Here is a 57,671-nt window from a genome sequence, read left to right as displayed (position 1 = left end):
GTGATGGACACGACCATGTATTCGCTCACGCGCAAGCTGCGCCGGCTGGGATTCTTCATCACGCAGCACGGCCACCAGTATCGGGTCCGGTAGCGATGGGCGAGCATGTCGAACACGGGTTCGGACCGGTGTGGAACGCCGAATCGCGGGTGCTGGTGCTCGGCTCGATGCCGAGTCCGAAATCGCGTGAGGCCGGGTTCTATTACATGCATCGGCAGAACCGGTTCTGGCCGGTGATGGCCGCGTTGTTCGCCGATCCTGCGGACCCGGCCGACGTGCCCGGCGACTCCCCCGAATCCCGCCGCATGTTCGCGTTGCGTCATCATGTCGCCTTGTGGGATGTGATCGCCTCGTGCGACATCACCGGCGCATCCGACTCCTCCATCCGCAACGCCGTGCCGAACGACATCGCGCCGATCCTCACCGGCTCGCATGTCACGCATGTATTCACCACCGGCGCGAAGGCCGGTCAGCTGTACCGTCGTCTGATCGAACCGCGGCTCGTCGCGGCCGGACTGTCCATCACGATGACGCAGTTGCCGTCGACCAGTCCGGCGAACGCGGCGATGCGACTGCCCGATCTCGTCGCCGTTTACCGCGCAGCGTTTCGTGAAGCCGGTATGCCGGTCCGTGATTGAGCTGGCGACTCGGCGGCCGGTCCCTCCTCCAATGCGGCGAAACGATGGCCGCACATGCGACCGACATACGAAGACGCCGCCTCCCGTACGGAAAGCGGCGTCTGCATCGGGCTATGCGATCAATCAGTCCTTCTCGATGGTCTTGCCGGCGTTGGCACCGGAGGCGAGGTCCTGGATCTCGGTGATCTCGAGCACCGGGATGACGGCCGGCTTCTTGGTGCCCTTCTCCTCGGCGACCTTGACCTGCGCCTCGTAGATCGCGTCGTCGGAGTGCAGGGTGACGGTGCCGCGGAAGCGGTAGCCCTTCTTCTCGGCGAGGTTCGCGAACGCGATGACCAGCGGGGAGCCGTTCTTGAGGTTCTCGTAGGCCTGGCCGGCGGTGCGCTCGTGGTAGGCGATGTGGTTGTCGTCGAGCACGAACAGGCTCATCTTCGGGCCGAGGTCGAGCTGGCCGTCCTTGGAGACGGTGGAGATCCAGCCCAGGTTGTTTTCGATGAACGTCTTCATCTCTGCGGTGAGCGTTGCCATATTCGTATCCTTTCACGAATGTCTGCGATATCAATCTCTTCTAGCCTACGCCAATCGCCGCATGTTCGCCGCACGTTCGGCTGTGAGTAATCTCACCGACGCGTCTATCGGCAGGTCTACTGCCATGCCTTGAGCACATTCGCGGGCACCTTCGACGCGTCGAAGCGGTAGTGTCCGGTGATCGTCATGTGCCGTTTGAACGTCAGGTAATCGTTCTCTCGCTGCCGCTGTCCCATGTTGTGCATGATGTACGCGTAGCCGTCCTTGTCGCGTTTGTCGGACACGATGCCGATGTGCCGCGTGTGCTCGAACACGACGATGTCGCCGCCCTGCCAAGCCTGACGGTCCGCGGCATCCGTGGTGAGCGTCTGCCCGTATTTGGCGAAGAACACGTCGAGCACGCCGGTGCGACGGAAGTCGATGTTCGGGTCGGGGTTCGGCGCGACCGCCGCGTAGCTGGCCGGATCGGCGGCGATGTCCGCGTCGACCATGGCCTTGAGGTCGTAGCCGGCCGCCTTGAACGCGCGCCAGACCAGATCCGTGCATGCGCCGCGGTTGTCCGGCGGATAGCCGCCCTCGTAGTAGCCGCTGTCGTATCGCGGCGCCGCCTCGGCGTCCGCCCGCGCGCCGGCGACGATGTCCGCGTAGTCATCCTTGCCGTTGGCATTGAAATCGGCCTGGCTGACGGCCTTCGGGTACTGCCGTTCGGCTTCGTCTGCCGGCATCACGTCCCCGCCGTCGCCACCCGACTGCATATCCGCCACGCCGGACCTCACCGCATCGGGAATCACGTTCCACGGCAACGTACCCAGCCGGCGCACCGACAACACTCCCCCGGCGAGCATGACCGCGACCAATACCGCCACGATCACAGCGGCCCGACGTCGATGCACCCTCCGTGCACCGGCCATCTGCCGGTTCTCCGGAACGGTTTTGCACCCGGTTTCGTATCCCGTGCCGAATCCCATATCGTCTGTCTGCGGTTCCTGCTGCATGTAGCGGTTCCTCCTTTCCACGAACCGTTCTACCGCACCGGTCTGCGTCACAGCAATGTCGCATACCGAAAAACGGTATGGTACAGGATGCGCGAGCCGACCGACGGCATCCCGCTAGGATGGTATGCAGTATCGCGAGGACCGGTCCCGTCCATGACGGGAGCGCCGGCGGAGTCAAGGAGAGCATATGGATATCATCGAGGCCATGCATGCGCGTCATGCGGTGCGCGACTACACCGATCAGCCGATCGACGAGCACACGCTCGACGCGTTGCGCGCCGCGATCGAGCAGGCCAATCGTGACGGCGGACTCGATATCCAGCTCGTGTCCGACGACACGGACGCGTTCGGCGGATGCCCGACGCATTACGGTCGGTTCAAGAATGTGCGGTATTGCATTGCGCTGATCGGCCGCGACGCCGCTGATCCGGCGGTGTTGGATGAGCGGATCGGCTATTACGGCGAACGTCTGGCGTTGGAGGCGGTGCGGCTTGGACTGGATACCGGTTGGGTGGTGCTGCACGAGCCGGGCGACCATGACGGCGGTTGGCGTCTCGACGATGGCGAGCGCATGCCGGCCGCGATCGCGATCGGGCATGGCGCGAGGGCCGGGCGTCCGCATCGCAGCAAGCCGGTCGAGGAGCTGGGAACCGTGCAGTTACGGTCCGGTGACGGCGGTACGTCGGCTGGCGCGCTGACGGACGCGCCGGACTGGTTCATGCGCGGCTTGGAAGCGGTGCAGCTTGCGCCGAGCGCGTTGGGCAAGCAGCCGTTTAGGTTCACGCTGCTGGCCGATGGCCGTTCGGTGCATGCCGAGGCGCTGGACGATGTGCAGTCCGCGATCGGATTGGGCATCGCCAAACTGCATTTCGAACTGGGAGCCGGTGCCGGCACATTCGTGTGGGCGTAGACGCCGGCGGTCGTAGCACGTTTGCTGTGTGCTGCTCCCCGCGAGCAGTACACAGCAATACGAAAAAAGGCTTGCGAATCGCTTCGCAAGCCTTGAGGGTGGAGCTAAGGGGATTCGAACCCCTGACCCTCTCCATGCCATGGAGATGCGCTACCAGCTGCGCCATAGCCCCGCTGTTCGTGACCGAACTCGAGATAGATTACGCCATTCTCGGTGATCGTGCAACCGACGGCGTGTCTTGTCGTCGGTCGCACGATCACACCCCGATTATGCCCCGATTACGCGGGGCCGGAATACCATCACTGGCCGCTGCTCGACGAGGAGGACGAGCCGGTGCTGCCGGAGCTAGAATCCGAAGAGGAGCCCGAGCTGCCGTCGGTAGATCCGGACGACGAGGACGAGCTGTCGGATGACGTGCCCGATGACGATCCTCCGGTGGTCGTGGAGCTTGACGAATCGCTGGATGATCCGCTGCTCGTTCCGGAATCCGAAGAACCGGTGGAACCCGAGGAACCGGTTCCGGAGCCGGTTGATCCGCTGGTGCTGCCACTGTTCGAATCACTTGAGCCGGTCGAACCGGTCGAACCGGATGTGGTGGAATCGGAGGACGAACCGGATGCGGTTCCGCTGCCGCTGGTGCCGGAAGTCGAACCGTCCGACGTGCTGCCGCCGTCCGTGCCGCCGTTCACCGAGGAATCGTCGGTTCCGCTGTTCGTCGTGGTGTCGTTCGTGGTGTCATCGCCGTTCTGTGTGCCGGTGTTGGCGTCATCCGGCCCCTTGTCCGGCCGTTGATCGGTCGAGTCGTCGGGAGTCTGCTGCTGGGTCGGCGTTTGCGTCGTGTTCACCCAGTCGCGGACCACGGAATCGGTGCCCTTGCCTTGGGTGACCAGCATGATGACGCCGGCCGTCGCCGCAACCGCGACCAAGGCGCTGACGACCGCGACCACGATCGCGATGCGCTTCTGCTTGTTGGTCGTCGCCAACGCCGTCTGTGACACATGGCCGCCGGCATGACCGGATATCGTCCGACTTCCGCCAGTCGCCCCGTTCGATGCGATGGAACGAGCCGAAGCGGAACCAGCCGTTCGACTTCCCGCCATCGTCAGGTCGCCGAACACCCGCGTTGCGTCATCATCCGCCACGGACTCACCGGTCGGATCGGCGGAACTGATGACCCGCCCGACATGCGCGCCGTCTGCCGCGTTCGACAGATCCAACGCTCCCGGCGCAAGCACCGTGGTCGCATCCCCGATCACCCGGGTCGCATCATCCGCCGTCGCGCTCTTCGCCGCATCATCCGGCGTATCCGACGATCCCGAACCGACGCCGGTCACATCCTGCAGTTTCTCGCCGGACGCCTTGAGCACGTTCTTGTAGATCTGCGAGGCGACCGCGGACACGATCGAACCTATCGCCACGCCGATCACCGAACCGGCCATGCCGATCTTCGCCGACAGCAGGAACGACGTGACCGCAGCCAGCGCGCCCGCAATCAGCGAGGTAATGGAAATACCCTCGAAAAAATTCTTCACGCGACGCAACAATAGCGAGTTTTCTTGGCAACGCGCTGAGCCTTCGGTGAAAACAACATAACCATCACAGCATCCCGGCAAAATCTTCACGAAACGGGTACACGCCAACGCTGCCGGCCGAAATCGCCGGCACCTTGCCTCGCCCATCGGCCGGCGATCGCACATCCGCAGTCCGGGCAGCATCCGTCCGCCGTCAGCCGATACTGGTCGATGTCGTACCAGTCGCGCACGATAAGCGCCGCGCCGCATACGGGGCAGAACGTCGTGTCACCTTCGCGGTTGACGACATTGCCGGTGTAGACGAAACGCAGCCCCTCCCTGATCGCGATTTCGCGCGCATGCACGAGCGTGGCCAGCGGCGTGGCCGGCACGTCGCGCATCTTGTAGTCCGGATGGAACGCGGAGAAGTGCAACGGGACGTCAGGGCCGCAATGATCACGTATCCATGCGCATTCGGCATGCAGCTGCGTATCGTCGTCGTTGTAGCCGGGGATGAGCAGCGTCGTCAGCTCGACCCACGTGTCCGTGTCGTTGCATACGTATTCGATCGTGTCGAGCACGTCGCGCAGATGGGTGCCGGTGACGGCACGGTAGAAGTCCTCGGTGAAGCCCTTGAGGTCGATGTTCGCCGCGCCCATGACCCGATAGAAGTCGGCGCGTGCCGCGGCGGCCATGTACCCTGCGGTGACGGCGATCGTGTCGAGGCCTTGTTCGTGACAGGCCTGCGCGGTGTCGATCGCGTATTCGGCGAAGATGATCGGATCGTTGTAGGTGAACGCGACCGACCGTGCGCCGTAATCCTTCGCGACGGCGGCGATCTTCTCTGGTGAGGCCTCGACGGCGAGCGTGTCCCATTGGCGGGAGGCGGAGATCGACCAGTTCTGGCAGTAACGGCAGGCGCTGTTGCAGCCGGCCGTGCCGAAGCTCAGCACCGCGCTCCCCGGATAGAAATGGTTGAGCGGCTTCTTTTCGACCGGGTCCATCGCGAAGCCGGAGCTGCGGCCGTACGTGTCGAGCATGATCGTGCCGTGGTGGTTGGCGCGTACGAAGCAGAAGCCGCGCTGGCCGTCGCGCAGCGTGCAGTGGCGCGGGCACAGGTCGCATTGCACGCGGCCGTCCGCAAGCCTGTGCTGCCAGCGGCCGACCGCTGGCGAGCGCTGTGCCGGTGCGTCATGCGTTGACGCAGTCGCCGCGTTGTCCCGTGCCGTTTCCTCCAACGATGCCGGCGCCGCCACATTCGAAGTCATCGGGGCTCCTCCCCGAACGCGGTGACGGTGTACCGCTGACAGGTCACACTGCCGTCCCGCCAATCGTGGGATGCCGGCAGTCCGGCCTTGCGCAGCAGGTGGCCGACGAACTCGTGGCTGTCCGGCAGTTCGGCCCATACCTGCGGCAGGAAGGTGGCGCGGTGGCCGAGACCGTCATCGATGATGAGCCCGTCACGGCCAGGCTTGAGCATCGCTTCCAGGGCGGCGCGGGACGACACGTGCATCGGTTCCGGCTCGGACAACATCGATACTTCGACGCTGATGTCCGGGTATTCCGAGGCGGCGAGCGGCTTGAACCGCGGGTCGCGTACGGCGGCGTCGATGGCGTGTTCGGCGATATCGCGGCCGAGCGGGCGATAGGCCTCGATCGTGCCGATGCAGCCGCGTAGCCGCCCATGTTCGGTCAGGGTGACGAAGCTTGCGCCGGTGTGGTTCAGCTCAGGATGTGCGGCGACGATGTCGGCCGGCGTGGGATCGCCGGGCTTGGCGAGACCGAGATACTGTTCGAGCGAGGCCCGGGCCAGACGCGGCAGCACCGTGTCGGCATGGTCCGGCAGGTTGGTGGCACGGTCGACTACGCGCCGACTGTTCGCTTCGGCCCGCATCGTTTCGCGGGTCTTCGTGTCGTGTTCCCATGCGGCGAACGACGCGTAGCCGACCACCGGCGTATCGGGGTCGCGCATCGGTGGCCGATCCGCGTGCCGGCCGTCGGCGGCGGCGAGCGCCACCTCACCGTCATCGCCCGAGGTCGAGCAGCCGAGGAAGCGCAGCGGCACGGTCTTCGCCCGTGCGGCGGCCAGCAACCCGTTGATCGGATACGCGCCGCATGCACGGTTCGGGCGAATCGTCGGTTCACTCAGTGGCACGATGCTGGCGATGGTCTCGTCGTCCAAGGTTCGAGCGACCGACTCGGGATGGTAATGCGACAGGTCGGAGCTGATCACGATCACCGTCTCCGGACCGCCCCACAAGGCCTGAATCACGTTGCCGACCTCGGTCGGGGTCGCATCGCCCGCATTGAGCGGCACGATGGTCAGGTCATCGCCGAATACGCGCTGCAGGAACGGGATCTGCACCTCCACCGCGTGCTCGCGCGCGTGCGTCGCGTCGTTGACGCTTAAGGCGGGTACCGTCTCGAGCGCCCGACGTTCGGCATCCCGGTCGACCGGCACGGTGCCGAGCGGCGTCCGGAACGCGGATGCGGACGGGCATGCCACGCCGCGCACGGCGACGCGGTGCGTGGGGCCAATGATTATGGCGCGCCTGATGATGCCGCGGCCGCGTTCGAGCAGCGCGTAGGCGAGCGCGGCGGTCGTGCCGGAATACACGTATCCGGCGTGGGGCACGATCACCGCTTTGGGCGCGCCCTGCGGCAGCCGTTGCTCGAATCCGGAATCATGCAATAGTGCGCGGGCGTAATCCAACTGCCGGTCGATTATCGCGCGCAGTTCGTCGGGGTCGGACGGGTAGAACGCGCCGGCCACTGCGGCCGGACGGATGTATGTCGGCTCGGGCAGGGTGCGGACGGCATCATCGCCGCCGTCGCCGCCGAATCCATTGTGGAACAACCTCATCATGGCAACCACCTCTTCGTGTTCCATGATAGTCGCCTGGTGTTTGACGATCGAGAGGCTGTTTGGAGCTTGCGCACGGGTCAGTCTGACGATCGAGAGGCAAACGGATCGCCATCAGAGACGGATTCGTGACGCCATATCGCGGTTTCCCGTCAAACGATAAGTCGATTTGAACGACGTGCAGCCTCTCGATCGTCGAACTGACTCATGCAAGATATGATTTTCGCCTCTCGATCGTCGAACCACCGCCTAAGCGCCTACGGCAATTGCAGCTCGGGTTCCGCCGGATGCCGTTTGCGCCACCACGCCTGCACGTAGTAGGCCGCGTAGCAGACCACGATGAACACCAGCTCGGCCACGAGCGCGAACCGCTGCTCCTTGTCGAAGAACACGAGCAGGAACGAGGCGGTGCACAGGATGAACGCGCCCCACGACACGTACGGGTAGCCGGGCGTGCGGTACTTGAGCTCGTCGACGGTGTGACCGGAGGCGAGCCAGCGGCGACGGAACACGATCTGGCAGTAGGCGATGGCGATCCACACAACCACGGCCGACAAACCCGACAGCGCCACGAGTACCAGATACACGGTGGATGCGGCGATCACGGAGGACAGGAGAGCCAGCAAACCGCCGGCCATCGCCGCGCACAGGGCGAGCATCGGCACGCCGCGGCGGTTGGTTTTGGCGAACCAGCGCGGGATCATGCCCTCGTTTCCCATCGACCACACCATGCGCGTGGAGGCGTACAGGCCGGAGTTGGATGCGGACAGCACGGCCGTGAGCACCACGAAGTTCATGATGTCGGCCGCGTACGGGATGCCGATGGAGTTGAACACGAGCACGAACGGGCTTTCGCCCACGCCGGCCTCGCGCCACGGGATGAGCGCGCACATGACCACGATCGAGCCGATGAAGAACAGGACGAGACGCCACAGCGTGGTGTGGATGGCCTTGGGCACGGCGGTTTCCGGGTCGCGCGTCTCGCCGGCGGTCACGCCGATCAGTTCGGTGCCGGAGAACGCGAAGTTGACGGTGAGGATCGTGGCGAACACGGGCATGAACCCGTTCGGGAAGATACCGTCCTTGACGAGGTTGCCGAACAGGGGCGCATGGTCGTACCCGGCGATCGGCACCGCGCCGAAGATGGCGAGCAGGCCAATGACGATGAACGCGCAGATCGCGAACACCTTGATGGATGCGAAGATGAATTCCGCTTCGGCGAAGAACCGTACCGACAGCGCGTTCGCGGTGAAGATGAGCGCGATGCATGCGGCCGACCATATCCAGGTGGGCGTGTGCGGGAACCAGCGTTGCATGAGCAGGCCGGCGGCGGTGAATTCGGAGCCGAGCGCGACCGTCCATGTCAGCCAGTATTGGATGGCGATGACGAAGCCGGTGCCCGGGCCGATGAACCGTTCGGCGTAGACGTGGAACGAGCCGGTGACGGGCATGGCGACGGATAGTTCGCCGAGTGTGAGCATGACGAGGTACACGATGAGCGCGCCGATGGCGTATGCGAGGATCGTGCCGATCGGCCCGGCCTGCTGGATGGTGTAGCCGGAGCTGAGGAACAGGCCGGTGCCGATGACGCCGCCGAGGGAGATCATCTGCAGATGCCGTGATTCCATGCCGCGCTTCAAGTTCGTATGCAGCGCGTGCTTGCGGTTGGCGGATACGTCGGTGTCTGCGGGCGTCGGCTGCTGTGCCGAAGCATCCGAGATCGGTTCGGCGGAAGTGTCAGTGTCGGACTGGCTCATGCTGTTCTCTCTGCTGTCGGGACGATGACGGCCGTCAAAACGGCCCAGAACAGTATACGAGTCGGTCTGACCAGCGGACCGCCCCTAGTGCTTTTTGTCGGGCTTAATGTGATACGTTTTTTATTCTCGGCTCCCTCGGCTGAGGGAGCTGTCAGCCGTAGGCTGACTGAGGGAGCGTCAAACCCATCACATTAAGCCCAGCTAGTGTTCGACGTGGTAGAGGTTCACGTCGTGCTCGCTGATGTCGGCGGTCGGCCGTTCCCCCAGCCGCAGATCGACGTGCAGCCGCCGTCCCGCGTCCTCGCCGGTGCCGACCACGTCGTACGAGTATGCGCGGTTGCTCACGTGCGTCGGTTCGGTCACGGCCCGAGCCATCCACGGGTTGCGACGGCGGATCGAGATCAGACCTTGGATCAGACGGAACATCCACGCTCCGTCACCGCCCAGTCCGTAGCGCGTGGCGGGGAACATCGGGCGCACCGCGTCGTCGCCGCCCATCGTGTCGGCCTTCACGCCGCGCCACGCCTGTTCGTCGCCGTAGTAGACGCTCGGCACGCCGCCGACCGTGAACAGCACGGTCATGGCGAGCGCCGCCTCCGCTTCGCCGATCTGGCTGACGATGCGGGTCACGTCGTGGTTGCCGACGAACGTGAGCGGCGTGAACGCGCGCATGAATTCGTTGTGCCGTTTGAGGCTCCAGTCGAGTTCCCAGAAGTTGCCGGATTTGATCGAGCTCCAGATCGCCTTCCACAGCTCGTATTGGGTGATCGAGTCCATGCCGGAGTCGCGCACGATCGCCGGATAGTCGCCGTGGATGACCTCGCCCATGATCCACGTGTGCGGGAATTCGCGGCGTACCTCGGGCAGCACGCGCGTCCAGAACGCGGGCGGCACGGCGTAGGCCGCGTCGAGCCGCCATGCGTCGACACCGCGGCGCATCCAGTGGAGCATCACGTCGGTGACGAGATGGGCCACGGCCGGCTCGTCATGGTTGAAGGCGGGAAGGTCGCCGTTGCCTTCGAATTTCGCGTAATCGGTCACGTTGCCGCTTGTTGCGTCGCGTTCGATGCGGAACATGCGTTCGGAGTCCGGGTCGTTGCCGGCGAGCGCGCGTTGGAACAGGGCCGATTCGCGGCCGATGTGGTTGAAGACGCCGTCGAGCATGAGGCGGATGCCGCGTTCGTGGCATGCGGCGACGAGCCGGTCGAACACTGCGTCGTCGCCGAGTCGCGGGTCGATGCGGTAGTAGTCGGTGGTGTCGTAGCCGTGGCTGGTGGATGCGAAGATCGGGTTGAGTATCAGGCCGTTCGCGCCGAGGTCGATGAGGTAGTCGAGCCACGAGGTGATCATGTCGAGGCGTGGCGTGAGCGCGCGCTCCGCGTCGGATTGCGGGCGGATCGGCGCTCCGGTGAAGCCGAGCGGGTAGATCTGCCACCAGATCGTGTTGAGGTTCGGATCGTTGGTCATCGCGTCACTCCTTGCCGTCGGGTGAATGCCATCGGTTCCAGCATACGTCCGTGGCATGGAGTTTACGCTTCCGCCTGTCACGTCAGGTATCGGCTGTCAGGTACCGGATATGACGAGGTCACCGTCGATCGGAATCAAACGGGTGTCCATTCCGTCGGCGCGATCAGTCCGCGATCGCCGGATGTTCCCACTGGTCGGTATCGGCGGCCGCCGGTCCGTGGTTGTAGTCCATGAGCCGCCAGCGCAGCGTGCCGTCGGGCATGTCGACCGGCACAAACCGCGCCCAGTGGGCGTTGCGCATCGACACGACGTCGGTGAACTCGGGGTGCACCCGATCGAGACCCAGCAGCATGATCGTGGTCTGCATGATGCACGAGCCGTGCGAGAAGACGAACAGGTCGGTGTCGTCGCCGGCGCGGTGCGCCCAGTCGTCCAATGCCGCGACGCCGCGGGCGCCGACGTGTTCCTTGGGTTCGCAACCGTATTCGAGCTCGCCGCCGCGGAATTCGGCCCACGACCGGTAGGCGTCCGGGTACTGCTGGGCGATCTCGGCGACCTCCATGCCTTCCCACTGGCCGAAGTTGCGTTCGCGTACGCGCTCGTCGAGATGGACGTCAAGACCGAGCGGATCGGCGAACGCGTGGGCGGTGGCCGCGGCACGGCTCAGGTCGGAGGCGACGACCAGCTGCTTGCGGCCGTCCGGCTGACCGTCGACATACAGCGACTTCAGCGCGGCGCCGGTCTGTTCGACCTGCCAGCGACCGACCTCGTCGAGCGGGATGTCGATCTGGCCTTGGAAACAGTGGCGGACGTTGTATGACGTGCGGCCGTGGCGTACCAGCGTGATCGAACGGACATGCTCGGTTGCGCTCATCCGGTTACCTCCCCTTGATGATGGACGAACAATTGACCCGTGCGCCGGCATGACGCATCACGTCGGCACATGACGGTCAGTCTTCCGATTCCGTTGTCTCCGTCTTGCTTTCCTCGGGATGCGCGAGTCCGAGGTCGACGGTCGGGCAGTCGCGCCACAGACGGTCGAGACGGTAGAACTCACGGGCCTCCTCGTGCATGACGTGGATGATGTAGTCGCCGTAGTCAAGCAGCACCCACTGCGCCTCGGTCAGGCCTTCGCGCGAGCGCGGTTGGCGCTTGTCGCACTTGAGGTACAGGTCCTTTTCGACCTCCTGGGCGACGGCGAGCACCTGACGTTCGTTCGATGCGGTGGCGATGAGCATGAGGTCGGTGATGCCGAGCAGGTCGCTCACGTCGTAGGCGACGATGTCGGTGGCCTTGAGGCGGTCGGCTGCCTCAGCTGCGATGCGGATCGCGTCGATGGAGTTCTGGGCTGCGGTCACGTTGCTGTTCTCCTTACGTGTTGTCTGTCTGGATGACGGATGGTGGGATTGTCGCCGTGCGGCCGGTCAGGCCAAGCCGCACGGCATCGGCCGGATGGCCGTCAGCGTTCCCACTTGGGCTTCCAGCCCTCGACGTTGTGCTGCGTGTTCTCGGAATAGACCATCGTGTCGCTGGGCACGTCGTGGCGGATCACCGAGCCGGCGCCGGAGGTCACGTTGTCGCCGACCTCGACGGGCGCGACGAACAGGTTGCCGGCGCCGATGTGCGAGCCGGCTCCGATATGGGTCTTGTTCTTGTGCACGCCGTCATAGTTGGCGGTGATGGTGCCGCCGCCGATGTTGGTGTGGTCGCCGAGCGTCGCGTCGCCCATGTAGCTCAGGTGCGGCACCTTGGTGCCGTTGCCGATGTGCGCCTTCTTCATTTCGACGAACGCGCCGGCCTTGGATTCCTCGCCGAGCTCGTTGCCGGGGCGCAGGTACGTCCACGGGCCGATGTTGGCGGCGCGGCCGATGTGCGTCTCCTGCACGCGGGAGCGTTCGACCACGGCCTCGGCGTCGACGGTCGCGTCAATGAGCGTCGTGTAGGGCCCGATCACGGCGGCCTCGCCGACCGTCGTGTGACCCTGCAGGAAGCTGCCGGGCAGCACGGTCACGTCGCGCGAGAGCACGACGTCGTCCTCGATCCACGTGGTGCTGGGGTCGAGGATGGTCACGCCGGAGCGCATCCACGCCTCGCACACGCGGCGGTTGTGCTCGCGCGACAGGGCGGCGAGCTGCACGCGGTCGTTCACGCCTTCGACGCTTAAGGGATCGGGCGCGGCGAACGCGCCGACGTTGCCTTCCTCCTTGGCGGTCTCGAGCGCGTCGGTCAGGTAGAACTCGCCCTGCGAGTTGTTGTTCTTGAGGCCGGCGATGGCCTTGGCGAGCACGGCGGCGTCGAACACGTACACGGACGTGTTCACTTCCTGCACCGCCAGTTCGCTGCGGTTGGCGTCGCGCTGTTCGACGATGCGCAGCACGTGGCCGTCGCGGTCGCGGATGATGCGGCCGTAGCCGGTCGGGTCGTCGAGGATGGTGGTGAGCACGGTCGCCCCGTTGCCGCTGGCCTCGTGAAAGGCGACCAGACCGCGCAGCGTCTCGGCGTCGAGCAGCGGCATGTCGGACGCGGCGATGAGCACGTAGCCGTCGAGCTTGTGCTCGGCGGTCAGCTGTGCCATCGCGCACTGCACGGCGCGGCCGGTGCCGGGGATGTCGTCCTGGTTGACGATCTCGACGTCCGGATGGTACGAACGGGCGGCTGCGGCGACGCGTTCGGCCTGGTAGTGGACGACCACGGCGAGCGTGGCCGGGTCGAGCGCGGCGACGGAGTCCATGACGCGGTTGAGGAACGTCTTGCCGGCGAAGGTGTGCAGCACCTTGGGGTTGGCGGAACGCATGCGGGTGCCTTCACCTGCGGCGAGGATGATTGCGGCGGAAAGGGCCATCGGGAATCTCCCATTCTGTTTGATTCGTCCGCCGTCACCTGTCTCACATATTGGACATGCAATTGTGTGGATTCGGTGACGATAATCGGCCGAATGAAAACGCCCGACCGCGAGCCGCGGCTTTCCGCGAATCACGCCGTCGGGCGACTGTTGCGTTCCCCCACCTGGACTCGAACCAAGACAAAGGGTTCCAAAGACCCGTGTGCTGCCATTACACCATGGGGGACCGGCGGAAACGTATTTCCGCCAAGTGTTTATTATGCCATATGTTCACGCCTCAGCGTGTCGCGGCTCACGCGAACAGGAATCCCTGTCCGTGGTGCTCCGGATACGTGTCGAACAGCTCGGCCACGGAACCGTCCTCGAACACGGCGCGGATGGCGCTGGCCAGCAGCGGCGCAATCGACAGCACGGTCAGACCGTCCCAGCGCTTCTCCTCCGGAATCGGCACGGTGTCGGTGAGCACGACTTCGCGCGCGCCGCATCCCTTGAGCCGTTCGATGGCCGGGCCGGAAAGCACGCCGTGCGTGGCGACCACGGTCACCGACTTCGCGCCAGCGTCGGCGAGCACGTGGCAGGCCCCGGCGATCGTGCCGGCGGTGTCGATCAGATCGTCGACGAGCACGCAGTCCTTACCGGCCACGTCGCCGACCACGCGGTTGGCGACGGCCTGGTTCGGACGGGTGATGTCGCGCGTCTTGTGCACGAACGCGAGCGGACCGCCGCCGAGACGCTGCGCCCACTGCTCGGCCACGCGGATGCGGCCGGCGTCCGGGGAGACGACGGTGACGTTGTCGAGCTGGTTGGAGAACCGGTCGCGGATGTAGTCCACGAGCACCGGCATGGCGATCAGATGGTCGACCGGGCCGTCGAAGAAGCCCTGCGACTGCGCGGCGTGCAGGTCGACGCTCATGATGCGGTCGGCACCGGCGGTCTTGAGCAGGTCGAACACCAGACGGCAGGAGATGGGCTCGCGGCCGCGATGCTTCTTGTCCTGACGGGAGTAGCCCAGCAGCGGGCACACGGCGGTAATCGACCGCGCGGAGGCGCGCTTCAAGGCGTCGATCATGATGAGCTGCTCCATGATCGACTTGTTGACCGGCAGCGCATGAGATTGAAGCACGAACACGTCCGCGCCACGCACGGATTCGGTGTATCGCACATACATCTCGCCGTTCGCGAAATCGTATGCGGTGGTTTCCAGCACGTCGATCCCCAGCTGTTCGGCGACGTCCGCCGCCAGCTTCGGATGGGTGCGACCGGTCACCAGGATGAGATTCTTATCGGGCTTTCCTTCAAGGATTGCGCTCACCATATCTCCAAACGTTCGGCTTCGTTGAAGTGACTGCACTCATAGTAACCGTCCGCGCCGACCGCGCGGACTCGCGTGTTCACGGTTTCGGGCATCCGTCCGACAGGCGAAACGGCACCGCGGCGGTCGATGAGTTGGTCCCGCGATGTCCCACAGGCAACGTAGCGCCCGTCTACCGGTACAGGCCATGCTTGCCGATGTACTGCACCACGCCGTCCGGCACCAGGTACCACACCGGCTCGTTGTGCTCGGCGCGGCGGCGCACATCGGTCGAGGAGATCGCCAGCGCGGGGATCTCCAGCGTGTCGACCTTGCCTTCGGGCAGACGCACGCCTTCCGGAGACGAGTAACCGGGACGGGTGACCGCGACGAAATGCGCGAGATCCCACATGTGCTCGGCGTCCTTCCACTGCATGATCTCGGCCACGGCGTCCGCGCCGGTGATGAAGAACAGCTCGGCGTCCGGATGCTGCGCGCGGATGTCGCGCAGCGTGTCGATCGTGTACGTGATGCCCGGCCGGTCGATGTCGACGCGCGAGACGGTGAACTTCGGGTTCGACGCGGTGGCGATCACGGTCATCAGATACCGATCCTCCGCGTTCGTGACCTTCTTGTCGAGCTTGAACACGGGCCGTCCGGTCGGCACGAAGATTACCTCGTCCAGGTCGTACACCCATGCGACCTCGGAGGCCGCGACCAGGTGCCCGTTGTGGATCGGGTCGAACGTGCCGCCCATGATGCCGATGCGCGGGCGCGCATGCCGGTTGCCGCGCGTGGACAGCCGCCACCGGGGCGTGCCGGTCACCGAACTGACGGCGTTGACGCTGTTCTCGACCGCGCTTTCCGGCGACAGGTCGGCCATGCGGCGTGTCGGCTCGCACGATGCGACGGCCGGCTCGACGACATTGTTCGCCGGTTCCGCTCCCCCGCTCATGCGCGCACCGCCCCACTGTCCTGCTCGCGGTCGGCGTCCTGCGACTCGCGGGCGATCTCGCCGGCGGTCGTGTCGGATTCCTGCGGGTCGATCTTGCCCATGTCCTCGTCCCATTCGTCCTGCACGACGCGACGGATCTCCGCGAACGTCGGCAACGCGAAGTCGGGTTGGTACAGCCGGCGTACTTCGGCGACGCGCTCGGTCACTCGGATCAGCGTGTCGGTCATGCCGTCCACGTCGCCGTCACGTTCCATCGCGGAGAACTTGCCGATGTACTGTTCCATGAGCTGCATCTGTTCTCGCACGATGCGCAGCTGGTCGGCGTTGAGGTCGACGACATCGTCGGAATGCTCGTCGGGCCAGCCGATCAGCACCGCGTCCGCGTATTCGAGCGACGCGCGCTGCGCGGCCGAGGCGATGCCGTCCTCGATCTGTACGAGGAACACGTAGCGCACGATGCTCAGTCGTTCGGCGGCGATCTTCATGCCGAGCCTCGGGTCGGTCAGGTCGATGTCGGGACGCAGCGGCTTGCTGACGAGCATGCCGTCCTCGGTGGTCGGCATGTCGGTACCGTTCGTCGTCACCTCGACGGTGTCCGCGTTCTCCTGTTCCTGCATGACGGTGATGCCCTCCTCGTTCATCGTCTCACCTGGCCGGTGCCGTAGCCGATCCATTTCGTCGTGGTCATCTCGCGCAGTCCCATCGGCCCGCGCGCATGCATCTTCTGCGTGGAGATGCCAAGTTCCGCGCCGAAGCCGAACACGCCGCCGTCGGTGAACCGCGTGGACGCGTTGACCATGACCACCGCCGAATCGATGCGGCCCGTGAACTCTTCGATCGCGGAGTAGTCCTCGGCGATGATCGATTCGGTGTGGCCGGTGGAGTGCGCGTTGATGTGGTCGATGGCCTCGTCCAGCGAGTCCACGACCTTGACGCCCATCGTCAGCGCGAGGTATTCGGTGTCCCAGTCCTTGTCGGTGGCGGCGAGCAGGTTCACGCCGTCGATGCCGGCCTCGTCGATGATGCCGTACGCCGTGTCGTCGGCGTGCAGTTCGACCTGTGCCTCGGCGAGCGCGCGGGCGATGGCTGGCAGGTATTGTGCGGCGACGTCGCGGTGGATGATGAGCTTTTCGGCGGCGTTGCATACGCCGACGCGTTGGGTTTTCGCGTTGATGATGATGGGAATGGCTTTGTCGAGGTCGCCGGATCGGTCGATGTAGATGTGGACGTTGCCGGCTCCGGTTTCGATGACGGGGACTTTGGAGTTGCGTACGACGGCTTGGATGAGGCCGGCGCCGCCGCGTGGCACGAGGACGTCGATGTGGCCGCGGGCCTCCATCATGGCGGTGGCGCCGTCACGGCCGTAGTCGTCGACGGTGTCGACGAGGGCGGGGTCGAGGCCGTGTTCCGTGATGACGTCGCGGATGATGGCGAGGGTGGCCCGGTTGGTGCGTTCGGCTGCGTGGCCGCCGCGCAGGATGGCGGCGTTGCCGGATTTGAGGCAGAGACTGGCGACGTCGACGGTGACGTTGGGCCGGGCTTCGTAGATCATGCCGATGACGCCGAGGGGGACGCGGGTCTGTTGCAGGCGCAGACCGTTGGGCAGGTTGTAGCCGCGGACGATTTCGCCGATGGGGTCGGGCAGGGTGGCGACGTGGCGCACGCCCTGTGCGGCGGCGGCGATGCGGGGCACGTCGAATTGGAGGCGGTCGAGTTTGCCGGCGTCCATGCCGGCTTCGCGCGAGGCGATCATGTCGAGTTCGTTGGCTCCGGCGATGTCGTCGGCGTGGTTCTCGAGCGCGTCGGCGATCGCGTTGAGCAGTTCGTTCTTGGCTTCGGTATCTGCCTGGGCGAGCGCACGTTGAGCGTGGGCCGCGGCGTCGGCCTTCGTGCATACCGCGTCGAACACGGTCTGCGGCACCTGAACCTCTTCGCTATTCGTCATACCCACACCTTAGCGCAAGTCGGCGTCAGTCACAGTCATTTACCAGCAGTACGGTTTACGCGCCGTCGAACATAAACCGTACGCGAACCATGCCGTTCGGGTACGGTTTACGACGGCGCAATCATAAACCGTACGCGAAAGGCACCGCTCGAGTACGATTCATGCGGATAAGCACATGAACCGTACCCGAAACGTTCGCTCGGGTACGGTCCATGTTCATGCCGGCATCGGCCGGATGCGGAATCCGTTGATCAGTGGACCTGATCGAGGCCCGGGTAGAGCGGGAAGTCCTCGACGAGCTTGTCGACGCGCTTCTTGAGCGCATCCACGTCGGCGGACGGGCCGGCGGCGAGCGCGGTGCCGATGATGTCGGCGACCTCCTCGTATTCCTTGGGTCCGAAGCCGCGGGTGGCGAGTGCGCTGGTGCCGATCCTGAGGCCGGAGGCGATGGAGGCGGGGCGCGGGTCGAACGGCACGGTGTTGCGGTTGATGGTGATGCCGCACTGGGCGAGAAGGTCCTCGCCCTGCTTGCCGTCCATTTCGCTGTTGCGCAGGTCGACCATGACGAGGTGGACGTCGGTGCCGCCGGTGAGTACGGAGATGCCGTTGGCCTTCACGTCGTCGGCGGTGAGGCGTTCGGCGAGGATCTTGGCGCCGTCGAGGGTGCGCTGCATGCGGTCCTTGAACTCCGGGGTGCCGGCGACCTTGAAGCTGACGGCCTTGCCGGCGATGACGTGCATGAGCGGGCCGCCCTGCTGGCCGGGGAAGACGGCGGAGTTGAGCTTCTTCGCGTATTCCTCCTTGGCGAGGATGAAGCCGGAGCGCGGGCCGCCGAGGGTCTTGTGCGCGGTGGAGGAGACGACGTCGGCGTACGGGACCGGGCTGGGGTGCAGGCCCGCGGCAACAAGGCCGGCGAAGTGCGCCATGTCGACCCAGAACTTGGCGCCGACCTCGTCGGCGATCTCCTTCATGGCCTTGAAGTCCTCGATGCGCGGGTACGCGGACCAGCCGCCGATGATCATGGCCGGGTGCACCTCGAGGGCGCGCTGGCGGATGATCTCGGGGTCGATGCGGAACGTTTCGGGGTTCACGCCGTAGGCTTCGGCGTGGTAGAAGCGGCCGGAGAAGTTGATCTTCATGCCGTGGGTGAGGTGGCCGCCGTGGTCGAGGGCGAGGCCGAGGACGGTGTCGCCGGGCTTGACGAGCGCTTGGTAGACGGCGGCGTTGGCCTGGGCGCCGGAGTGGGGCTGCACGTTCGCGTATTCGGCGCCGAAGAGTTCCTTGGCGCGGTTGCGGGCGATGGTTTCGAGCTTGTCGACCTGTTCGCAGCCGCCGTAGTAGCGGCGTCCCGGGTAGCCTTCGGCGTACTTGTTGGTCAGGACGGAGCCCTGCGCCTGCAGGACGGCGCGCGGCACGAAGTTCTCGGATGCGATCATCTCGAGGCCGTCCTGCTGGCGGTGCAGTTCGGCGGTGAGGATCTCGGCGATCTCCGGGTCGGTGTCGGCGATCGGCGCGTTGAACGCGTCGGTGGGGGTCTGGGCGAGCGGCGAAGCAGTCATGTGCGCTCCTTTAATCGGTGGTACTGCGATTTTCCGCGGTTGCGGTTGTGCATAGTGTAGGACCGTGTCGTGTTACGAATCGTTTGCGTCTCATATTCGCCGTGTTGCCCGCTCGACTGCCCACCGCTGACGGTAGACTTGCCCGTATTGTCGGTATCCGTCATCTTTCGCGAAGGGCATCATGACCACGTTCCATTCCACGCGTTCCACCACCGATTCACTGACCTCCAAGGAGGCCATCCGCAAAGGAATCGCCGATGACGGCGGCCTGTTCGTGACCGATTCGCTCGGCGAGACGACGGTCGACATCGCGAATCTCGCCGGCCGCAGGTATCAGGAGATCGCATACGATGTGCTGCACGCGCTGCTGCCGGACTTCGGGGAGGAGGAACTGAAGGACTGCATCGCCGCCGCGTACGGCGCGCAGTGGTCCGACGAGAGGATCACCCCGTTGAAGCCGGTCGGCGACGACTACATCCTCGAACTGTTCAACGGCCCGACCTCCGCGTTCAAGGACGTCGCCCTGCAGATCCTGCCGCGGTTCATGGCGCGCACCACGCCGGCCGACGGCGATGAGGACGAGAAGATCATGATCCTGACGGCCACGTCCGGCGACACGGGCAAGGCCGCGCTGGCCGGGTTCGCCGACGCGCCGGGCACCGCGATCACCGTGTTCTACCCGCAGGGCAAGGTGTCCCAAGTGCAGGAACTGCAGATGACCACGCAGACCGGCTCGAACGTGAACGTCGCCGCGGTCGAGGGCAACTTCGACGACGCGCAGTCCGCGGTCAAGCGCATCTTCGGCGACAAGGAACTGGCCGAGCGTCTCGCCGCCGACTCGCACGTCGTCCTGTCGTCCGCGAACTCGATCAACGTGGGCCGTCTCGTGCCGCAGGTCGTCTACTACTTCTCCGCGTACGCGCAGCTGCTCGAACAGCAGGTCATCAACGTGGGCGACGAGGTCGAGTTCGTCGTGCCGACCGGCAACTTCGGCGACATCCTCGCCGGCTACTACGCGAAGCGTCTCGGCCTGCCGGTTAAGCACCTGATCGTCGCAAGCGACAAAAACAACGTGCTGTTCGACTTCCTCACGTCCGGCACGTACAACCGCCAGCGCCCGTTCTACCAGACGATCTCGCCGTCGATGGACATCCTCATCTCCTCGAACCTCGAACGCATGCTGTACTACTTCGCCGAAGGCGACACGCGGCTGATCTCGATGCTGATGAACGATCTGAAGAACTGGGGCACGTACGAGGTCCCGGAACCGCTGCTGGCGAAGGTGCGCCAGCTGTTCGGCTGCGGCTGGGCGAACGAGGACCAGGTGCGCGAGATGATCGCCGACTGCTGGACGAAGAACCGGTACGTGATCGACCCGCATACCGCGTGCGCGTATTTCGTGGCGCAGCAGATGCCGCGCGACCCGCTGACCCCGCGCGTGATCCTCGCGACCGCCAGCCCGTACAAGTTCCCGCGCACGGTCAACGAGGCGCTCGGCTTCGACGCGACCGGCACCGATTTCGACTGCATGGACGTGCTCGCGCGCGAGACCGGCACCACGGCCCCGGCCGCATTGCGCGGCTTGGAGCATGCCGACGTGCGGTTCGACACGGTCGTGCCGATCGACGGCATGGAAGGCTTCGTGGAGACCGCCGCCAAGGCGCTGTGATCGCGATTCGTCCCGGCATGAGGAAGGCGTGCAAGGAACATCCTTGCACGCCTTCCTCATATAGCCTCATATCGAACAATCACCGATCGAAATGGACGTCATCTCCGAACAGCCGCTTCCACGCATCGACAACTTCGTCGAATCCGCGAACCAAAGCAACCTGTATCAGTCGAATATGTTTGGCGGGGATTCGACCATGATTATGTGAAAGCATAACTGTGCCATCCGCATGGAGCACGAATCTGGCCAGATCCCGACTGCCGCCTCGCGCCACATGCACATGAACGCCGTGTTCCCGGTCCAATGTGCTGAAGTAGATGCTGTATCCGGCAAGAAAAAACACCTCAGGCATGGGCATATTCCCGGTCGATGGCGCGGAAGTCATCGATCATCGGCTTCATTTTGCCATACCAGTGATGCAGGAACGACTCCCCTTCTTTGCCGAACGTGGACGACAGGATGTTGCCCTGGTCATCCAGCGTGGCGGTTCGGTCAAAGCCAAGCTCAGAGACAACCATCGTGGTGTCATCCCATTGGGTTTTGATCCCATCCATGATGAATACATTATCTTCAGGCATCACCGCCTCCTTTCATACGCCGTGTTTCCATGATACGCGCCGAACGTTATCATTCGTCCCATCGCGAACCGCATGCCCACAAGTGCGTCTCTTCCACGCCATCAATCATGAACGGCTATTGTACGAACGGCAATAGGATGAGCGCAACCGAGATGATGACGAGCGCGATGGCCGCGAGCCAGACGACGGGACGGGCGCAGTTGACCGTCCAGCCGACGCCGAACCGTTTGGGAACCCATATGGCCGGGTCGTCGCGGTTGGCATAGAACACGCCGCCGATCCAGTGACGGTCGTCGTCGAACGGCATCGTATCGTCACCGGATTTGCCGTCGCTGTCGTATGTGCCGGCATAGAAGCGCGACCCGTTCTGTCCGCAGTACACGCTGATCACCAGCACGCCGACCAACGCGACTACGGCGAGCAGCATCGCGACCGTGGCGAACAGGTCGATGCCGATCGCGCCGATGGTGGCGAGCTGCACGCCCAGGCCCATCCATCCGGCCACGAGCAGACCGATCACGAGCGTGTAGATGCTCCACACGCGGGCGAACGTGCCGTACGCGAATCCGGTGGCGGCGGGATGATCGGGATCGATCGGCTTCTTCGCGCCGATGATGGCAGCGTGGGCAGCGAGCATCACCGCGGCCACGATGGCCTGTCCGGGCACGGCCATGAGGATCAGCCACGGGCTTTTGCTGGCCCATCCGTCGATCTGTCCGGCCATGTTCTCGTGGATCGCGACCCGCTCGGGCATGCCTCCATATCCGAGCACGCCGATCAGGATGGTGACGGCGAGCGCCGCGACGTGCAGCCACTCCCATGTGAGGCTGATCGGTTCGGGGTTGTCGTGTTCGCCGATGATGGCGGCGCGCCGGTCGGTATCCGCGTGCCAGTTGCGGCATGCCGCGATGTCGCGTGCTGCGTGGCGGCAGATCTGTTGGGCTGTGAAGCCGATGAGCGTGAGCGCGACGGAGGCGGCTGAGATCGTCCAGAGCGCGGGTTCGATGCCGAATCGTTGCCGAACGGTCAGCGATATGGCTGTGGCGATGATGCCGAATGCAGCCATCGTCCATGAGAATCCGCGCTTGAGTCGGCGGATGGCCGGGTCGGTGTGGGCCGCGGGCGGTATAGTCACGCCGAATGCTTCGCGTCGGTCGGTGATCCACGGCACGGCCGCAAGGCTGATGGTCACCAGTATCGGCAACAGGAACGTGGTGCCGAGTATGACGTTCATGGTGGTGTTCGTGTCGTTCATGGCTACTCCCCTTGGCTGCTGTTGCGTTCGTCCGATGATGCGTAGACACGTTCGGCCTGTCGTCGTGCGGTGTCAAGGAATGAGGCGAGGCTGCCGCCGCGGGCTTTGTGGGCGAGCGCGAGCCGGTGCAGGTCATCGTTCATGCGTTTGCTTTGTTCGTCGATGGCACGGGTTGTCGCGGTGTCGGCATCGTCGGTGGTGCCGGTGACGTGTCGGTCGGCGACGGTCGCGCCGGAGCCGCGTCGCATGACGAGGTATCCTTCGTCTCGTAGCAGGGCGTATGCCTTGTTGACGGTGTGCAGGTTGATGCCGAGGTCGACGGCGAGCGCGCGGACGGACGGCAGTTGGTCGCCGGGGGCGAGCTCGTCGTTGGCGATGCCGGCGATGATCTGCCGGTGCAGTTGTTCGTAGATCGGCACGTCGCCGCGTTGGTCGATGTCGATGATCATCGGCGTCTCTCCCGTCTCACACCATGCGTTCTAGTTGTTCTATATCAACTATAACACTTGTATGGCGCGGCGGGCGCACCGCGGCGAAGACAGGCACCGGCGGCAATTCGCCCATTGGCGGCAGCGGGAGATCATCCACTACGGCCCATGTCGAGACGGCCGTCGGCGACGTCGCCGATCGGGAACGGGAGTGGGCGACACTCATTACCGCGCCCTGCGATGCGGAATTTTCCTTACTGCCGCCGATATGTCTCTTCGAGCATGCCCAGGAGGTCGATGAGCGGGATACCGGCGGCCTTGGCCGCGGCGCTGGCATCGACGAGCGCTGCGCGGGCGCGGGCTTCGAGCTGTCGTCTCATCGTCTCGTCGCCCTTGTCCATGACGAAGGTGCCCTTGCCTTGGATGTTGCGCACGATGCCCTCGTCGGCCAGTTCGCCGTACGCCCTGGTGACGGTGAGCACGGAGATGCGCAGTTCGCGGGCGAGTCTGCGCAGGGACGGAAGGGTCTCCCCCGGCTTGAGTTCTCCGGACAGCACCGCAGCCCGAATCTGCTGTTTGATCTGTTCGTAGATGGGTTCGCCGGACACGGAAGAGACGACCAGTCGCATACGCCCCCCTTGCTTGATTGCCTACACGGCCATCCGACGGCCGCGATCACAGCCGCCATGCTGTTATACAGCACTGTATAACAGCATGGATATACCGTCAAGACACGCCGACGACGATTGCGGCGGGATCATGCAGCAACATCGTCATCACGACACAGAGAAGCCACGAAGCGAGCCCGGCGGCGCCGACTATGCGTCGACCTCCTGCGTGCTTTCACGCACGATGAGCTTGGGCGTGAGGATCTTGCGGTTGCCGCTGACCTGTTCTCCGGACAAGAGTTTGAGCAGCAGTTTGGCCACCTTCGCCCCGTATTCGCCGGCGTCGCGGTGCACCGACGTGATCGACGGGTAGACGGCTTCGCAGATGAAGCTGTCCTCGAAGCTGACGATGGCCGGCAGGCCGGACGGATACTCCCCCGTTTCGATCAGCCGCTTGCTCACCGCACGCAGACTGGCGGCGGCCAGCATCTCGCTTTCGTAGATGAACGCGGTCGGCGGCACCGGCAGACGCAGCAGACGTAACGTGGTCTCGGCCGCCTTGGCCGTGTCGAATTCGGTGAATTCCACATGGATGGATTCGAGCCGGTTGCGCTTGGCGAACGCGCGGAACGCCGCCTCACGGTCCTTGCTGTAATCGAGGGCCGGATCGCCCGACAGGTATGCGATGCGGCGATGCCCGCGTTCGAGCAGGTGCCTGAGCACGCTTGTCATCGTGCCGGAGTCGTCGATCGACAATGAGGGCACTATCCCGGACGGATCGGGACCGCCGGCGAGCGCCGCGGTGACGCCGAGCCGGTTGAGTAGTTCGGGACGGGGGTCGTCGGAGCGCAGGTCGACCAGGATGACGCCGTCGACGCGTTTGCGGCGCGACCAGTCGCGATAGACGGACAGTTCCTCGTTCAGCGACGAGCAGGGGCGGTAGAGCAGGCCGTATCCCTTGGCGCTGAACGAGGCGTGCAGGCCGGTCATGAAGTGGAGCATGAAGCTTTCGTCCTGCAGTCCGTCGACGGAACGGGCAGGCGCGAAGCCCACGGTCATCGTCTTGGACGATCCGAGGGCCTGCGCGGCGTAGACGGGGCTCCAGCCGAGTTTGGCGGCGGCCTGTTTGACCTTGCGCTTGGTTTCCTCGGATACGCCGGGGCGATCGTTGATCGCGAACGATACGGCGGTCTGCGAGATGCCGAGTTCGTCGGCGATGTCCTTGAGCCCGATCCGCCGCTGCTTGCCGGAGGATCGCGCGGCACCCGCGCTCTTGTCTTCGTCGTTGCTCGTCATCGTTGATTCACTTTCATCCCCTGTCCGACCGCATATTGACAGGATTAACTAAACCGTTTTATCTATTATACGGCAAGGGTGGCCCCGTGCGGCGCACGAAAACCACCCTATGCCTGTCGGTTGCGCATGTTCGGGGGTGCGCGGGTCGTGCGTATCCGACATGCGCCCGGCATGCGATGTCAGAGCACCGAGCCGTCCGCGCCAAGCACCTGCATCTCGTAGATGCGGGCCGCGGTGTCGCTGCCCTGCGTCGGCTTGTCGACGACGAGCTTGATGTAGCGGGCGTCAACAGGAGCGAACGCGTCAGACGTGTTGCCGGCCGTGTTGCCCTTGACGGTAGCCACGGTGGTGAACTCCTTGCCATCCTGGCTGACGGCGATCGAGTACGCCTGCGTGTTCATGCTGGCGTCCTCGCCGCCGGCCTGCGCGTGGGCGATGTCGACCTGGCTGACGGTCTTGACGTCGCCGAGGTCTACCGTGATCTCGTGCGGGGCCGGTCCGGTGACGCACCACTTCTTGGACGTGTCGCCGTCGACCGCGAACGCGGGCTGCTCGTTGCCGTTGGTGAAGCCGTCGGCCTCGGTGGACTTGCCTTGGGAGAGCAGCGTCAAGGCGGCGCCGGATTTGATCTTCGAGGAGACGACGATCTCGCCGGCGAGCTTCGTGGTCGCCTTGCCGCTGTCGTTCTTCGCGGTGATCTCGACGTCGTACACGCCCTCCTTGTCGTAGGTGACGGTGACCTTGTCGCCATCGGCCTGCTCCTTGCTGGAGCCGGGCAGCGACCACGAGACGGACTTGGTGTTCTTGGAGCTGGCGGAGGTGAAGGTGACCTCGTCGCCCACGCCGATGAGCGTGCGCGAGGCGGTGGCGGCGGCCTTCGGCTTGCTGTTGTCGGGCCAGTCCATGTCGGCCGTGGCGGACGTGCCCTGGTTGCCGTAGCGGTCGACGGGCACGATCTCGAACGTGGTGTTGTTCGTCTCTCCGGTGCGGGTCAGGGACGCGGCGTAGAAGTTCTCGACGTTGGAGATGCCGAGGAACGAGCGGGACTTGTCTTCGTTGATCCGGTACACCTCGTACGCGGCCGCGTCGCCGTCGGCCTTCCAGGATAGGCGCACGCCGGCGTAGATCGCGTCGTCGTCGAACTGCTTGTCGTCGACGCTGACCGACGTGACCTTGCCCGCCGGGGTCTTCTCGGCGCCGTCCTTGAGCGTGATGTTGCCGAGCAGCAGCTGGTAGCCGGCCTTGTCCTCGTCGCTCTGGTACCGGATGTCGAATCCGGTCATCGACTTGCCGGCGTACTTGGACACGTCGTACGTGACGGTCGTCCAGTCCTCGCCGATCTTCTTGTTCGACTTCGGCGCGACGGTTGCGCTCGACCCGTCGGCGAACGTGAGCACGGCGTCGAGTTCGGTGGAGGCGTTCGCCTTGGCCGTCATCGACAGTTCGGTCTTGTCGGCGAGCTTGACGTCGGCCGAATACAGGCGCACGTCGGTGGAGCCGCCCTTCTTGGCCGTGCCGGAGAACTTGAGCGACGAGCCGCCGTACCACGCCTCGGCGTCGGAGTAGTCGGCCTTGGTCTTGTTGCCGCCCTTGTCGGAGACGATCCAGCGGTAGGTCGGCTGGATGTCGGAGACAGAGCGGTTGTTCCAGTCCATCTTGGAGATCTGCGCGCCGTCGCGGAAGAAGCTGTAGCCGGAGCCGTTGTTGAAGTTCGTGACGAACGGCAGCGACGTGATGGCCGACTGCTCGACCACGTAGTTGGACACGCCCTGCCATGCCTCGTCGCCGTCGTACGAGTCGTTCTGGCTCGGGTCGCCGGCCTTGTTGACCCACAGGCGGCTTTCGTTGGCGCGGAACGTGGTCGGGTTGCCGGCGGCCCAGTAGGCCCAGCTCGGGCAGTACAGGCCGAGCGACGTGTGCGTCTTGCCGTCGGAGCCGGCGAGCAGGTTCCACTTGACCGGCGTGTCGTAGCCGTTGGCCTGCACGTCGACGCCCGCGTACAGCGAGTACGGGTCGACGCCGATCTCGGCGGCCTTGTCGGCGGACTTCTTGAGCAGGTTCTGGTCAGCTAGTTCGTCTTCGGTCCACCAGAAGTTGAGGAACATGTCGTCGGCGACCTGGGTCTTGCCGTCGGTCATGAACATCTTGTTCTCGTCGGTGAGCGCGTTCTGCCAGTCGATCGCGCCGTCCTTGGTCATCGAGTCGTAGTAGACGACGCGCAGGTCGGGAGCCTTGTCCTTCAGGTACTTGATGAACGCCTGCATCTTCTCGGCGTACTTGGCGCCGAGCGAGGTCTCGTTGTCGCCTTCGGTTTCCTGGTTGATGAACCAGCCGTCGAAGCCGTAGGTCTGGGCGACCTCGATGAGCTTGTCGGCCACCGGGAAGGAGCCGTCCGCGTCCTGGGCGAGCGTCTGGTCGAGCCATTCGACCTTGCCGCCGGACACGTTCTGCGGGAAGAACACGGTGCCGAGCACGGGCACGCCGTTGGTGTGTGCCATGTCGGTGATGTCCGGGCTGGGCGGCACGATGATGCCTTCGCCGGACGAGCCGCCCCAGTAGACGAGCTGGTCGACGTACTGCCAGTAGGAGAACGTGTTGGCGTTCGCGTTGTTCAGGCCGTGGGGGGCGTTGCCCGACGTGGACGAGTTCATGATGGAGATGGCCATCACCTTGGTGTCCGTGTTCTGTGTCTTGTTGACGGTCTTGAGGTCCTTCTTGTCGACGCGCTTGGCAAGCGGCACAGTGCTCACGTTGTAGGCGAGATCCGGGTCGTCCTTGGCGTTCCATTCGAGTAGGGTGTCGGGGAACCAGTAGGAGGATTCTGGCTGGTTCTTGAGGATGAGTTCCTCGTTCTCGTTTTCGGGCGTGACCGTGTACTTCACGCCGGACGCGCCCGTGGCCGAGCACGCCGTAAGCGAGGCGAGCATCGCGCCTGCGATGGCCGCCGCCATGAATCGGCGCGACACGGACATGAGTGTCTTCTTGTTCATCGGTTTCCTTTCCTGTCGTCGGCTCTGCTTTGCGCCGACACATCTGGTGATCGGACGAGTGATCGTCCTGTTTTCGGGCATGCTTGCGCCCGGCCGGCCGCATGGGCCGACTGTCGGAGGGAGGTATGGGTACGGCTGCGTCAGCCGCGCAGGAGCACTTCCGTGAGCGCTTCGACGACGCTTTGCGGCATGTGCGAGGAGAACCACTGTGGTTCCCCGTAATCGCCCGCGGGCATTTCGAGCGTGTGCAGCGAGGCGAGTGCGTTCGCGCCCTCGCGCCGCACGAGATCCCACGCGCGTTCCTTGGTGAAGTACAGCATCTGGGCGTCGTTGAGCACGGCGAACGCGTCGTGTTCGGTCGGCTGTGGGGCGATCGCGAGTCCGCCGTCGACGCTGATGCGCAAGTCGCCCGTGATTGGCACGTCGGCGACGTCGACGGTCAGGCTGAGCGTCGCCTCGTCGTACGTCGCGCGGCAGTCGGCCGTGCGCCCGCCGATCGTCGCGGTGACGATGCGGGACAGGTCGCGCATGCGATCGTCGCCGGCAACGTCGTCCGTACGATCGCGCATGTCATCGTGCACGTATTCGGCGACCGGGTCGGCGACGCCGCGGAACACGATGCGCCACGACCGGTGTTCGGGGATGGCGGTCCGCTCCCCCGCCGCCGCGGCGACGGTGAACGCGCCGTGCGTCCAGTCGAGCGTGAGATCGGTGCGGGTCCAGTGATTGGCCTCGTCGACGCCGCCGCCGTCCTCCCACAGTGCGAACGAGCCGTCCGATCCGGGGAAGACGAGCACGTCGAGCGCGGTCGGATTGTCGGTCGAGTTGAGCGTTATGCCGTCGGTGAGACGTTGCATCGGGATGATGCCGCCGGCCTTGACGAACACGGGCATGCGGTCGAGCCCGCGCCACGCCTGCATGGTGCGGCCGCAATCCGGCCGGGACGCGTAGTGACGTCCATCGAAGAAGTCGAACCAGTCGCCGTGCGGGAACCACACGTCGGCCTTGGCGCGCTGCGTCTCATGGCTGCCGGGCTCGAGGATCGGCGAGACGATGAGTTCGGTGCCGAATCGGAATTCGGTGGGTACGTTGCCGCCCGAGTATTCCCAGTACATGGGTTCGACGAGCGGTTCCCCGTCGACGGCGGCGCGGCGGTTCATCGAGTACAGATACGGGATGAGCCGGTGGCGCAGCCTGAGTGCGTCCGTCATGGCTTCGCGGGCTTCGGTGTGGAAGTTCCACGGTTCTTTGCCGTTGAACGGCGAGTCGGTCGAATGCAGGCGATTGATCGGGCTGAACGTGCCAAGCTGGTACCAGCGGGCCTCCAGCTCCTCGTCGCGGTAACCGAACATGTGGCCGCCGATGTCGTGGCTCCACCAGCCGTAGCCGATGTTGGAGGCCATGGCGGTGAAGTACGGTTGGAATTTGAGCGATTCCCACGTGACGACCGTGTCGCCGGAGAAGCCGACCGGATAGCGGTGCGAACCATAGCCGGAGTATCGGGAGAACGTGATCGGCCGCTTGCCTCGGCGGGCCGAGTCGAGGTAGTGCAGGTGGTTGAGCATCCACAGCGGGTCGAGGCCCTTGACGCGCGTGACGCCGTCCTGCTGCCAGTCGATCCACCAGAAGTCGACGCCCTGGTCTTCGAGCGGGTGGAGCACCTGTTCGAAGTAGGCGTTCATGAACGTGGGATCGGCCGCGTCGAATTCGATCGTGCTGCCCTGCGCCGGGTCCTTGCCGAACGCCGTGCAGATGCGCGCATAGGATTCCTCGAACGCACGGATGCCGTCGCGCGGGTGCAGGTTGAGCGTGGTGCGCATGCCGTGCTCGTGCAACCAGCCGAGGAAATCGGACGGATGCGCGAACAAGGCGCGGTTCCAGGTGAATCCGGTCCAGCCGGAGCCGTATGCCGGGTCCACGTCGGTGACGTGCCAGTCCATGTCGATCACGGCGACGGTGAACGGCAGTCCCTCGCGTTCGAAGCGTTCGACGAGCGTACGGTATTCGGTATCCGAATAGCGGTGGTAGCGGCTCCACCAGTTGCCGAACGCCCAGCGCGGCAGCAATGGCGTGGGGCCGGTGAGCCGGTAGTAGTCGCGCAGCGCCTCGCGGATGCGGCCCGCGTGGCCGAACAGGTACAGGTCGCGCGTGGCGTGCGGTTTGGCCGTGACCCATTCGCCGAACGGGTTGGTTCGGCCGTTGACCTCGGGCATGGCGCGTACGAGGTTGTCGGCGGAATCGTCGATGATCACCCAGCCGTCGCCGGACAGCAGGCCCGGTTCGAGCGGCGCGGGCCCGTCGATCTGGTCGAGCGTGCGCGTGGTGCCGCCGCGGTTGGCGGACTGCGCGTCGCCGTAGCGCCACGTGTTGTGCTGGGATGGCGAGTCCTTGACGGTGACCGCGAGGCCTTCCGCGCTGAACGGTTCGCCGTTGTACGAGATGCGCAGATGAGCGGTTTCGATGTCGATCCACCCGTCCGCGTCGCGGCGCACGTCGAAGCGCGGCACGCTGCCGAAGTCGCGGTTGACGACGGTCTGCGTGCGCTCGTCGACGAATGCGCCGCTGTCGGACCATTCGAGTCGGATCAGCGAGTCGGTGAGGATGCCGATGCGCCAATGCTCGCCTTGGACGACGCATGCGGGGTTCATGCGGGGCTTGCCCGTCTTCGATTCGGTCGTGAACCGTGCTGCGTCGACCATGGCGACCGCCTTTCTACTGGGTGGCTGAAGGTGCGCGGGGCAAGGTAGGTCCCGTGCACTCATTGTCCCTCGTTTCGCTCCAGCCCGCTATTCGCCCTTGTCGGCGAACGCCGGGTCGGAGACCGCGCTGTACGCGTTGCCGGCCACGGCCTCGACGCGTTCGACGCGCGTGATGCCGCGTGCGGCGAGCTTGGCCGGGTCGTCGGCGTCCGCGGAGGTGATCAGGCATGGGCGTTCGCCATGGCGGGCCAAGCCCATCCATGCCTCGAACACGGAGCCGGCCGGGGCGAGCGCGGCGCGCAGGGTCGGGTCGCCATGTTCGTCGACGGGGATGGCGATGGCCGTGGTGCGCGACGCGGGGGCCGGTGCGTGCGCCTTCGCGGCGCGGATGGCGTCGCGGAACGCCTCCCCCACGTCGGTGAGCATGCCGTCCACGTCGAACAGACCGAGCTCGTGCTCGAAGAACGGGAAGTCCGAGAACGTCCTCGGGATGCGGTGCGAGCACCACCAGGTGATGCCGTACACGTCAGGGCAGTCCTCGATGGCTTCGATCGATTCGCGGCAGAACGCGGGGGCGTCCTGAGGGGCGACCACGTTGCCGGGGGCGCCGATCTCCTGCACCCACACCGGGTGGTGCGCCTCGGCGGCGAACGCCTTCGACAGCTCGACGAGCCATGCGGCGTGGTGCGTGCTTTCGAGCGACATCGGACCGTAATGCTGGCCGGTGCCGTTGAACACCCACGAGTGCACGGTGGTGATGTCGCCCTTGCGGGAGGCGTACTGCGGGCGGAACGCGTGGCCGTCCATGTACCACACGGCGTCGTTCTCGCTGTGCAGGATCACGCGGCCGTCCTCGTGGGCGCGCCGCTCGACCGAGCCGATGAGCCGGTCGAGCCATGCGCCGATCTGATCGGGCGTGGCGACCATGCGGCGCGGGTGCGTGCGGTCGGTGAACTGGTTGCACTCGTTGCCGAGCGTGAGTCCGGCGAACGCCTTGACGTCGGCGAGCGCGTCGTAGATGGCTTTGACCAGGTCGCATTGGGCTTCGATGGCCGGCTCGTCGGCGAACATGCTCGCGTCATGCCAGGAGACGAGCCAGGAGGGCACGAAGTCGAAGCTGGAGAGGTGGCCTTGGATGACGTCGACGTAGACGTCGAGTCCGGCTTCGCCGCCGATTTCGACCATGTGACGCAGGTCGGCGATGGCCTTGGGGTTGATCCACGTGCGGTTGGGCTGCAGGAGGGTCCATAGCGGGAAGACGCGCACGTGGTCGGCGCCGAGGTCGGCGATCTGGTTCAGGTCGCGGCGGATCGCGGTCCAGTCTGGGTCGAGCCATGAGTAGAACCATTCGCCGGAGGGCGTGTAGTTGACTCCGAATTTCATGGTGGGTGTGCTCCGGGGTTATTCCTTGACCGATCCGGCTTCCAGGCCGTTGAAGATGTAGCGCTGGAAGACCAGGAAGAAGATCATGATCGGGATGAGGGCGACGATGGTGCCGGCGGCGACGACGCGCGGGTCGGATACGAAGGTGCCCTGCAGGCGGCTCATGCCGAGCGTGAGCGTGTAGTGCGAGTCGTCGGTGAGCACGATGAGCGGCCACAGGAAGTCGTTCCACGAGCCCATGAAGGAGAAGATGCCGACGAGTGCCATCGTGCCTTTGACCTGCGGCACACAGATGCGCCAGAAGCGTTGCCAGATGTTCGCGCCGTCGACTTCGGCGGCTTCGATCATCTCGCGCGGGATGGCGTTGAACGCGTTCATGAACAGGAGGATGTTCATGGAGCTGACCAGGCCGGGCAGGGCCACGCCGATGAGGTTGTTCTGCAGGTCGAGGTTGCGGATGATGAGGAACTGGGAGATGAGGATCGTCTCGCCGGGCACCAGCATCGACAGGAACAGCAGGCCGACGACCAGTCCCTTGCCCTTGAATTTGAGCAGGGCGAGCGAGTAGCCGGCGAAGCATCCGGAGATGATGTTGCCGCCGATGTTCAGGGCCGCGACGATCAGCGTGTTGCACACGTAGAACAGGATCGGCAGGCGCTTGAACACCTGGATGAAGTTGTCGATGGTCGGGTCGACGGGGATGAGGTACGGCGCGGCGTACATGTCGTCCTTGGGGCCCTTGAACGCGAGCGAGATCTGCCACAGCAGCGGCGCGGCGAGGAAGAGCAGCAGGGCGATGAGCACGATGATGCGCACGACCTTGCCGGGGGTGACGTGGTTGTACTTGTTTTCCATCACTGCTTTGCTTGTCATCAGTCTTCGCTCCTACGCTGGACGATCCATTCGATGCCGATGATGCAGCCGAGGACCACGAACATGACCATGCCGAGTGCGCCGGAGTAGCCGGTGCGGGCGTTGATGCCGGTGCCTTCCTGCTTGATGAGCATGGTCATCGTCAGGTCGGCGCCGCCCACGCCGCCCGAACCGCCGGAGAGCATGTAGATCTCGCCGAAGACGCGGAACGCGGACATGGAGCTCAGGAGCATGACGAGGATCATCGTCACGCGGCAGCCGGGAAGGGTCACGTGGAAGAACTGGCGGATGCCGCCGCAGCCGTCGATGGAGGCCGCCTCGTACAGGGTGTTGTCGATGTTGGCGATGTTGGCCAAGTAGATGAGCATGTAGTAGCCCAGGCCGCTCCAGATGGTCACGGCCATGGCGCTGAACAGCAGCAGCCAGCGGTCGGTGAGGAACGGGATCGGGGTGCTGATCCACTTGAGGGCCTTGAACGTGCCGTTGAGCAGGCCGTCCTTGTCGAGGATGTTGGTCCACAGCAGGCCGACGACGACGCTGGACATGATGACCGGCGTGTAGAAGGCGGTGCGGAAGAAGTTCATGATGCGGGTCTTCTCGGCGACGAGCGCGGCGAGCATGAGCGGCAGGATCACCATGAACGGGACGATGCACACCACGTACAGCGACGAGTTGAAGAACGCGGTCTGGAAGCGCCGGTCGGTGAACATCGTGATGTAGTTCTGCAGTCCGACGAACTTGCCCGGCCGAAGCAGGGTGGAGTCGGTGAAGGACAGGCGGATCGTGTTGAAGAACGGCACCAGCGAGAAGGTGCAGATCCACAGGATCGGGGGCAGGACGAACAGCCAGGGGACGATGCGGCCGCTGTTGCGGGGATCGACCCCCTGCGCGACGGGCTTGCCGCCGCGCTTCTTGGTCTTGGATTGAGCCATGATGGGGGTTCCTTACGGATTCAAGGGACGCTTAGATGCGCTCGTTGCAGTACTTGACGGTCGCGTCGAGGGCTTCCTTCGCGCTGATCTTGCCCTGCAGCGCCTGGGCGATCTCCTCGCGCAGCATGGTGGAGCAGGCGGAGGTGAACTGCGGCGGGCCCCAGATCTCGCCGTTGCGGATCTGGTCGGCGGACATGCGCATGGCCTCGGCGTCCATCGTGTCGTCGGACGGGTTGAAGAAGTCGTCGTCGATGGTGCCGGTGGAGGACGGGAACACGTTGGCCTTCTTGTCGAACGCGAGCTGGTTGTCGGAGTTGGTGACGAAGCGGGCGAACTTGATGGCCAGGTCCTGGTGCTTGCTGGTGGCGTTGACGGTGAGCATCTCCATGAACATGTTCGGCTTGGTGTTGGCGATGAAGTCGGTGATGGCGAGGTTCTCGAACACCTTCGGTGCGTTCTTGCGGATGTCGTCGACGCTGTACGCGTTGCCGTTCATGAACGCCTGCGATCCGCCGTTGAAGCTCTTGGACTCGCCGGAGGTGGAGCTGTTGAGCATGTCGTCGGTGAACGCGCCGGCGTTGTACATGTCGATGTAGTGCTGGACGAACTCGACGCCCTTCTCGTTGTTGAACGTGAATTCGGTGTGGTCGTCGTTCATGAGCTGGACGCCGTACATGCCGAAGTCCTGGATGGACGGGATGCCGGAGGTCAGCGCGTACTTGCCGCCGCAGTTCTTGCCGAACGTGTCGGCCATGGCGAAGATGTCGTCCTGCTTGGTCGGCGGGTCGTTCGGGTCGACGGTGATGCCGCATTCCTCGAGCACGGCCTTGTTGTAGAAGGTCGGGCCGGAGTTGAGGTACCACGGGAAGCCGTAGGTGCCTTCGGCGAGGTCGGTGCCCTTGAAGGTGGCGGCGGACCATGCGGCCGGCAGATAGTCCTTTTCGGCTTCGGGCGCGGCTTCGGCGAGGTTGAGCAGGATGCCGGCCTTGGCCAGCGTGTATGCCGGTTCGGGGCCCATGTCGACCACGTCGGGAAGTTCGCCGGCGGCCGCGTCGGTGGACAGCTTGTCCTCGTAGTTGTCGGCCGGCTGGTCGACCCACTTGATGGTGACGCCCGGGTTCTCCTTCTCGAACTGGGCGATGAGGTCCTCGAAGTAGGAGGTGAACTTGTCGTTCTTGAGGTTCCAGGTCTGGAACTTCAGTTCGGTGCTGCCGCTCGACGAGCTGGTGCCGCAGGCGGCCAGTCCGCCCATCATGGCGATCGCCGCGCCGAGTGCCACGGCCTTCTTGAGGGTTCCCTTCATGGGTGTTCTCCTTTTCTTTTTTTGTGGTGTTTCTTCATCGAAACGTCTGGGTGATGCAAGCCGGGAAAAGGCCGCGCTTGGTGAAACCCGCGGCGTGCGCGCCGCGGATCGGGTTGAGGTGTTCGGTTATGTGGTTGGTTTGGGTTGTTGGTGTGCCGGCTCCGGGAAAGGGATGGGTCCCGGAGCCGAAATCCGTGGGTTCGCTACGCGCGAGACAGGCGCAGCGTGGTCAGCTGGAATGGCTTGAGCGCGAGTTTGGCGCCTTCGGCCTCCTGCTTGCCGCCGACGAGTCCGTCGGGTTCGTCCGCGTAGGATTCGTCCTGCTCGAGCGTGTTGGTCTCGCGCACCTGCCAGCCGGCGAGCGGGCCGGACGCGTGCAGCGTGGCTTCGGCCTTGGCTCCGGCGGCCTCGTAGAGGCGGACGATCACGTCGCCCGAACCGTCGTCGGCGAGCTTGATCCAGTCGACGACCGGCGTGCCTTCCGTGGCTTCGATCGTGACCGGCGAGCCGAGCGCGGGCATGTTCTCGAGCACGGGGGCGTTGATCTCGCCGGCCGCGGCGACGAGCGGCGCGATGTCGGCGCACGGCAGCACGGTCCAGTCGAACTCGTGGCGGCCGATGTCGGTGCGCGGGTCGGGCGCGGTGGGCGCGGCGACGAGCGAGAGGCGGACCATCGTGCCGGCGATCGCACCGTCATGGTCGCGAAGCGAGCTGACGTCGGAGCCGTAGGTCGAGCCGTTGGCTACGCCGATGCCGTAGGACGAGTCGTGGATGCGCACGAAGCGGTGCGAGCAGCTTTCGAACATCGCCTCGTCGCCTTCGGTGTTCTTGACGATCGGGCGTTCGATGAGGCCGTACTGGCATTCGTACTGGGCTCGGGTGGCGCTCAGGGCCATCGGCACGTCGACCTTGAGCAGTTTCTCGGGCACGTTCCAATCGACGTCCGCGTGGAAGTCGAGCTGGCCCTTGCCCGGGCGCAGGGTGATGGTCGTGACGATCAGGTCGGTGCGGAATCGGTTCGTGGTACGGATCACCGCGGAGCCGTCGGCGGCGGTTTCGACCGATTCGATCTCGCCGTCCTCGAGCGGGGTGGCGCACAGGAAGGCGTCGCGTTCCACGTCCCAGGCGTCGAACACGCCAGGTTCGTCCTTGAGGATCTCATAGCGGCCGAGCGATGCGTCCTTGGCGACCGTTTCTCGGCCGGTCTTCAGGTCGATCATCGAGTCGACGGTGCCGTTGGCGGCGACGTGCGCGCGCAGCAGCCCGTTGTCGATCGTGACGGTGCCGTCGTCGTGGCGTTCGATCGCGACCGCCTCGCCGTCGGCGTCCACGCTGGCCGGGGTCCATGCGCCGACTTCGGCGAACTGGCTGATGCGGGCCTTGGCGATGCGCGCGGCGTCCGGGTTGGCGGCGGCGATGGCCTCTATGGCCTTCTGCGCGATCTCGTGCAGACGCTTCAGGTCACGGGCATAGTCTTCGCGGGCCACGCGGTGCGCCCATTCGATGGCGGAGCCGGGCAGGATGTCGTGGAACTGGTTCAGGAGCAGCGTCTTCCAGATGCGGTCGATGTCGGCTTGCGGGAACGTGTAGTCCTTGTTCTCGAGAGTGGCGAGCGTGCCGAGGTATTCGACGGCGCGCAGCGCGGATTCGGTCTTGCGGCAGCCGCGCTTCATCTCCTGCTGGGAGGTGAGGGTCTTGCGGTGCAGCTCGAAGTAGAACTCGCCCTTCCAGCGCGGCATCTCGTCGCCGGCCTCGGCCTTCATCTCGGATTCGGCCTTGGCGAAGAAGTCGTCCGGCGTACCGTATTCGACCTTCGGCATGCCTTCGAAGCTTTCGAAGCGGTGTTCGCGCATCGCCATCTCGCGGATCGGGCCGCCGCCGCCGTCGCCGTAGCCGAACAGCAGGATGCCGCGGTCGGATGTGTCCTTGTCCTTGTAGTTGCGCTGCACGTACGCCATGTCGTGGCCGGACATGTCGGAATCGTACTTGTCGGCCGGCGGGAAGTGGGTGAAGATCTGCGAGCCGTCGACGCCCTCCCACATGAACGAGTGGTGCGGCAGACGGGTGGTGTCGTTCCAGCACAGCTTCTGGGTGAGGAACCACGAGTAGCCGCTTCGCTTGGCGATCTGCGGCCAGGCGCCGGTGTAGCCGAAGCTGTCGGGCAGCCAGATGCCGTTCGGGACGACGCCGAGCTTCTCCTTGAAGTAGCGCTTGCCGTAGGAGATCTGGCGGATGAGGGATTCGCCGCACGGGATGGTGCCGTCGGATTCGACCCACATGCCGCCGACCGGGATGAACCGGCCTTCGGCGATGCGTTCCTTGACACGTTCGAACAGGTCGGGGTGGCGTTCCTCGAGCCAGGCGAAGTGCTGGGCCGCGCTCATCACGTAGGTGAAGTTCGGGTCGATGTCCATCAGGGCGAGGGCGTTGGAGACGGTGCGGCCGACCTTGCGTTCGGTCTCGCGCACCGGCCACAGCCAGGCGGAGTCGATGTGCGAATGGCCCATCGCGGTCAGGGTCATCGCGGAGGCGTTGGCCGGGGACGCCATCACCTTGTCGAGGGCCTTGCGGGCCGGCTCGAGCGTGGCGTAGTCCTTCTCGTCCCACAGGTTGATGGAGCGCTGCATGGCCTTGGCGAGCTTCCAATAGCGCGGGTCGGCGTCGTTCATGTTCTCGAGCGAGCCGGTGATCACGTCGAGGTCGGCCCAGTAGTCGAACATGTCCTGGTCAAGCGCGGCGATGTCGATGGAGCTGAACTCGTAGCGCTCGTCGGCCTTGCCGGTGGGCTTGGTGCCCAGCTCGGTGACGGTGAACGACGGGACGTTCGGGTTGTACGCGCCTTCGACGTAGATGACGAAGGAGCCGTCCGGGTTGACGACGCGGTCACGCGTGCCGTCGGTCTTGACCAGCGGCATCCAGTGGTTGCGCGGGTGAAGCGCCTTGATGACGGTGCCGTCGGCGCGGTAGGCCAACGCCTCGATGTGGCCGCCGACCGGCCATTCGAGCCAGCCGAGGTTGAACACCAGTTCGATGGCACGGCCCGCGGGCAGGTCAGCCGGCAGCTGACCTTCGACGCGCATCCAGGTGGTGCCCCACGAAGTGCCCCACGGCTCGCCGACGGCGAGCGGCTTGAAATCGACCTGGCCGGACACGGCGCGGGTGATGAAGTCGGCGGGCATCTCCGGTTCGCTCGGGTTCATGACCGCGCCGACGGTGCACTGCGCCAGCGTCTGGTGGATATGCGGCCAGACGCGCTCGCGCATGACGCGCTTGCAGCGGTCGATCTCACGATTGACTTTCAGCAGCATGGCTCTCCTCTGTTGTTGTATCTGCTCTTCGCTGAGACTAAAGCGATTTAGTGGACCGCCGTGGTCCATCGCCGGTTACTAAAGCGATTTAGTTAAAGAATACCACCCATCGAACAAAACGCAAAATCGCCATCCTCGCGACCGTCGCGCCGGCGTGTCGCTATTCAGCGCCGCGGAGCGTGACCGGGAGCGGATCAATCGACACGACCCCACTCATAAACCATTGGAACATAAAGGTTTTACAGGACCGGCGGTTCGACGTGCCCGCTCCCGGTCACGCTCCGCGTGACTGCGCAACCGCATAGTTGCGGATACGTACCGACCACATGGGCAAGACCTCCCGTCACCGAATCGCCAACGTGCACGTTTGTCGTTCGTACCCGTATTCCTCGATCCGTCCCGATGTCGATGAAATACCCAAACGGGAAAAGCCCCATGTCATCCATGATGACATGGGGCTTTTCCCGGATTACGCGGTATTTAGCGGCGGATGCGCAGCGTGGCGAGCTGGAACGGCGCGAGCGAGATGGTCGCACCGTCGGCCGGCACCGCGCCGTCGCCGGCGGCGAGCGCGCGCGGCAGTTCGGCGTCCAGACCCGGCTCCTCCGTCACGGCCACCTCCTGCACGCTCGCGTCGGCGAGCGCGCCGTCGAGGCGCAGCGTGGCTGAGGCGGTGCCGCCGGACGCCTCGTAGATGCGCACGATGAGGTCGTCGGAACCGTCGTCGGCGAGCTTGATCCAGTCGAGCACGGGCGTGCCGGCCACATCGGAGAGCGTCACGAGCGGTGCGGCGGCGGGCAGCTCCCCCACGGTCGGGCTGTTGAGGCGCGACGCTTCGGCGAGCACGGCGTCCATCGGCGCCCCGGCGACCACGCTCCATGCGAACGAGTGTTCACCCTGGTCGGTGCGCGGATCGGGATAGAGCGGCGCGGACAGCAGCGACAGGCGGATCATCGTGCCGCGGCCGGTGCCGTGCGCCGCATCCTCGTGGATGGGGCTGACGTCGGAGCCGTAGGTGGACGCGTTGACGACGGCGGCCGCGTAGCCGGAATCGGCGATGCGCACGAAGCGGTGGGTGCAGCTTTCGAACTTGGCGTCGTCGGAGCGCGTGTTCTTGTTGATCGGGCGTTCGACGATGCCGTACTGGCATTCGTACTGCGCATTGACGGCCTGCACGCCGACCGGCAGGTCGACCTTGAGGAACTTCTCGACCGCGTGCCAGTCGACGTCGGCGGCGAAGTCGAGCGTGTCCGCGCCGGGCCGCAACGTGATCGCCGTTCGGATCTCGACGCCCTGCGCCTTGGTGACGACATGCACGACCGCGCTGCCGTCCGCCCCCGTCTCGACGCCTTCCACGCTCGCGTCGTCCAGTCCGTTCGCGGTGAGGAACGCGTCGCGCTGGATGTCCCAGGCGTCCCAGTGGAACGGTTCGTCCTTGAGCAGCTCGTAGCGGGCGAGACGCGTGCCGGCGGGCACGAGTTCGCGCCTCGAGGCCAGATCGGCCAGCGAGGAGACGGTGCCGTCCGGCTCGACGCGCACGCGCAGGCGCCCGTTGTCGAGGATCGTCGCCTCGCCGTCGCGCGTCACGGACACCTCGCCGTCGGAGACATGCGCGACGTCGGCTGCGGAACGCACGGTCCACGCGTCGCAGATCTCACGCGAGTACGGGGTGATCACCGCGTCCGCAACCGCCGCGTCGGCCGGTTCGACGGCGGCGATCGCACGTCCGGCCTCGAGTGCGATCTCGCGCAGCCGGGCGATGTCACGCGCGTATTCGGCGCGCGCCTGGTGGTGCACCCATGCGATCGCGGAGCCGGGCAAGATGTCGTGGAACTGGTTCAGGAGCAGCGTCTTCCAGATGCGGTCCATCTCCTCGCGCGGGTAGACGTAGTCCGGATTCTTGACGCGGGCCGCGGCGCACAGGTATTCGGCCACGCGCAGCATGGCCTCCTCCTGCCGGCAGCCGCGCTTCATGTCCTGCTGGGCGGTCAGGGTGCCGCGGTGCAGTTCGAGGTACAGCTCGCCCTTGAACACCGGGGTCTCGCCGCGCGCGTCGTCGACGATGTCCTTGCGGACGCGGTCGAACAGCTGGTCGGGCGTGCCGAAGTCGATCTTCGGGGCGCCGGCGAGGTCGCGGTCGCGGCGGACGCGTGCGGTCATCTCGCGGGTGGGGCCACCGCCGCCGTCGCCGAAGCCGTACAGCAGGATCGCGTTGCGCGACAGGTCCTTGTCGAGGAAGTTGCGCTGCGAGTACATGAGCTCGTGCATGCTCATGGACGAGCAGTACGTGTCTGACGGTGGGAAGTGCGTGAGGATGCGCGTGCCGTCGATGCCCTCCCACATGAACGAGTGGTGCGGGAACTTCGTGGTGTCGTTCCACGAGATCTTCTGCGTGAGGAACCAGTCGAAGCCGGCGCGGCGGGCGATCTGCGGCCACGAGCCGGTGTAGCCGAAGCTGTCGGGCAGCCAGATGCCGCGCGGAGCGACGCCCAGATGTTCCTTGAAGTAGCGGCGTCCGAACGTGATCTGGCGGACGAGCGACTCGCCGGAGGGGATCATGTTGTCGGATTCGACCCACATGCCGCCGACCGGGATGAACCGGCCTTCCTTCACGCGTTCCATCATGCGGCGGAACAGGTCGGGATGCTCGGCCTCGAGCCATTCGTACTGCTGGGCGGAGCTCATCGCGTACGTGAAGTCCGGGTCCTCGTCCATCAAGGCGAGCACGTTGGAGACGGTGCGCGCCACCTTGCGGCGGGTCTCGCGTACCGGCCACAGCCATGCGGAGTCGATGTGCGCGTGGCCGATGGCGATGTGGCTGATCGCGCTGGACGACGCGTGCTCCGCCAGCACGCCGGCGAGTTCGCCGCGGGCGGCGGAGAGCGTGCCGTCGATGTCGCGCTCGTCGTAGGCGTTGAGCGAGCGCTGCAGAGCCTTGGCGAGCTGCCAGTAGCGCGGGTCGTCGTCCTTGAGTTCGCGCATGAGCGACGATACGGTTTCGAGATCCATGGAGTAGGCGAACACGTCCTCGTTGAACACGGTGACGTCCATGCGGCTCAGCGTGTACGGGAAGTCGCACTTGCCGGTCGGCCCTTCGCCGAGTTCGGTGGGCGAGAACGGGGTGGGGCCTTCGACAAACGGGTTGGCGGCCGCTTCGATGTAGACGGTGAAGTTGCCGTTCTCGTCGAGGTCGACGGTGCTGGTGCCGTCGGCGTAGACGAGCGGTATCCAGTGGTTCTTCGGGTTGGCGGATTTGATCGCGGTGCCGTCGGCGCGGTAGACGAGGCCTTCGGACTGGAAGCCCGGGCCGCGGTGGCCGAGCCAGCCGAGGTCGACTTCGAGTTCGACCTTGCGGCCCTTGGTCGCCTCGCGGTCGATATGGCCGGTCACCTCGAACCAGGTGGTGCCCCAGGTGGTGCCCCAGGTGCCGGGGATGGCGAACGGCTTGAATTCGACTTCGCCGGCGCGCACCTGCGCGAGGAATTCGCCGGAGGGCACGGGTTCGCCGGGGTTGTCGTGCGAGCGCAGCGTGCACGTGCTCAGCGTGGTGTGGATGTGCGGTTCGACGCGCTGCCACATGACGCGGTCGCATCGGTCGAGCTGCTGGTTGGGCAGGAGAAACATGTGGGTTTCGGCTCCTTTGCTGTTGGTTGACTGGGATTGCTTAATGTTGACGTATGGGACGACGTCGCCGTCCCGCTCCCCGGTGTGGTGGGCGGGACGGCGATGGTTCGCTTCATCAGCGCGTGATGCGCAGCGTGGCGAGCTGGAACGGCGCGAAGTGCAGCGACGCGCCTTCGGCCGGCTGTCCGTTCGCGCCCGCGAGCGCGACCGGCAGGTCGGCGGCGATGTCGTCGCCTTCGAGCACGTTTGTCTCGCGTACCGTGGCACCTTCGAGCGTGTCGGCCACATGCAGCGTCGCGTCGGCCTGTCCGCCGGCCGTCTCGTACAGGCGGACGATCAGGTCGCCGCTGCCGTCGTCGGCCGGTTTCATCCAGTCGATCACGACGGCGCCGCGGTGCATCTCGAGCGAGACGGGCGGCGCGATCGCGGGCGCGTCATGCAGGATCGGCGCGTTGAGTTCGCAGGCCGCGTCGACGGTGCGTTCGATCGTCGCTCCGGCCACGATCGCCCAGTCGAATTCGTGCGTGCCGATGTCGGTGCGCGGGTCGGGGAAGGTCGGCGCGGACAGCAGCGACAGGCGGAACATGGTGCCGCTGTCGGTGCCGTCCGTGGCGTCGCCGCGGATCGGCGCGGCGTCCGATCCGTAGATCGAACCGTTGACGACGGCGGCCGCATAGCCGGCTTCACGCAGGATCGCGAACCGGTTGGTGTCGCTTTCGAACTTGGCTTCGTCGGAGGCGCTGTTCTTGACGATCGGTCGGGTGACCAGACCGTACTGGCAGTCGTAGGTCGCGCGGTCGGTCGTGATCGCGAGCGGCAGGTCGACCTTGAGGAAGCGTTCCTTCTCGTGCCAGTCAACGTCGGCGTGGACGTCGAGCTGGCCTGCACCGGGTCGCAGCGTGAGGACCGTGTCGATGACGGTGTCGCCGCTGACGGTGCGTACGGCGACGTGCGCCGCGCCGTCGTCGCCGGTTTCGGCGGAGACGATCGAACCGGTCAGGCCGTGGCCCATGAGCAGCGACTCGCGTTCGATCTCCCACGCGTCCCAGACGGCGGGTTCGTCCTTGAGCAGTTCGTAGCGGCCGAGGCGGGTGCCGGCGGGCACGAGTTCGCGGCCGGCGGCTAGGTCGGTCAGGGAGGAGATCGTGCCGTCCGCTTCGACGATCGCGGACACGAGGCCGTTGCCGATGCGCACGCGGCCGTCGTCCAGCGTGTCGACCGTCGCCGCGGCCGCGGCATGATCGGCCACGGACCGGACCTGCCACGACGAGCCGTCGGCACGGTACTGGCTGATGCGTGCGGCCGGCAGCACGTCGGCCGTCGGGTTCGTCTTGCGCAGCACGGCGCAGATCTCCTCGGCGATCTCGGCGAGACGGGCGAGGTCGCGCCGGTAGTTCTCGCGCGCCTCGCGGTGCACCCACGCGATGCTCGAGCCGGGCAGGATATCGTGGAACTGGTCGAGCAGCAGCGTCTTCCAGATGCGGTCCATCTCCTCGCGCGGATACTCGTAGGTCGGGTCGGCGATCGTGGCGGCCGCGCCGAGGTATTCCACCGTGCGCAGCAGCGATTCCTCCTTGCGGCAGCCGCGTTTCATGTCCTGCTGGGAGGTGAGCGTGCCGCGATGCAGTTCGAGGTAGAGCTCACCTTGGTATTCGGGCATCTCCGGTCCGGCGTTCTCCTCGAGCTGGGTGCGGGCCTTGTCGAAGAAGTCGTTCGGGCTTTCGATGGTGACCTTGGAAACGCCTTCGAGGTTCTCGTACCGGTGCAGGTGCTCCATCATGTCGCGCGTGGGGCCGCCGCCTCCATCGCCGAACCCGAAGAGGAACAGCGAACGGTCGGCGAGGTCCTTGTCCTGGAAGTTCTTCTCCGCGTAGTCGAGCTCCTGCACCTTGCACCATGCGGCGTACGTGTCGGACGGCGGGAAGTGGGTGAAGATCGGCGTGCCGTCGATGCCGCGCCACAGGAACGAGTGGTGCGGGAACTTGGTGGTGTCGTTCCACGAGATCTTCTGCGTGAGGAACCATTCGTATCCGGCGCGGCGGGCGATCTGCGGCCAGGCTCCCGTGTAGCCGAAGCTGTCGGGCAGCCAGACGCCGCGCGGTTCCACGCCGAGTTTCTCCTTGAAATAGCGTTTGCCGTAGGAGATCTGGCGGATGAGGGATTCGCCGGTGGGCAGCATGCCGTCGGCTTCGACCCACATGCCGCCGACCGGGATGAACCGGCCTTCCCTGATGCGTTGGAGCATGCGCCGGTAGATGTCGGGATGGTCCTCTTCGAGCCATGCGTATTGTTGGGCGGAGCTCATCGCGTATTGGAAGTCGGGGTCGGCGTCCATGAGCGCGAGCGCGTTCGAGACGGTGCGGGCGACCTTGCGGCGGGTTTCGCGTACCGGCCACAGCCATGCGGAGTCGATGTGCGCGTGGCCGATGGCGCTCACGTTCATGGCGGACGCGTTCGCGGGCTTGGCGAGCACGCCGGCGAGGGCGCGGCGGGCGGCGTTGACGGATTCGCGGTCGCGTTCGTCGTAGGCGTTGAGCGAGCGCTGCAGGGCCTTGGCGAGCTGCCAGTAGCGCGGCGAGGATTTGTCGGTATAGGCCATGAGCTGGCTGACGACGTCGAGGTCGACGCGCAGGTTCTCATAGTCGGCGTCGAATTCGGTCAGGTCGGCGGCCTTGAACACGTACGGTTCGTCCGGCTTGCCGGTGGCCTTCTCGCCGAGTTCGGTCTCGATGAACGGGGGCACGCCGAGCAGCAGCGGGTTGCTGGCCGCCTCAAGGTACAGAGTAAAGCTGCCGTCCTCGTTGATGGGGACCTGCGCGTTGCCGTCCGTGTCCATGAACGGCACCCAGATGTTGAGCGGGTGCACGGCCTTGATGGCGGTGCCGTCGGGCCGGTAGACGAGTCCTTCGATGTGGCCGCCGCAGGAGTGCGGGTACCATCCGAGGTCGAGGATCAGTTCGAGCGGCTTGCCGGCCGGGTAGCCCTGCGGCACCTGTCCGGTGAGGCGGAACCAGACCGTGCCCCAGGTGGTGCCCCATTCGCTGCCGATGGCGAACGGCTTGAAGTCGATCTCGCCGGCGTTGACCTTGGTGAAGAATTCATCGCTCGGCATCGGCTCGCCGGGGATGTCGAAGGATTCGACGTTCAGGTGGACGACGACCGGATGGATATATGGTTGGACGCGTTGGCGCAGGATGCGCGTGCATCGTTCGAGTTGCTGTTCGGGTTTGAGGAACATCGTTGGCCTTGCACTCCCTTGTCTGTGTGCCGGTCTGCCGGCATGTGTGCGCCGTCCGACATCGGACGGCTCCGTCGTTGCGCTTCCACGGCTTTACTAAAGCGCTTTAGTACCATTGTCCCCGCAACCCGCGACGGTGTCAAGCCAACTCCCCCGCGCGTGTTGGCCGCGTGCAGTAGTCGCACGATGGCGCACTGCCCACATTTTGCCCACATTTGGGCGCGCCTCGGGCACAACGTATTGCGGAATCAACACGATCAAGCAATTTCCGGCAGACAAATAAAAAGCCGCTCAGCCCTACTCCCGTAAGGCAAAGCGGCTTGTTTCCGCCAAAGCGGAATGGTGGAGATGCGGGGAATTGAACCCCGGTCCGGTAACCGTACCCTCAGTCTTCTACGTGCGTAGTCTGCTGGCCGTGCGGCAGTTTTTCTGCCCCCATCTATGTCGCAGACAACCGATGGCGAGCATATTCGCAGTCAAAGTCCCGACACAGCCCTGCAACGCAGCTGCATCAGCAAGTCTTCTAAACGACGCTCAGCATCCTCCCAAAGACGAGGAGGAGTGAACGGAGCGGCTGCTCACTGGTTAATCCTGGCGCGAAGCTCAGGCAGCGAGAGCGAACTCAGTGCGGTTAGATTTAGCACTTATTCTTTTGCCGGGGGCATCCACGAGCGGACCCGGCGTTCTCGGCACGCTTCCCTGCGACGAACAGGTCACCGTCGAAACCGATCATCCCCAATCTTGAATTATCAAGCTTCCGTTTGCACGGACATTTCAATATAGCTCGTCGGACCGGTCATGTCAAATCACACGAACCGTCGGCCTGTTCGGCGAGTCGTGCGCAACCCACCGAACAAACCGCCATGACCGCCACGACCGTCATTTGATGATCGGCCGCGACGGCGCTGAGACGTCCACCTGCTTCTTGTCGCCGATCACGTTCGGGTCGGACAGGATCTTGTCCACGATCGCCTTCTTGAGTTCCAGATCGGACGAATCGCCCCATACCACGGTGTGCTCGCCGCCGTTGAGCTCGGTGGTGATCGAATCCTGCGTGTTCGCGGTGACCTTGGTGATCGTCGTGCGCATGGAGTCGGGCAGGCTGCCGAGGATCTTGAGCGCCTCCTTGATGGCGTTGCTGTCCAGGCTCGTATCGATGTCCTTGACTTCGATCACGGGGATGCCGTCCGTGGACGCGTCCCCGACCCTGTTGAGCACGCGCGCCTTGCTGTCGACGGCGACCAGCGCGCTGCCCGACTCCTTGAGCATGGCGGCGGGCTGCTGGGCCTGGACCGTCACCGCAAGGCTTTTCGGGAACTGCTTCCTGGCCGTCGCCTCGGTGACGCCCGGAATGTTGCTCAGCTCCTTGACGACCTCGTCGGTCGACACCAGCAGCAGCGATTTGCCGGACTGCCGGTCGGCGATCTTGAGGATGTCGTCGCGGCTGACCCATTCGTTGCCGCCGGTCACGTTGATCTGTGAGGTTTCCAGGCGGAACACCGGCGAGAAGAACAGGAACCAGACCAGCGCCGTGATCATGGCCGCCACGGCGACGGCAATCAGCGAACGGACCGCGACGACCCGCATGTTCATGCGGCGGCGTTCCTTGCGCCGCGCGTTGAAGTCCACGATCTTGGGTCGGGTGGGCACGCCCAGCACGCCGGCCGTCTCGTTGAGCGTCCTGGCGACGACGTCCTCGCTGGGCATGCGCCGCGCGTCGATGAATCCCTGACGGATGGCGCCGGACGGTTGCTGCGCGGACGAGTCGCGCTGCCCGCTGGATACGGTTCTTGCGCCGCGCCGGCCCTGATGGGTCGCCGCGGCCCGGGAGCCGGCCGAACGTGACGAGACGGTACGAGACGAGGCGGAACGTTCGGATGCCGATTGCGACGACGCCGATCGAACCGTCTTGCGCGTCCCTTTGCCGCCGCCCTGCTGCGGTGCGGTGCGGGAACTGGCGATGCGTCGGACCATCAGCGCCCGTCCGTCGCGCGGCCGCACGCTTCCGCCTCATCGCCGGTCGGGCAATCGAACCGGTGCGCCTCCAGCGCGTGCAGCAGCACGTCGCCCATCGCCGTGATGTCTCCCGCTCCCACGGTGAAGATCACGTCGCCGTGATGCGCGCGCATGGCGAGCATCTGCGCCGCGGTGCGCATGTCGTCCACGGCGGCGATCCAACGGCCCGGCTCGTGGGCCAGTCCCGCGGCCGCGTCGACGATGGTGCGCGCGGTGACGTCGGGGAAATCGGCCTGCTTTTCGCGCGCGGGGAAGATGCCGGTGACGATGACGTCGTCGGCCTTGGCGAGCGCTTCGGCGAACTCGCGGGCGAAGAACTTCGTGCGCGAGAACAGGTGCGGCTGAAACAGGACGTGCAGCGTCGAGTCGGGGTAGCGGCGGCGGGCGGCGGCGAGCAGCGCGGCGATTTCGGTCGGATGATGCGCGTAGTCGTCGACGACGGTGACCTGCGCGACCGTGCCGCGGATCTGGAAGCGCCGCGCCGCGCCGAGGAACGTGCCGACCGCGCCGGCGGCCGCATGCGGGTCCATACCGAGCAGCGTGGCGGCGATGATGGCCGCGGTCGCGTTGCGCGCGTTGTGGACGCCGGGCACGATCAGGCTGACCGGCAGCCGCAGATCGGCGTCGTCGGATGAGCCGGTCAGGGCCGCGGGCAGGTCGATCGTGAAGCGTTCCGCACCGGTTCCGGCGTGTTCGGTTTCGGACTCGATGCGCACCAGCGTCGCCCCGTTCAGCTCGCCGATCAGCTCGCGTTCGCGGGTCGAATAGACGATGACATGCGCGGCGACGGCCGGGTCGAGTGCACGCAGCACGGTCAGTGCGCCCTCGTCGTCGGCGCACATGACCACGTGTCCGGTCGCATGGCCGGCGTGCTGCACGAACGCGGCATGATAGTGCCCCGCGGTGCCGTAGTGGTCGAGATGGTCCGGCTCGGCGTTGGTGATGATCGCGATGGTCGGATGGTATTTTTCGAAGCTGCCGTCCGATTCATCGGCCTCGGCGACGAGCACGTCGCCCTTGCCGGCATGGCCGCCGTCCATGACGGAGCCGTCCGGTCCTTGGATGGAGCCGCCGATCGCATAGCTCGGATCAGCGAGCGCGCCGGTGCCGGCGTGGGCGAGGATGTGCGCGAGCATCGAGCTGGTGGTGGTCTTGCCGTGCGCTCCGGCGACGGTGACGGCCCGGCGGCCGTTCATGAGCAGCGCGAGGATGTCGCTGCGGTGCACGATGCGCGCACCGGCCGCGTGGGCGGCGATGATTTCGGGGTTGCTCAGCTTGATGGCGCTGGAATAGACGACCGTGTTCGCTCCGGCGACGTTGTCGGCACGCTGGCCGAATTCGACGGTGATGCCCAGCGATTCGAGCCGGTCGGTTTTGGCGCTGTGCTCGCGGTCGGAACCGTCCACGGTCACGCCGTGTTCGTGCAGCATTTCGGCGAGCACGCTCATGCCCGCTCCCCCGATGCCGATGAAATGCGTGCGGCCGAGTACGGTCACGTCGTCATCCGGTCCGAACGCCGCGTGCGTGGGGTCCAGGACGATTGCTTCGTTGTCAATGGTGTCGTTCAACGGTATGCTCCTTGATTATTTCGCCAGTTCCAGCACTTTGCGGGCCATGATGTCGGCCGCGTCGCGGATGCCGTAGTTCCAGGCTTTTTCGCCGAACTGCCGCAGTCTGATCGGGTCGGCCAGCAGGGTCGGCACGTGATCGCGCACCCAGCCCGGGGTCAGGTCCTTGTCGGCCACCATCAGGCCGCCGCCGGCTTCGACGACGGGCTGCGCGTTGAACCGCTGTTCGCCGTTGCCGATCGGCAGCGGCACGTAGACGGCCGGCAGGCCGAGTGCGGCGAGTTCGGATACGGAGCCGGCTCCGGACCGGCAGATCACGAGTGCGGCGCATGCGAAGGCCAGGTCGATGCGTTCGAGGTATTCGGCGACGTGGTAGTCGCCGCCGTTCGCGTCGTCGAACAGTCCCGACAGTGCCGATTGGCCGGCCTGTTCGGCGACCGTGGCGCGCACTTCGTCGATTTTGCCTCGGCCGGTCAGGTGGATGACCTGCGCGTATTTGAGCAGGTCGGCGGCCGCGCCGGATACGGCTCGGTTGAGGCTCAGCGCGCCGAGCGAGCCGCCGGTGACGAGCACAAGCGGACGGTTCGGATCGACGCCGAGCTGCGCCGCGGCCTCGTCGCGTACGGCGACGCGGTCGGCGCTGAACCGTGCGCACAGTTCGGCGATCGCCGGGCGCAGCGGCAGGCCGACGCGTTCGACCGGCACGCCCTGACGGGCCTTGAGCCCGGTGTTATCGTACGCGGTGCCGATGTAGTCGGCCCATCGTGCGCCGAGCTTGTTGGCCATGCCGGCGCGCGCGTTCTGTTCGTGGATGAGGATCGGGATGCCCATCTTGTGCGCGGCCGCGTAGACGGGGGCCGACGCGTAGCCGCCGAAGCCGACGACCACATCGGCGTGACGGCGTTCGAGGATGTCGTGCACCTTCGCGGTTTCGCGCTTCCAACGCATCGGGAAGCGCAGCGCGTCGAGATTGGGGCGGCGCGGGAACGGCACCTTTTCGATGGTGTCCAGCTCGTAGCCGGCGGCCGGCACGAGGTCGTGTTCCAGACCGACCGCCGTGCCGATGACGCTGACGTGGGCGTTCGGATCGATGCGGCGGATGGATGCGGCCACCGCGAGCAGCGGATTGACATGGCCGGCGGTACCGCCACCGGCGAGGACGACGTTGCGAACTCCTGTACTCATAGTTCCTCCAGCTTAGTCCACGGCCGTACCAGCGCACGGTTGCGTGAGAGACGTTACATTCCGGCGTGTTCCGCGTCGATCTGCGGTTGGGATCGCATCAGGCCGGCGGCCGCGCCTGCGGCCATCAGACAAGTGATCATCGACGAGCCGCCCGATGAGACGAACGGCATCGGCACGCCGAGCACCGGGAAGATGCCGATGACCACGCCGATGTTCACCAGCGCCTGGCCGACCAGCCACACGGAGATGCACACCAGTACCATCGCCACATAGCGTTCCTTGACCTGCAGCGCCACGCACATGAGGCACCATCCGATCACGATGAACAGCAGCAGCACGGTCAGCGCGCCGACGAATCCGGTCTCCTCGCCGATGATCGCGTAGATGAAGTCGGTGTGCGCGGCGGGCAGATAATTCCATTTTTCGCGCGAATTGCCGAGGCCGACGCCGAGCAACCCGCCTTCGGCCAGCGCGTATTTGGCGTGCATGGACTGGTAGCACACGCCTTCCAGGTCGGTGCACGGCTTGTATGCGGCGAGGATGCGACCCATGCGGTTGGGGCTGGTGATGACGAGCGCGAGCACCAGCACGCCGAGTCCGCCGATCAGGCCGGCCATCCATTTGAGCGGGAACCCGCCGATCATGAACGCGGTGATGCCGATGAACACGATGATCAGGCCGGTGCCGAGATCCTTGCCGAGCATGACCAGTCCGAGCGCCGCGAAATAGATGATTCCGGGCATGAGATACGCCTTGATGCCTTCACGCGCATACTGTTTGGCCGATTTGCGCAGGGCGAAGGGCAGCCAGACGCACAGGGCGAGCTTGGTGAACTCGGCGGGCTGCAGTGAGATCGGTCCGAGGACGATCCAGCCGTTGTTGCCGGTTTCCGCCTCGCCGGTGCCCAATGGGGTCAGGGTGAGCAGCTGTCCGATCAGCGCGAGGATCATGGCGGCGGAGCAGAATTTGAGATAATGCTCCACCTTCACCCTCGACAGCAGCGCCGCGCAGAACAGGCCGGCGCCGCAGTACACGCCCTGGCTGATCGCCCGGTTCCACGGGGATTTTCCCGCGGACACCAAGGAGACCGACGAGCTGGAGAATACCATGATCACGCCGAAGCAGCACAGGACCAGCACCGCGACGAGGAACCCGTGGTAGCACCAGATCGGGTTGAACAGGGCGCGGATGCCGGTGTACGCGGCACCCTGCCCGTTGCGGGGCCGGCCGTTCGACTTGTTGCGCGGCCGAATGCCGCGCGGGTTGCCTGAGGTGTCTTCCGACCGCTTGGCGTCGGCCGATCCGGCGAAGAGCCGCAGCCGTTTCGCCGGTTTCGCGCCTGTGGCCGTGTCATCCGGCCGACGCTCGCGCGACGGCGAATCGGCGGAACCTGATGCGACGCGTCTACCGTTCGCCATGCGCCCCCGCCCAACGGGTTGCGGCCGCCGCGAACTGGTCGCCGCGGTCCGCGTACGACTTGAACTGGTCCATCGACGCGCATGCCGGTGCCATGAGCACCACGTCGCCGGCCTTGGCATACGTGCCGGCCGCGTCGACCGCACGATCCATGACGGTGGCGTTGTCGGCCGGGTCGATGACGGTCAGCGGGATGTCGGGCGCGCTGGCGGCGAACGCGTCGAGCATGGGCTGCTGGTCCTTGCCGATGATGACGGCGGCCTTGATGGTGTGCGCCTGATCGGCCACAAGATGCTCGAAACGGCTGCCCTTGGCGAGGCCGCCCGCGATCCAGACGACGGACTTCGCGCCGAAGCTGTTCAATGACGCGTTCGCCGCGTGCGCGTTCGTGGCTTTGGAATCGTCGACGAAACGGATCGTGCCGCCGTCCGTGAGCGTCGCGGTGGCGACGGTCTGGATGCGGTGGCCGCCCGGCGCGAAGCCCTGCAGGGCGCGCACGGCCGTCTCACGGTCGGCGCCGTAGCCGAGCACGAGCGCCAGCGCGGTCAGCGCGTCGGCGAGCAGATGCGGGTAGACGGTGCCGTCCGGCTCCCTCAGATGCGTGAACTCGGCGATCGGGGCAACCTGTTCCGCCACGCCCGGCGTACCGCCGGCGACGCCGCTCATGTCGACGATCCAGCCGTCCTTGACGCCGATCTGGCCGTCGGCCGGTTCGTGCAGCGTGAAGCCGACCTTGCGGCATCCTTCCGCTGTTTCGGCTGCAAACGCGAGTTTGGTGACGCGTTCGTCGTCGGCGTTGTAGACGAGCGTTCTGGTCACGCCGTGGAAGACCTTGGACTTGTCGGCGGCGTAGTTCTCGATGCCGCCGTGCCAGTCGAGGTGGTCGTCGGCGATGTTGGTGATGGCCGCGCAGTCGAGCGCGATCGAGTAGGTGAAGTGCATCTGGAAGGAGCTCAGTTCGACGCACAGCGCGTCGTGTTCCGGTTCGACGGCGGCGTGGGAGACGGATTTGCCGATGTTGCCGACCGCGGGGGCGTCGAGGCCGCATGCGGTGAGCATTTCGGAGGTCATTTCGGTGGTGGACGTCTTGCCGTTGGTGCCGGTGATGCCGATCCAGCCGGCATGTGCGCCGTGGCCGTCGCGGTCGGCGCGCAGCATCCACGCGAGTTCGACTTCGCTGATGACGGGGATGCCGCGGCGCTGCGCCTCGAGGATGAACGGGGTGCGCGGGTTGAACACCGGGGAGGTGCACACCAGGTCGACGTGGGTCCAGTCCACGTCGTCGAAGGAGTGCAGGTCGGCGGCCTCGTTGCGCTCGTCCACGCTGAACACCTTCGCCGCGCGCGGGCGCAGCACCTCGACCATGCCGCGGCCGGACACGCCGAGTCCGGCCACCATCACCGTCTTGCCATCCAATTCCATATCAGCCATCTCAGCCTTCCATCGTCAGTAGGTTCCAAACCACATACCGTTATACATCCGCCGCGCATCCGCGGCTTGCGCGGTTGCGCGTGCCGGTCAGCCCAGCAGGCCGGAGCGGGCGACCCAATCCGCGTAGAACACCATGAGGCCGCACAGCACGAACAGCAGTTCGACCATCCAGAATCGCACCACGACCTTCGTCTCGGTCCAGCCGCACAGTTCGAAGTGGTGGTGGATCGGGGCCATCTTGAACACGCGCTTGTGGGTCATCTTGAAGTAGCCGACCTGGATCACGTCGCTCATGGCCTCGATCACGTACAGGCCGCCGAGGATCACGGCGAGGAATTCGGTGTGCGTGGCGATCGAGAGCGCGGCGAACAGGCCGCCGAGCGCGAGCGAGCCGGTGTCGCCCATGAAGATCGTGGCCGGGTTCGAGTTGTACCACAGGAAGCCGAAGCATGCGACGGCCGCGCACACGGCGATGATGGTCAGGTCGAGCGGGTCGGACACCGCGTAGGAGAAGCCCTGGTGGGTGCCGCCCTTGATGTGGTACGACTCCCAGAACGCGATCATCGCGTAGCCGGCGAACGAGATCATCGACGAGCCGGCGGCCAGTCCGTCGAGTCCGTCGGTGAGGTTCACGGCGTTCGTCCACGCGGCCATGAGGAAGTTCACCCATACGACGAACAGGACGATCGAGACGATGCGGCCGGCGAATTCGAAGCTGATGAACGGCGTCTCGATGAAGCTCATGCCGGCCTGCGCGCTCGGGAAGCCCGACTTGGTGGGGATGATGAGCGCGAGCACCGCGTAGATCGTGGCGAGGATGAACTGGCCGATGAACTTGCCGGCGACGGTCAGGCCCTCGTTCTGCTTCTTGCGCACCTTCGCGAAATCGTCGACGAAGCCGAGGCAGCCCATCGAGAACATGGCGAACAGCACGAGCACGGCGGACCAGGAGGGCACGCTGCCGGAGTTGAGGTAGCGGTAGAGCGCGGACGCGCCCCAGCCGAGCAGCACCGCGAAGTTGATGACGACACCGCCGAGCGTCGGCGTGCCTCGTTTGATCTGATGCGATTTCGGCCCGTCCTGGCGGATGTACTGCCCGTAGTGCAGCTTATGGACCAGACGGATCAGCAGTGGCGTGCCGATCATGGTCACGGCCAGCGACACCAGCATGCCGATGATGAGTGCGATCATGGTTTCCTCTCAGTTCCTCAGTTCCAACGCTGTACGTATTCGGTTCGGTCTCGGTTCAGTCCTTGGCGGGCGCCCAGCGCGTCGCCAGGGCGCTCAGGCCCGAGGCGTGCGATCCCTTGAGCAGCACGACCGACGGCGTGTGTTCGGCGGCCAGACGCATGACCAGTGCGTCCGCCTCATCGGCCGTATGCGCCCAGTCTACCGAGGGGCGCTTATCTGCGGACGGGTTCTCGCCATCCGCCGCCTCGCGTGCGCCGTCGGCCAATGCACCGGCCAGTTCGTCGAGATGCGGGTCCGCTCCCCCGACCGCGACGACGGCGTCGGCTCCGACGGCGACCGCGTAACGGCCCATGTCCCGGTGGAGCCGGTCCTCGTCGCCGCCGAGTTCGAGCATGGCGCCGAGCACGGCGATGCGGAACGGCTGCGGATGCTCCGCCTTGTGCCATGCGGCCAGTCCGTCAAGGCCGGCGCGCATGGAATCGGGGTTGGCGTTGAACGAGTCGTCGATCAGCGTGAACGTCACGTCGTCGCGTCTGACCGTGGAGACGGCCATGCGGTGCGCGCTGATGCTGTGCTGCGCGGCGAGGATCGTCGCGATGCGCTGCGGCGTCATGCCGAAGTACAGGGCGACGTTGGCGGCGGCCAGCGCGTTCATCACGTTGTGCCTGCCTCGGATGCCGAGCGTGATGCCGGTGGTCTCGCGGCTCTCGCCGTCGGCGGCGGTCATGGTGAAGCTCGGGCAGCCGGTGTCGTCCTGCGCCACGTCGCTTCCGGTAAGCGTGAAGCCCTCATGGTTCGTCGTCGCGTCGGTGACGCCGAACCAGCGGATCTGTCCGGGTGCGATGGCGGACATGGCCGCCACGTGCGCGTCGTCGGCGTTGAGCACGCTTACGCCGCCCGGGACCAGACCGCGGATGATCTCGCTCTTGGCCTGTGCGATGCGTTCGACGGAACCGAATTCGCCCAGGTGGGCGACGCCTACCTTGAGCACGACCGCCACGTCGGGCGGCGCGATGGTGGTCAGCCGGGCGATCTCGCCGATGTGGTTCGCGCCCATTTCGGCCACGAAGAAGCGCGTGCCGGCGTTGACCTTCAGTGCGGTCAGCGGCAGGCCGATCTCGTTGTTGAACGAGCCGACCGGCGCGACGGTGCCGCCCAGATCGCCCAGCAGGTGCGACAGCAGGTCCTTGGTGGTCGTCTTGCCGACCGATCCGGTGATGCCGATGATCGAGAACGGCGCGGCTTCGGCGCGGCGGCGCTCAAGATTGTGCTTGGCGAGCAGGCCCAGCGCCTCGACGGTGTCGTTCACGACGATCTGCGCGATCGGCGCGTCGATCTCGTGGTCCACCAGCGCGCATGCCGCGCCCTGCGAGGCGACCGCCGGCACGAAATCATGGCCATCGACGCGTTCGCCGGCGATCGCGACGAACACCGAGCCGTCGTGCGCCTGACGAGAGTCGCTGACGGCCGAGGTCGCCAGCGGCGCATCGCCGTCGATCCCGTCGGCGTGCGCGAGCCGGCCGTTCACCGCAGCGGCGATCTCGTTGAGCGTCATCGGCATCATCGTCGCCGTATCGTGTGCATCCACCATCCAAAACCTCTCTTGTTGAACTTGACCGAAATTATCCTGTTGTCCGTCGTCCTACTTGCCCAGGTCGCGGCTGACGCGCAGCGCGTTGCGGATGTTGTTGCGCCGCACCCCGGCCGCCATCACCATCGCGATCGCCAGCGACGAGCGTTTCACGTCGCCCATGCCGCCGTCCTGCGAGGACGGGAACTGCATGGCGATCTGGTCCGATTCGATCGTGCGCCCGGTCAGGTGCGTCTGGGAATCCATGATGAACCCGTACCGGTTCCCCGTCTTGCGGGCGACGTCACGGTTGCGCGGATCGCTGTCCATGCCGTCCACGCCCAGTACGTCCACGTTGATCCCGCTCAGGGCGTCCGGGGCGAGCGTCGCGTCGTCGAGCGCGATGACCACGGCCGCCGAACCGTCCTCCTGGCACACGCCGAGCGTGCGCTGGACGTCGAGCGCGCCCAGCGGATACTCCAGCGGCAGGGCCCGTTCCAACGACTGCGAGCCGAACGAGTCGATCACGCTGACCGGATTGCCGAGCATGTGCAGCAGACGCGACAGCCGCACCACGTTGTGATGCAGGTCGTCGGCGCTGCCGTTCACCGAGCTTGACGCCAGCGCGAACACGGCGAGCAGGCTCGCGGGGGAACCGGCCACGTCGGCGGCCATCCGGCCGATCAATTCGCCGTCCGTGTCCCCGACCAATGCCGGGATCTCACGCGCGGCGACGGCCTCACGGTCCGCGGGCCCGACGATCACGGCGTACGCGCCGCGTTCCATCGCCCGTTCGACCGTCGCGCCGTCCACGGCTCCCCTCGGCACGAACAGCGCGCCCGGGGCCACCGAATCCACATCGTCCGCGATCGACGTGATCGTCACGTTCGCCGCGAACGACGGCACCAGCTCGTATCCGTAATGATCCGCGAGATATCCCAGCGTCACGCGCCTGGACACGCCTTCACTGACCGCACTCATTGTCGTCTCCCCTCGCCGCTTACCATTCCACCGGGATAGCATCCTTGCGTGCCGCCGACGGTGACACGTTGTATTTCTGCATAAGGAATTCACCGATCGTCGCGAATACCGGGCCGGCGGTCAGACCGCCGAACGAACCGACCTTCGCGTCCTTCATCACGACGGTGATGACGAACCGCGGGTTGTCGGCCGGGATGATGCCCGACCAGTCGGAGATGATCGACGTGAGCTGGCCGTTATCGCCGGCGACCTCCGCGGTACCGGACTTGGCGGCGATGCGGTAGCCGGGAATGGACACCATGTTCTTGTACAGGTCGGAGACGGATTCCATCGCGTTGAGCACCTGCGAGGCGACGTTCTCGTCGACGACGCGGGTGGCGGAGCCGCTGGTGTGCTCCGTCGTGTGCCCGTCCGCATCGGTGGTGGACTTGATGAGCCGCAGTTTCGGCATGACGCCGCCGTTGCCGATCGTGGCGATGGCCTGCGTGATCTGCAGCGCGTTCATCGCGTAGCCCTGGCCGAACAGGACGGTGTTGCGCGTGCGCAGATCCCAGTCCTGGTATTTCGACAGGATGCCGGCCGATTCGCCGGACAGGCCAAGGCCCGTCTCCTGGCCGACGCCGAACTTGCGCAGGTAGTTGTAGCGCTGCTCGTCGCTGTAGTTGGAGGCGGACAGGATCATGCCCACGTTGGACGAGTTCTTGAGGATGCCGGCGTACGTCCAGCGTTCGTCGGCATGCGTTTCGGCGTCCTTGTAGGTCTGGCCGTCGCTGGTGGTGATGGTGTCGGGCACGGTGAACTTGTCGGTGGCCTTGTGCTGGCCCTCCTGCAGCACGCCGGACATGGTGAACACCTTGCCGATCGAGCC

43 protein-coding genes, 2 tRNA genes and 1 other RNA gene (2 of these 46 cut by a window edge) are annotated in these 57,671 nt (G+C 65.5%); 4 read left to right on the top strand and 42 right to left on the bottom strand.

The annotated features are described in order from the left end of the window. Nucleotides 1-93, top strand: the final stretch of a protein-coding gene (locus AC1A0G_RS03285) for a response regulator transcription factor (RefSeq protein WP_476527462.1). The gene continues 723 nt to the left of window position 1, outside the view; only the last 93 of its 816 coding nucleotides appear in the window; its start codon lies off the left edge, out of view; its stop codon occupies nt 91-93. Between the two features lie 2 nt (nt 94-95). Next, nucleotides 96-638, top strand: a complete 543-nt coding sequence (locus tag AC1A0G_RS03280; protein ID WP_476527461.1) for a DNA-deoxyinosine glycosylase — start codon at nt 96-98, stop codon at nt 636-638. A gap of 123 nt (nt 639-761) precedes the next feature. Here AC1A0G_RS03280 and AC1A0G_RS03275 read toward each other — a convergent pair whose 3' ends face one another. Both AC1A0G_RS03275 and AC1A0G_RS03270 read right to left on the bottom strand, forming a co-directional pair. Further along, nucleotides 762-1,166 (bottom strand): pyridoxamine 5'-phosphate oxidase family protein, encoded by a 405-nt coding sequence (locus AC1A0G_RS03275; protein ID WP_476527459.1) that lies wholly within the window; start codon nt 1,164-1,166, stop codon nt 762-764. A 116-nt stretch (nt 1,167-1,282) separates the two neighbouring features. Continuing rightward, complete coding sequence (locus AC1A0G_RS03270; RefSeq protein WP_476527457.1) at nt 1,283-2,161, bottom strand: DUF1287 domain-containing protein; 879 nt, start codon at nt 2,159-2,161, stop codon at nt 1,283-1,285. A gap of 187 nt (nt 2,162-2,348) precedes the next feature. Between AC1A0G_RS03270 and AC1A0G_RS03265 the strand changes: the two genes are divergently transcribed. After that, nucleotides 2,349-3,071, top strand: coding sequence for a nitroreductase family protein (locus AC1A0G_RS03265; RefSeq protein ID WP_476527455.1), 723 nt, complete (start codon nt 2,349-2,351; stop codon nt 3,069-3,071). A gap of 99 nt (nt 3,072-3,170) precedes the next feature. Here AC1A0G_RS03265 and AC1A0G_RS03260 read toward each other — a convergent pair. The 15 genes from AC1A0G_RS03260 to glyA form a co-directional block, all read right to left on the bottom strand. Next, a tRNA-Ala gene (locus AC1A0G_RS03260) sits at nt 3,171-3,243 on the bottom strand. Nucleotides 3,244-3,370: 127 nt separating this feature from the next. After that, nucleotides 3,371-4,603, bottom strand: coding sequence for a hypothetical protein (locus AC1A0G_RS03255; RefSeq protein ID WP_476527453.1), 1,233 nt, complete (start codon nt 4,601-4,603; stop codon nt 3,371-3,373). An 86-nt stretch (nt 4,604-4,689) separates the two neighbouring features. Continuing rightward, on the bottom strand, nt 4,690-5,850 hold the full coding sequence (amrS, locus tag AC1A0G_RS03250) for an AmmeMemoRadiSam system radical SAM enzyme (protein WP_476527451.1): 1,161 nt from the start codon (nt 5,848-5,850) through the stop codon (nt 4,690-4,692). Continuing rightward, nucleotides 5,847-7,472 carry an AmmeMemoRadiSam system protein B gene (gene amrB, locus AC1A0G_RS03245; protein ID WP_476527449.1) on the bottom strand — a complete coding sequence of 542 codons (1,626 nt, stop codon included), beginning with the start codon at nt 7,470-7,472 and terminating at the stop codon, nt 5,847-5,849. Before amrB ends, amrS begins: the two co-directional genes overlap by 4 nt. 230 nt (nt 7,473-7,702) lie before the next feature. Continuing rightward, complete coding sequence (locus AC1A0G_RS03240; RefSeq protein ID WP_476527447.1) at nt 7,703-9,202, bottom strand: amino acid permease; 1,500 nt, start codon at nt 9,200-9,202, stop codon at nt 7,703-7,705. A gap of 201 nt (nt 9,203-9,403) precedes the next feature. Further along, the gene (locus AC1A0G_RS03235) at nt 9,404-10,669 is read right to left on the bottom strand and encodes an alpha-amylase family protein (RefSeq protein WP_476527445.1); all 1,266 of its coding nucleotides are present in this window, start codon (nt 10,667-10,669) and stop codon (nt 9,404-9,406) included. A gap of 163 nt (nt 10,670-10,832) precedes the next feature. After that, nucleotides 10,833-11,543 (bottom strand): histidine phosphatase family protein, encoded by a 711-nt coding sequence (locus tag AC1A0G_RS03230; RefSeq protein WP_476527443.1) that lies wholly within the window; start codon nt 11,541-11,543, stop codon nt 10,833-10,835. A 76-nt stretch (nt 11,544-11,619) separates the two neighbouring features. After that, a complete protein-coding gene (gene rsfS / locus AC1A0G_RS03225; protein ID WP_476527441.1) occupies nt 11,620-12,027 on the bottom strand; it encodes a ribosome silencing factor in 408 nt (135 codons plus the stop codon). Nucleotides 12,028-12,128: 101 nt separating this feature from the next. Further along, nucleotides 12,129-13,511, bottom strand: a complete 1,383-nt coding sequence (gene glmU / locus AC1A0G_RS03220; protein ID WP_476527439.1) for a bifunctional UDP-N-acetylglucosamine diphosphorylase/glucosamine-1-phosphate N-acetyltransferase GlmU — start codon at nt 13,509-13,511, stop codon at nt 12,129-12,131. A gap of 155 nt (nt 13,512-13,666) precedes the next feature. After that, nucleotides 13,667-13,737 (bottom strand) — tRNA-Gln (locus AC1A0G_RS03215). 66 nt (nt 13,738-13,803) lie between these two features. Next, on the bottom strand, nt 13,804-14,826 hold the full coding sequence (locus AC1A0G_RS03210; protein ID WP_163229961.1) for a ribose-phosphate diphosphokinase: 1,023 nt from the start codon (nt 14,824-14,826) through the stop codon (nt 13,804-13,806). Between the two features lie 169 nt (nt 14,827-14,995). Next, nucleotides 14,996-15,757, bottom strand: coding sequence for a nicotinate-nucleotide adenylyltransferase (gene nadD, locus AC1A0G_RS03205; RefSeq protein WP_476527437.1), 762 nt, complete (start codon nt 15,755-15,757; stop codon nt 14,996-14,998). Beyond that, nucleotides 15,754-16,320 carry a phosphoribosylglycinamide synthetase gene (locus AC1A0G_RS03200; protein WP_476527515.1) on the bottom strand — a complete coding sequence of 189 codons (567 nt, stop codon included), beginning with the start codon at nt 16,318-16,320 and terminating at the stop codon, nt 15,754-15,756. The genes nadD and AC1A0G_RS03200 overlap by 4 nt, the downstream gene beginning before the upstream one ends. Nucleotides 16,321-16,394: 74 nt before the next feature. After that, nucleotides 16,395-17,702 (bottom strand): glutamate-5-semialdehyde dehydrogenase, encoded by a 1,308-nt coding sequence (locus AC1A0G_RS03195; RefSeq protein WP_476527435.1) that lies wholly within the window; start codon nt 17,700-17,702, stop codon nt 16,395-16,397. A gap of 251 nt (nt 17,703-17,953) precedes the next feature. Next, nucleotides 17,954-19,261 carry a serine hydroxymethyltransferase gene (gene glyA, locus AC1A0G_RS03190; protein ID WP_476527434.1) on the bottom strand — a complete coding sequence of 436 codons (1,308 nt, stop codon included), beginning with the start codon at nt 19,259-19,261 and terminating at the stop codon, nt 17,954-17,956. Nucleotides 19,262-19,442: 181 nt separating this feature from the next. Between glyA and thrC the strand changes: the two genes are divergently transcribed. Continuing rightward, nucleotides 19,443-20,930: a threonine synthase gene (gene thrC, locus AC1A0G_RS03185; protein WP_476527433.1), complete on the top strand. Its 1,488-nt coding sequence runs from the start codon at nt 19,443-19,445 to the stop codon at nt 20,928-20,930. 79 nt (nt 20,931-21,009) lie between these two features. Here thrC and AC1A0G_RS03180 read toward each other — a convergent pair whose 3' ends face one another. The 25 genes from AC1A0G_RS03180 to AC1A0G_RS03060 form a co-directional block, all read right to left on the bottom strand. Further along, nucleotides 21,010-21,282 (bottom strand): DUF4160 domain-containing protein, encoded by a 273-nt coding sequence (locus tag AC1A0G_RS03180; protein WP_476527431.1) that lies wholly within the window; start codon nt 21,280-21,282, stop codon nt 21,010-21,012. Beyond that, entirely contained in the window at nt 21,275-21,508 is a 234-nt protein-coding gene (locus AC1A0G_RS03175) for a hypothetical protein (protein WP_476527429.1), read from the bottom strand. Before AC1A0G_RS03175 ends, AC1A0G_RS03180 begins: the two co-directional genes overlap by 8 nt. A 115-nt stretch (nt 21,509-21,623) precedes the next feature. After that, on the bottom strand, nt 21,624-22,763 hold the full coding sequence (locus AC1A0G_RS03170; protein WP_476527427.1) for a DUF1648 domain-containing protein: 1,140 nt from the start codon (nt 22,761-22,763) through the stop codon (nt 21,624-21,626). Between the two features lie 2 nt (nt 22,764-22,765). Beyond that, entirely contained in the window at nt 22,766-23,212 is a 447-nt protein-coding gene (locus AC1A0G_RS03165; protein ID WP_476527426.1) for a GntR family transcriptional regulator, read from the bottom strand. Between the two features lie 233 nt (nt 23,213-23,445). Next, the gene (locus tag AC1A0G_RS03160; RefSeq protein WP_476527424.1) at nt 23,446-23,820 is read right to left on the bottom strand and encodes a GntR family transcriptional regulator; all 375 of its coding nucleotides are present in this window, start codon (nt 23,818-23,820) and stop codon (nt 23,446-23,448) included. A 189-nt stretch (nt 23,821-24,009) separates the two neighbouring features. After that, nucleotides 24,010-25,095 carry a LacI family DNA-binding transcriptional regulator gene (locus AC1A0G_RS03155; protein ID WP_476527422.1) on the bottom strand — a complete coding sequence of 362 codons (1,086 nt, stop codon included), beginning with the start codon at nt 25,093-25,095 and terminating at the stop codon, nt 24,010-24,012. A gap of 179 nt (nt 25,096-25,274) precedes the next feature. Beyond that, entirely contained in the window at nt 25,275-28,085 is a 2,811-nt protein-coding gene (locus AC1A0G_RS03150) for an endo-beta-N-acetylglucosaminidase (RefSeq protein ID WP_476527421.1), read from the bottom strand. Between the two features lie 140 nt (nt 28,086-28,225). Further along, the gene (locus AC1A0G_RS03145) at nt 28,226-30,784 is read right to left on the bottom strand and encodes a glycoside hydrolase family 31 protein (protein ID WP_476527420.1); all 2,559 of its coding nucleotides are present in this window, start codon (nt 30,782-30,784) and stop codon (nt 28,226-28,228) included. Between the two features lie 87 nt (nt 30,785-30,871). Further along, a complete protein-coding gene (locus AC1A0G_RS03140; protein ID WP_476527418.1) occupies nt 30,872-32,167 on the bottom strand; it encodes a glycoside hydrolase 5 family protein in 1,296 nt (431 codons plus the stop codon). 18 nt (nt 32,168-32,185) lie between these two features. Beyond that, nucleotides 32,186-33,022, bottom strand: coding sequence for a carbohydrate ABC transporter permease (locus AC1A0G_RS03135; protein ID WP_476505675.1), 837 nt, complete (start codon nt 33,020-33,022; stop codon nt 32,186-32,188). A 17-nt stretch (nt 33,023-33,039) separates the two neighbouring features. Then, nucleotides 33,040-33,972, bottom strand: a complete 933-nt coding sequence (locus tag AC1A0G_RS03130; RefSeq protein ID WP_476527416.1) for a carbohydrate ABC transporter permease — start codon at nt 33,970-33,972, stop codon at nt 33,040-33,042. 31 nt (nt 33,973-34,003) lie between these two features. After that, nucleotides 34,004-35,275, bottom strand: coding sequence for an ABC transporter substrate-binding protein (locus AC1A0G_RS03125; RefSeq protein WP_476527414.1), 1,272 nt, complete (start codon nt 35,273-35,275; stop codon nt 34,004-34,006). Nucleotides 35,276-35,478: 203 nt separating this feature from the next. Continuing rightward, a complete protein-coding gene (locus AC1A0G_RS03120; RefSeq protein WP_476527412.1) occupies nt 35,479-38,583 on the bottom strand; it encodes an alpha-mannosidase in 3,105 nt (1,034 codons plus the stop codon). A gap of 480 nt (nt 38,584-39,063) precedes the next feature. Beyond that, nucleotides 39,064-42,207, bottom strand: coding sequence for an alpha-mannosidase (locus AC1A0G_RS03115; RefSeq protein WP_476527411.1), 3,144 nt, complete (start codon nt 42,205-42,207; stop codon nt 39,064-39,066). Nucleotides 42,208-42,322: 115 nt separating this feature from the next. Continuing rightward, entirely contained in the window at nt 42,323-45,445 is a 3,123-nt protein-coding gene (locus tag AC1A0G_RS03110) for an alpha-mannosidase (protein WP_476527409.1), read from the bottom strand. Between the two features lie 340 nt (nt 45,446-45,785). After that, nucleotides 45,786-46,182, bottom strand: a transfer-messenger RNA (tmRNA) gene (gene ssrA / locus AC1A0G_RS03105). A 142-nt stretch (nt 46,183-46,324) separates the two neighbouring features. Then, nucleotides 46,325-47,419 (bottom strand): cell division protein FtsQ/DivIB, encoded by a 1,095-nt coding sequence (locus tag AC1A0G_RS03100; protein ID WP_476527407.1) that lies wholly within the window; start codon nt 47,417-47,419, stop codon nt 46,325-46,327. Continuing rightward, nucleotides 47,419-48,909 (bottom strand): UDP-N-acetylmuramate--L-alanine ligase, encoded by a 1,491-nt coding sequence (murC, locus tag AC1A0G_RS03095; RefSeq protein WP_476527513.1) that lies wholly within the window; start codon nt 48,907-48,909, stop codon nt 47,419-47,421. The genes AC1A0G_RS03100 and murC overlap by 1 nt, the downstream gene beginning before the upstream one ends. 135 nt (nt 48,910-49,044) lie before the next feature. Beyond that, nucleotides 49,045-50,214 (bottom strand): UDP-N-acetylglucosamine--N-acetylmuramyl-(pentapeptide) pyrophosphoryl-undecaprenol N-acetylglucosamine transferase, encoded by a 1,170-nt coding sequence (locus tag AC1A0G_RS03090; RefSeq protein WP_476527405.1) that lies wholly within the window; start codon nt 50,212-50,214, stop codon nt 49,045-49,047. Between the two features lie 53 nt (nt 50,215-50,267). Then, a complete protein-coding gene (locus tag AC1A0G_RS03085) occupies nt 50,268-51,632 on the bottom strand; it encodes a peptidoglycan glycosyltransferase FtsW (protein WP_476527404.1) in 1,365 nt (454 codons plus the stop codon). Beyond that, nucleotides 51,619-53,052 carry a UDP-N-acetylmuramoyl-L-alanine--D-glutamate ligase gene (gene murD, locus AC1A0G_RS03080; protein ID WP_476527511.1) on the bottom strand — a complete coding sequence of 478 codons (1,434 nt, stop codon included), beginning with the start codon at nt 53,050-53,052 and terminating at the stop codon, nt 51,619-51,621. The genes AC1A0G_RS03085 and murD overlap by 14 nt, the downstream gene beginning before the upstream one ends. A 96-nt stretch (nt 53,053-53,148) precedes the next feature. Beyond that, nucleotides 53,149-54,252, bottom strand: coding sequence for a phospho-N-acetylmuramoyl-pentapeptide-transferase (gene mraY, locus AC1A0G_RS03075; RefSeq protein ID WP_476527402.1), 1,104 nt, complete (start codon nt 54,250-54,252; stop codon nt 53,149-53,151). A 55-nt stretch (nt 54,253-54,307) separates the two neighbouring features. Continuing rightward, nucleotides 54,308-55,816 carry a UDP-N-acetylmuramoyl-tripeptide--D-alanyl-D-alanine ligase gene (locus AC1A0G_RS03070; RefSeq protein ID WP_476527509.1) on the bottom strand — a complete coding sequence of 503 codons (1,509 nt, stop codon included), beginning with the start codon at nt 55,814-55,816 and terminating at the stop codon, nt 54,308-54,310. Nucleotides 55,817-55,894: 78 nt separating this feature from the next. Next, nucleotides 55,895-56,803: a UDP-N-acetylmuramyl peptide synthase gene (locus tag AC1A0G_RS03065; protein WP_476527400.1), complete on the bottom strand. Its 909-nt coding sequence runs from the start codon at nt 56,801-56,803 to the stop codon at nt 55,895-55,897. A gap of 19 nt (nt 56,804-56,822) precedes the next feature. Then, on the bottom strand, nt 56,823-57,671 hold the end of the coding sequence (locus AC1A0G_RS03060) for a peptidoglycan D,D-transpeptidase FtsI family protein (protein ID WP_476527399.1). The gene runs 957 nt beyond the window's last position; 849 of the gene's 1,806 nt are visible here — the last part of the coding sequence; its start codon lies beyond the right edge, outside the window — the gene reads right to left on this strand; its stop codon occupies nt 56,823-56,825.

Source organism: Bifidobacterium sp. LH_230 (genome assembly GCF_056357555.1).
Note: the sequence above shows the minus strand (reverse complement) of the source record. Positions and strands in the feature narration are given on the sequence as shown.

Excerpts from the sequence above, each read along its gene's own strand:
- AC1A0G_RS03280 (WP_476527461.1), top strand. The coding sequence starts at position 96 with ATGGGCGAGCATGTCGAACACGGGTTCGGACCGGTGTGGAACGCCGAA.
- AC1A0G_RS03275 (WP_476527459.1), bottom strand. The coding sequence starts at position 1,166 with ATGGCAACGCTCACCGCAGAGATGAAGACGTTCATCGAAAACAACCTG.
- AC1A0G_RS03270 (WP_476527457.1), bottom strand. The coding sequence starts at position 2,161 with ATGCAGCAGGAACCGCAGACAGACGATATGGGATTCGGCACGGGATAC.
- AC1A0G_RS03265 (WP_476527455.1), top strand. The coding sequence starts at position 2,349 with ATGGATATCATCGAGGCCATGCATGCGCGTCATGCGGTGCGCGACTAC.
- amrS (WP_476527451.1), bottom strand. The coding sequence starts at position 5,850 with ATGACTTCGAATGTGGCGGCGCCGGCATCGTTGGAGGAAACGGCACGG.
- amrB (WP_476527449.1), bottom strand. The coding sequence starts at position 7,472 with ATGGAACACGAAGAGGTGGTTGCCATGATGAGGTTGTTCCACAATGGA.
- AC1A0G_RS03240 (WP_476527447.1), bottom strand. The coding sequence starts at position 9,202 with ATGAGCCAGTCCGACACTGACACTTCCGCCGAACCGATCTCGGATGCT.
- AC1A0G_RS03235 (WP_476527445.1), bottom strand. The coding sequence starts at position 10,669 with ATGACCAACGATCCGAACCTCAACACGATCTGGTGGCAGATCTACCCG.
- AC1A0G_RS03230 (WP_476527443.1), bottom strand. The coding sequence starts at position 11,543 with ATGAGCGCAACCGAGCATGTCCGTTCGATCACGCTGGTACGCCACGGC.
- glmU (WP_476527439.1), bottom strand. The coding sequence starts at position 13,511 with ATGGCCCTTTCCGCCGCAATCATCCTCGCCGCAGGTGAAGGCACCCGC.
- AC1A0G_RS03210 (WP_163229961.1), bottom strand. The coding sequence starts at position 14,826 with ATGGTGAGCGCAATCCTTGAAGGAAAGCCCGATAAGAATCTCATCCTG.
- nadD (WP_476527437.1), bottom strand. The coding sequence starts at position 15,757 with ATGAGCGGGGGAGCGGAACCGGCGAACAATGTCGTCGAGCCGGCCGTC.
- AC1A0G_RS03200 (WP_476527515.1), bottom strand. The coding sequence starts at position 16,320 with ATGCCGACCACCGAGGACGGCATGCTCGTCAGCAAGCCGCTGCGTCCC.
- AC1A0G_RS03195 (WP_476527435.1), bottom strand. The coding sequence starts at position 17,702 with ATGACGAATAGCGAAGAGGTTCAGGTGCCGCAGACCGTGTTCGACGCG.
- glyA (WP_476527434.1), bottom strand. The coding sequence starts at position 19,261 with ATGACTGCTTCGCCGCTCGCCCAGACCCCCACCGACGCGTTCAACGCG.
- thrC (WP_476527433.1), top strand. The coding sequence starts at position 19,443 with ATGACCACGTTCCATTCCACGCGTTCCACCACCGATTCACTGACCTCC.
- AC1A0G_RS03180 (WP_476527431.1), bottom strand. The coding sequence starts at position 21,282 with ATGCCTGAGGTGTTTTTTCTTGCCGGATACAGCATCTACTTCAGCACA.
- AC1A0G_RS03175 (WP_476527429.1), bottom strand. The coding sequence starts at position 21,508 with ATGCCTGAAGATAATGTATTCATCATGGATGGGATCAAAACCCAATGG.
- AC1A0G_RS03170 (WP_476527427.1), bottom strand. The coding sequence starts at position 22,763 with ATGAACGACACGAACACCACCATGAACGTCATACTCGGCACCACGTTC.
- AC1A0G_RS03165 (WP_476527426.1), bottom strand. The coding sequence starts at position 23,212 with ATGATCATCGACATCGACCAACGCGGCGACGTGCCGATCTACGAACAA.
- AC1A0G_RS03160 (WP_476527424.1), bottom strand. The coding sequence starts at position 23,820 with ATGCGACTGGTCGTCTCTTCCGTGTCCGGCGAACCCATCTACGAACAG.
- AC1A0G_RS03155 (WP_476527422.1), bottom strand. The coding sequence starts at position 25,095 with ATGACGAGCAACGACGAAGACAAGAGCGCGGGTGCCGCGCGATCCTCC.
- AC1A0G_RS03150 (WP_476527421.1), bottom strand. The coding sequence starts at position 28,085 with ATGAACAAGAAGACACTCATGTCCGTGTCGCGCCGATTCATGGCGGCG.
- AC1A0G_RS03145 (WP_476527420.1), bottom strand. The coding sequence starts at position 30,784 with ATGGTCGACGCAGCACGGTTCACGACCGAATCGAAGACGGGCAAGCCC.
- AC1A0G_RS03140 (WP_476527418.1), bottom strand. The coding sequence starts at position 32,167 with ATGAAATTCGGAGTCAACTACACGCCCTCCGGCGAATGGTTCTACTCA.
- AC1A0G_RS03135 (WP_476505675.1), bottom strand. The coding sequence starts at position 33,022 with ATGGAAAACAAGTACAACCACGTCACCCCCGGCAAGGTCGTGCGCATC.
- AC1A0G_RS03130 (WP_476527416.1), bottom strand. The coding sequence starts at position 33,972 with ATGGCTCAATCCAAGACCAAGAAGCGCGGCGGCAAGCCCGTCGCGCAG.
- AC1A0G_RS03125 (WP_476527414.1), bottom strand. The coding sequence starts at position 35,275 with ATGAAGGGAACCCTCAAGAAGGCCGTGGCACTCGGCGCGGCGATCGCC.
- AC1A0G_RS03120 (WP_476527412.1), bottom strand. The coding sequence starts at position 38,583 with ATGCTGCTGAAAGTCAATCGTGAGATCGACCGCTGCAAGCGCGTCATG.
- AC1A0G_RS03115 (WP_476527411.1), bottom strand. The coding sequence starts at position 42,207 with ATGTTTCTCCTGCCCAACCAGCAGCTCGACCGATGCGACCGCGTCATG.
- AC1A0G_RS03110 (WP_476527409.1), bottom strand. The coding sequence starts at position 45,445 with ATGTTCCTCAAACCCGAACAGCAACTCGAACGATGCACGCGCATCCTG.
- AC1A0G_RS03100 (WP_476527407.1), bottom strand. The coding sequence starts at position 47,419 with ATGGTCCGACGCATCGCCAGTTCCCGCACCGCACCGCAGCAGGGCGGC.
- murC (WP_476527513.1), bottom strand. The coding sequence starts at position 48,909 with ATGAGCGTGCTCGCCGAAATGCTGCACGAACACGGCGTGACCGTGGAC.
- AC1A0G_RS03090 (WP_476527405.1), bottom strand. The coding sequence starts at position 50,214 with ATGAGTACAGGAGTTCGCAACGTCGTCCTCGCCGGTGGCGGTACCGCC.
- AC1A0G_RS03085 (WP_476527404.1), bottom strand. The coding sequence starts at position 51,632 with ATGGCGAACGGTAGACGCGTCGCATCAGGTTCCGCCGATTCGCCGTCG.
- murD (WP_476527511.1), bottom strand. The coding sequence starts at position 53,052 with ATGGAATTGGATGGCAAGACGGTGATGGTGGCCGGACTCGGCGTGTCC.
- mraY (WP_476527402.1), bottom strand. The coding sequence starts at position 54,252 with ATGATCGCACTCATCATCGGCATGCTGGTGTCGCTGGCCGTGACCATG.
- AC1A0G_RS03070 (WP_476527509.1), bottom strand. The coding sequence starts at position 55,816 with ATGATGCCGATGACGCTCAACGAGATCGCCGCTGCGGTGAACGGCCGG.
- AC1A0G_RS03065 (WP_476527400.1), bottom strand. The coding sequence starts at position 56,803 with ATGAGTGCGGTCAGTGAAGGCGTGTCCAGGCGCGTGACGCTGGGATAT.